General features: G+C 66.5%; 59 protein-coding genes (2 of these 59 cut by a window edge). 25 read left to right on the top strand and 34 right to left on the bottom strand.

Features of this window, described 5'->3' with window-relative positions:
* The 4 genes from QK287_RS00520 to QK287_RS00535 all read left to right on the top strand — a co-directional run.
* Positions 1-990 carry the 3' portion of an LCP family protein gene (locus QK287_RS00520; RefSeq protein ID WP_226773534.1) on the top strand. It extends 129 nt beyond the left edge of the window, so 990 of the gene's 1,119 nt are visible here — the last part of the coding sequence; the start codon falls outside the window, past its left edge; the stop codon is at positions 988-990.
* On the top strand, positions 956-1,585 hold the full coding sequence (locus QK287_RS00525; RefSeq protein WP_282358605.1) for a low molecular weight phosphatase family protein: 630 nt from the start codon (positions 956-958) through the stop codon (positions 1,583-1,585). The genes QK287_RS00520 and QK287_RS00525 overlap by 35 nt, the downstream gene beginning before the upstream one ends.
* A gap of 74 nt (positions 1,586-1,659) precedes the next feature.
* A complete protein-coding gene (locus QK287_RS00530; protein WP_282358606.1) occupies positions 1,660-2,718 on the top strand; it encodes an LCP family protein in 1,059 nt (352 codons plus the stop codon).
* Positions 2,719-2,780: 62 nt separating this feature from the next.
* Positions 2,781-4,982, top strand: coding sequence for a S9 family peptidase (locus QK287_RS00535; RefSeq protein ID WP_282358607.1), 2,202 nt, complete (start codon positions 2,781-2,783; stop codon positions 4,980-4,982).
* Between the two features lie 55 nt (positions 4,983-5,037).
* Here QK287_RS00535 and QK287_RS00540 read toward each other — a convergent pair whose 3' ends face one another.
* Complete coding sequence (locus tag QK287_RS00540; RefSeq protein WP_282358608.1) at positions 5,038-5,598, bottom strand: GNAT family protein; 561 nt, start codon at positions 5,596-5,598, stop codon at positions 5,038-5,040.
* A gap of 86 nt (positions 5,599-5,684) precedes the next feature.
* Positions 5,685-6,854 (bottom strand): acetate kinase, encoded by a 1,170-nt coding sequence (locus QK287_RS00545; protein ID WP_282358609.1) that lies wholly within the window; start codon positions 6,852-6,854, stop codon positions 5,685-5,687.
* 185 nt (positions 6,855-7,039) lie between these two features.
* Between QK287_RS00545 and QK287_RS00550 the strand changes: the two genes are divergently transcribed.
* On the top strand, positions 7,040-7,288 hold the full coding sequence (locus QK287_RS00550; protein WP_226773142.1) for a hypothetical protein: 249 nt from the start codon (positions 7,040-7,042) through the stop codon (positions 7,286-7,288).
* Here QK287_RS00550 and pta read toward each other — a convergent pair whose 3' ends face one another.
* Positions 7,289-9,400, bottom strand: a complete 2,112-nt coding sequence (pta, locus tag QK287_RS00555) for a phosphate acetyltransferase (RefSeq protein WP_282358614.1) — start codon at positions 9,398-9,400, stop codon at positions 7,289-7,291.
* Positions 9,401-9,634: 234 nt separating this feature from the next.
* On the opposite strand from pta, the gene QK287_RS00560 reads away from it, so the two are divergent.
* From QK287_RS00560 to QK287_RS00575, 4 genes are all read left to right on the top strand, one after another.
* Positions 9,635-10,174 carry a hotdog fold thioesterase gene (locus QK287_RS00560; RefSeq protein ID WP_226773140.1) on the top strand — a complete coding sequence of 180 codons (540 nt, stop codon included), beginning with the start codon at positions 9,635-9,637 and terminating at the stop codon, positions 10,172-10,174.
* A gap of 17 nt (positions 10,175-10,191) precedes the next feature.
* Complete coding sequence (paaK, locus tag QK287_RS00565; protein WP_226773139.1) at positions 10,192-11,520, top strand: phenylacetate--CoA ligase PaaK; 1,329 nt, start codon at positions 10,192-10,194, stop codon at positions 11,518-11,520.
* An 85-nt stretch (positions 11,521-11,605) separates the two neighbouring features.
* Positions 11,606-12,211: a TetR/AcrR family transcriptional regulator gene (locus tag QK287_RS00570; protein WP_226773138.1), complete on the top strand. Its 606-nt coding sequence runs from the start codon at positions 11,606-11,608 to the stop codon at positions 12,209-12,211.
* A gap of 65 nt (positions 12,212-12,276) precedes the next feature.
* Positions 12,277-13,134, top strand: a complete 858-nt coding sequence (locus QK287_RS00575; protein ID WP_226773137.1) for a DUF427 domain-containing protein — start codon at positions 12,277-12,279, stop codon at positions 13,132-13,134.
* A 61-nt stretch (positions 13,135-13,195) separates the two neighbouring features.
* On the opposite strand, the gene QK287_RS00580 is transcribed toward QK287_RS00575, so the two are convergent.
* Together QK287_RS00580 and paaZ are read right to left on the bottom strand one after the other, a co-directional pair.
* Positions 13,196-13,603, bottom strand: coding sequence for a VOC family protein (locus tag QK287_RS00580; protein ID WP_282358619.1), 408 nt, complete (start codon positions 13,601-13,603; stop codon positions 13,196-13,198).
* A gap of 176 nt (positions 13,604-13,779) precedes the next feature.
* Positions 13,780-15,891 carry a phenylacetic acid degradation bifunctional protein PaaZ gene (paaZ, locus tag QK287_RS00585; RefSeq protein ID WP_226773135.1) on the bottom strand — a complete coding sequence of 704 codons (2,112 nt, stop codon included), beginning with the start codon at positions 15,889-15,891 and terminating at the stop codon, positions 13,780-13,782.
* A gap of 162 nt (positions 15,892-16,053) precedes the next feature.
* On the opposite strand from paaZ, the gene QK287_RS00590 reads away from it, so the two are divergent.
* On the top strand, positions 16,054-16,470 hold the full coding sequence (locus QK287_RS00590; RefSeq protein ID WP_226773134.1) for a PaaI family thioesterase: 417 nt from the start codon (positions 16,054-16,056) through the stop codon (positions 16,468-16,470).
* Positions 16,471-16,510: 40 nt separating this feature from the next.
* Here QK287_RS00590 and QK287_RS00595 read toward each other — a convergent pair whose 3' ends face one another.
* The 3 genes from QK287_RS00595 to QK287_RS00605 are packed head-to-tail and all read right to left on the bottom strand — an operon-like array spanning position 16,511 to position 20,535.
* Positions 16,511-19,213, bottom strand: a complete 2,703-nt coding sequence (locus QK287_RS00595; RefSeq protein ID WP_282358623.1) for a S1 family peptidase — start codon at positions 19,211-19,213, stop codon at positions 16,511-16,513.
* Positions 19,214-19,222: 9 nt separating this feature from the next.
* Positions 19,223-19,903, bottom strand: a complete 681-nt coding sequence (locus QK287_RS00600) for a tyrosine-protein phosphatase (protein WP_282359022.1) — start codon at positions 19,901-19,903, stop codon at positions 19,223-19,225.
* A 17-nt stretch (positions 19,904-19,920) separates the two neighbouring features.
* Complete coding sequence (locus QK287_RS00605) at positions 19,921-20,535, bottom strand: GNAT family protein (RefSeq protein ID WP_282358625.1); 615 nt, start codon at positions 20,533-20,535, stop codon at positions 19,921-19,923.
* A gap of 117 nt (positions 20,536-20,652) precedes the next feature.
* On the opposite strand from QK287_RS00605, the gene QK287_RS00610 reads away from it, so the two are divergent.
* Together QK287_RS00610 and QK287_RS00615 are read left to right on the top strand one after the other, a co-directional pair.
* The gene (locus QK287_RS00610) at positions 20,653-21,093 is read left to right on the top strand and encodes an SRPBCC family protein (RefSeq protein WP_226773131.1); all 441 of its coding nucleotides are present in this window, start codon (positions 20,653-20,655) and stop codon (positions 21,091-21,093) included.
* 27 nt (positions 21,094-21,120) lie between these two features.
* The gene (locus QK287_RS00615; RefSeq protein ID WP_226773130.1) at positions 21,121-21,354 is read left to right on the top strand and encodes a DUF6480 family protein; all 234 of its coding nucleotides are present in this window, start codon (positions 21,121-21,123) and stop codon (positions 21,352-21,354) included.
* 9 nt (positions 21,355-21,363) lie between these two features.
* On the opposite strand, the gene QK287_RS00620 is transcribed toward QK287_RS00615, so the two are convergent.
* The 5 genes from QK287_RS00620 to QK287_RS00640 form a co-directional block, all read right to left on the bottom strand.
* Positions 21,364-22,251 carry a 3-hydroxyacyl-CoA dehydrogenase family protein gene (locus QK287_RS00620; RefSeq protein WP_226773129.1) on the bottom strand — a complete coding sequence of 296 codons (888 nt, stop codon included), beginning with the start codon at positions 22,249-22,251 and terminating at the stop codon, positions 21,364-21,366.
* A gap of 2 nt (positions 22,252-22,253) precedes the next feature.
* A complete protein-coding gene (locus QK287_RS00625) occupies positions 22,254-23,081 on the bottom strand; it encodes an enoyl-CoA hydratase/isomerase family protein (RefSeq protein WP_226773128.1) in 828 nt (275 codons plus the stop codon).
* Positions 23,081-24,310 (bottom strand): acetyl-CoA C-acyltransferase, encoded by a 1,230-nt coding sequence (locus QK287_RS00630; protein ID WP_226773127.1) that lies wholly within the window; start codon positions 24,308-24,310, stop codon positions 23,081-23,083. The genes QK287_RS00625 and QK287_RS00630 overlap by 1 nt, the downstream gene beginning before the upstream one ends.
* Before the next feature lie 155 nt (positions 24,311-24,465).
* The gene (locus QK287_RS00635; RefSeq protein ID WP_282358630.1) at positions 24,466-25,143 is read right to left on the bottom strand and encodes a pentapeptide repeat-containing protein; all 678 of its coding nucleotides are present in this window, start codon (positions 25,141-25,143) and stop codon (positions 24,466-24,468) included.
* On the bottom strand, positions 25,143-25,601 hold the full coding sequence (locus QK287_RS00640) for an SRPBCC family protein (protein WP_226773125.1): 459 nt from the start codon (positions 25,599-25,601) through the stop codon (positions 25,143-25,145). Before QK287_RS00640 ends, QK287_RS00635 begins: the two co-directional genes overlap by 1 nt.
* A gap of 134 nt (positions 25,602-25,735) precedes the next feature.
* Here QK287_RS00640 and QK287_RS00645 point away from each other — a divergent pair, with 134 nt between their 5' ends.
* On the top strand, positions 25,736-25,912 hold the full coding sequence (locus QK287_RS00645) for a CsbD family protein (RefSeq protein WP_226773145.1): 177 nt from the start codon (positions 25,736-25,738) through the stop codon (positions 25,910-25,912).
* Between the two features lie 161 nt (positions 25,913-26,073).
* On the opposite strand, the gene QK287_RS00650 is transcribed toward QK287_RS00645, so the two are convergent.
* The gene (locus QK287_RS00650; protein ID WP_282358632.1) at positions 26,074-27,534 is read right to left on the bottom strand and encodes an amino acid permease; all 1,461 of its coding nucleotides are present in this window, start codon (positions 27,532-27,534) and stop codon (positions 26,074-26,076) included.
* Positions 27,535-27,807: 273 nt separating this feature from the next.
* Positions 27,808-29,454 (bottom strand): ABC-F family ATP-binding cassette domain-containing protein, encoded by a 1,647-nt coding sequence (locus tag QK287_RS00655; protein WP_226773123.1) that lies wholly within the window; start codon positions 29,452-29,454, stop codon positions 27,808-27,810.
* Positions 29,455-29,597: 143 nt separating this feature from the next.
* Between QK287_RS00655 and QK287_RS00660 the strand changes: the two genes are divergently transcribed.
* From QK287_RS00660 to QK287_RS00680, 5 genes are all read left to right on the top strand, one after another.
* A complete protein-coding gene (locus QK287_RS00660) occupies positions 29,598-30,356 on the top strand; it encodes a CPBP family intramembrane glutamic endopeptidase (RefSeq protein WP_226773122.1) in 759 nt (252 codons plus the stop codon).
* Between the two features lie 150 nt (positions 30,357-30,506).
* Positions 30,507-30,947: a VOC family protein gene (locus tag QK287_RS00665; protein ID WP_226773121.1), complete on the top strand. Its 441-nt coding sequence runs from the start codon at positions 30,507-30,509 to the stop codon at positions 30,945-30,947.
* A gap of 21 nt (positions 30,948-30,968) precedes the next feature.
* Positions 30,969-31,922, top strand: coding sequence for a 1,4-dihydroxy-2-naphthoyl-CoA synthase (locus QK287_RS00670; protein WP_226773120.1), 954 nt, complete (start codon positions 30,969-30,971; stop codon positions 31,920-31,922).
* A gap of 10 nt (positions 31,923-31,932) precedes the next feature.
* On the top strand, positions 31,933-33,087 hold the full coding sequence (locus QK287_RS00675; protein ID WP_226773119.1) for an AMP-binding protein: 1,155 nt from the start codon (positions 31,933-31,935) through the stop codon (positions 33,085-33,087).
* Between the two features lie 49 nt (positions 33,088-33,136).
* On the top strand, positions 33,137-34,018 hold the full coding sequence (locus QK287_RS00680; protein WP_226773118.1) for a 1,4-dihydroxy-2-naphthoate polyprenyltransferase: 882 nt from the start codon (positions 33,137-33,139) through the stop codon (positions 34,016-34,018).
* 52 nt (positions 34,019-34,070) lie between these two features.
* Here QK287_RS00680 and QK287_RS00685 read toward each other — a convergent pair whose 3' ends face one another.
* Positions 34,071-34,379: a DUF4229 domain-containing protein gene (locus tag QK287_RS00685; protein WP_226773117.1), complete on the bottom strand. Its 309-nt coding sequence runs from the start codon at positions 34,377-34,379 to the stop codon at positions 34,071-34,073.
* A gap of 119 nt (positions 34,380-34,498) precedes the next feature.
* On the opposite strand from QK287_RS00685, the gene QK287_RS00690 reads away from it, so the two are divergent.
* A complete protein-coding gene (locus QK287_RS00690; protein WP_226773116.1) occupies positions 34,499-34,915 on the top strand; it encodes a PLD nuclease N-terminal domain-containing protein in 417 nt (138 codons plus the stop codon).
* Positions 34,916-35,161: 246 nt separating this feature from the next.
* Here QK287_RS00690 and ccsB read toward each other — a convergent pair whose 3' ends face one another.
* The 5 genes from ccsB to QK287_RS00715 are packed head-to-tail and all read right to left on the bottom strand — an operon-like array spanning position 35,162 to position 40,200.
* Positions 35,162-36,271: a c-type cytochrome biogenesis protein CcsB gene (ccsB, locus tag QK287_RS00695; RefSeq protein WP_226773297.1), complete on the bottom strand. Its 1,110-nt coding sequence runs from the start codon at positions 36,269-36,271 to the stop codon at positions 35,162-35,164.
* A complete protein-coding gene (locus QK287_RS00700; protein ID WP_226773296.1) occupies positions 36,271-38,142 on the bottom strand; it encodes a cytochrome c biogenesis protein ResB in 1,872 nt (623 codons plus the stop codon). Before QK287_RS00700 ends, ccsB begins: the two co-directional genes overlap by 1 nt.
* On the bottom strand, positions 38,142-38,897 hold the full coding sequence (locus tag QK287_RS00705; RefSeq protein WP_226773295.1) for a cytochrome c biogenesis CcdA family protein: 756 nt from the start codon (positions 38,895-38,897) through the stop codon (positions 38,142-38,144). Before QK287_RS00705 ends, QK287_RS00700 begins: the two co-directional genes overlap by 1 nt.
* 14 nt (positions 38,898-38,911) lie before the next feature.
* Positions 38,912-39,532 (bottom strand): TlpA disulfide reductase family protein, encoded by a 621-nt coding sequence (locus QK287_RS00710; protein ID WP_282358636.1) that lies wholly within the window; start codon positions 39,530-39,532, stop codon positions 38,912-38,914.
* 2 nt (positions 39,533-39,534) lie between these two features.
* Entirely contained in the window at positions 39,535-40,200 is a 666-nt protein-coding gene (locus QK287_RS00715) for a histidine phosphatase family protein (RefSeq protein ID WP_282358638.1), read from the bottom strand.
* Between the two features lie 211 nt (positions 40,201-40,411).
* Between QK287_RS00715 and QK287_RS00720 the strand changes: the two genes are divergently transcribed.
* Together QK287_RS00720 and QK287_RS00725 are read left to right on the top strand one after the other, a co-directional pair.
* Positions 40,412-40,960, top strand: a complete 549-nt coding sequence (locus QK287_RS00720) for a YceI family protein (RefSeq protein WP_226773292.1) — start codon at positions 40,412-40,414, stop codon at positions 40,958-40,960.
* Positions 40,961-41,353: 393 nt separating this feature from the next.
* Positions 41,354-42,142 carry a hypothetical protein gene (locus QK287_RS00725; RefSeq protein ID WP_282358639.1) on the top strand — a complete coding sequence of 263 codons (789 nt, stop codon included), beginning with the start codon at positions 41,354-41,356 and terminating at the stop codon, positions 42,140-42,142.
* Positions 42,143-42,206: 64 nt separating this feature from the next.
* On the opposite strand, the gene QK287_RS00730 is transcribed toward QK287_RS00725, so the two are convergent.
* On the bottom strand, positions 42,207-42,902 hold the full coding sequence (locus QK287_RS00730; RefSeq protein ID WP_226774186.1) for a redox-sensing transcriptional repressor Rex: 696 nt from the start codon (positions 42,900-42,902) through the stop codon (positions 42,207-42,209).
* 84 nt (positions 42,903-42,986) lie between these two features.
* Positions 42,987-43,247 carry a glutaredoxin family protein gene (locus tag QK287_RS00735; protein WP_226774185.1) on the bottom strand — a complete coding sequence of 87 codons (261 nt, stop codon included), beginning with the start codon at positions 43,245-43,247 and terminating at the stop codon, positions 42,987-42,989.
* A gap of 112 nt (positions 43,248-43,359) precedes the next feature.
* Here QK287_RS00735 and QK287_RS00740 point away from each other — a divergent pair, with 112 nt between their 5' ends.
* Entirely contained in the window at positions 43,360-44,178 is an 819-nt protein-coding gene (locus QK287_RS00740; RefSeq protein ID WP_226774184.1) for an HAD-IB family hydrolase, read from the top strand.
* Positions 44,179-44,246: 68 nt separating this feature from the next.
* Here QK287_RS00740 and QK287_RS00745 read toward each other — a convergent pair whose 3' ends face one another.
* The 5 genes from QK287_RS00745 to QK287_RS00765 form a co-directional block, all read right to left on the bottom strand.
* Positions 44,247-44,372, bottom strand: coding sequence for a hypothetical protein (locus QK287_RS00745; RefSeq protein WP_282358640.1), 126 nt, complete (start codon positions 44,370-44,372; stop codon positions 44,247-44,249).
* 14 nt (positions 44,373-44,386) lie between these two features.
* Positions 44,387-44,485: an AURKAIP1/COX24 domain-containing protein gene (locus QK287_RS00750; protein ID WP_003792170.1), complete on the bottom strand. Its 99-nt coding sequence runs from the start codon at positions 44,483-44,485 to the stop codon at positions 44,387-44,389.
* 200 nt (positions 44,486-44,685) lie between these two features.
* Positions 44,686-44,898: a helix-turn-helix domain-containing protein gene (locus tag QK287_RS00755; RefSeq protein WP_024365616.1), complete on the bottom strand. Its 213-nt coding sequence runs from the start codon at positions 44,896-44,898 to the stop codon at positions 44,686-44,688.
* A 186-nt stretch (positions 44,899-45,084) separates the two neighbouring features.
* The gene (locus tag QK287_RS00760; RefSeq protein WP_226774183.1) at positions 45,085-46,197 is read right to left on the bottom strand and encodes a 3-deoxy-7-phosphoheptulonate synthase; all 1,113 of its coding nucleotides are present in this window, start codon (positions 46,195-46,197) and stop codon (positions 45,085-45,087) included.
* Positions 46,198-46,454: 257 nt separating this feature from the next.
* Positions 46,455-47,192: an FCD domain-containing protein gene (locus QK287_RS00765; protein WP_282358645.1), complete on the bottom strand. Its 738-nt coding sequence runs from the start codon at positions 47,190-47,192 to the stop codon at positions 46,455-46,457.
* Between the two features lie 123 nt (positions 47,193-47,315).
* Here QK287_RS00765 and QK287_RS00770 point away from each other — a divergent pair, with 123 nt between their 5' ends.
* On the top strand, positions 47,316-48,644 hold the full coding sequence (locus tag QK287_RS00770; RefSeq protein ID WP_282359024.1) for an alpha-hydroxy acid oxidase: 1,329 nt from the start codon (positions 47,316-47,318) through the stop codon (positions 48,642-48,644).
* 13 nt (positions 48,645-48,657) lie between these two features.
* Here the strand turns inward: QK287_RS00770 and QK287_RS00775 are convergent, their stop codons facing one another.
* Both QK287_RS00775 and QK287_RS00780 read right to left on the bottom strand, forming a co-directional pair.
* The gene (locus QK287_RS00775; protein WP_226775492.1) at positions 48,658-49,155 is read right to left on the bottom strand and encodes a metalloregulator ArsR/SmtB family transcription factor; all 498 of its coding nucleotides are present in this window, start codon (positions 49,153-49,155) and stop codon (positions 48,658-48,660) included.
* Between the two features lie 98 nt (positions 49,156-49,253).
* The gene (locus QK287_RS00780; protein ID WP_226775491.1) at positions 49,254-50,477 is read right to left on the bottom strand and encodes an acetoin utilization protein AcuC; all 1,224 of its coding nucleotides are present in this window, start codon (positions 50,475-50,477) and stop codon (positions 49,254-49,256) included.
* A 102-nt stretch (positions 50,478-50,579) separates the two neighbouring features.
* Between QK287_RS00780 and QK287_RS00785 the strand changes: the two genes are divergently transcribed.
* The gene (locus QK287_RS00785) at positions 50,580-52,013 is read left to right on the top strand and encodes a potassium transporter TrkG (RefSeq protein WP_226775490.1); all 1,434 of its coding nucleotides are present in this window, start codon (positions 50,580-50,582) and stop codon (positions 52,011-52,013) included.
* 40 nt (positions 52,014-52,053) lie between these two features.
* The gene (locus QK287_RS00790) at positions 52,054-52,692 is read left to right on the top strand and encodes a TrkA family potassium uptake protein (protein ID WP_024365693.1); all 639 of its coding nucleotides are present in this window, start codon (positions 52,054-52,056) and stop codon (positions 52,690-52,692) included.
* 76 nt (positions 52,693-52,768) lie between these two features.
* Here the strand turns inward: QK287_RS00790 and QK287_RS00795 are convergent, their stop codons facing one another.
* From QK287_RS00795 to QK287_RS00810, 4 genes are all read right to left on the bottom strand, one after another.
* Positions 52,769-53,353: an HhH-GPD-type base excision DNA repair protein gene (locus tag QK287_RS00795; RefSeq protein WP_282358654.1), complete on the bottom strand. Its 585-nt coding sequence runs from the start codon at positions 53,351-53,353 to the stop codon at positions 52,769-52,771.
* Between the two features lie 57 nt (positions 53,354-53,410).
* Positions 53,411-54,244 carry a pyrroline-5-carboxylate reductase gene (gene proC, locus QK287_RS00800; RefSeq protein WP_226775488.1) on the bottom strand — a complete coding sequence of 278 codons (834 nt, stop codon included), beginning with the start codon at positions 54,242-54,244 and terminating at the stop codon, positions 53,411-53,413.
* A 367-nt stretch (positions 54,245-54,611) separates the two neighbouring features.
* Positions 54,612-54,953 (bottom strand): YciI family protein, encoded by a 342-nt coding sequence (locus tag QK287_RS00805; protein WP_282358656.1) that lies wholly within the window; start codon positions 54,951-54,953, stop codon positions 54,612-54,614.
* Between the two features lie 101 nt (positions 54,954-55,054).
* A protein-coding gene (locus QK287_RS00810) for a Ppx/GppA family phosphatase (RefSeq protein WP_226775486.1) crosses the window boundary here: on the bottom strand, positions 55,055-55,464 show its end. 634 nt of this gene lie beyond the right edge of the window; only the last 410 of its 1,044 coding nucleotides appear in the window; its start codon lies off the right edge, out of view — the gene reads right to left on this strand; the stop codon is at positions 55,055-55,057.

Below are 55,464 nucleotides of genomic sequence, written 5' to 3' on the forward strand. Positions count from 1 at the left end.
CTGCTGGCCCTTGTGCTCGCGGTCCCCGGTTCGATGGGAGCCTACGTCTTTTCGATGGCCCAGATTTTCGCATCCCAGACCCGGGAGATCAAAAACGCGTTCCCGGCGGAGGCCGTCCGGGTCCGGGCCCAGGCGGTGCCGGCCGGCTCCGCGAAACCCATAAATATCCTGGTGATGGGCAGCGACAGCCGCGATGCTTCCGGCGGCGCGGCTGCCGAGGCGGTGGCCGGAGCACCCTCGAACCAACGCTCCGACACGCTGATGCTGGTTCATATCCCGGCTGACCGCGCCCATATCTACAGCATTTCGATCATGCGCGACCTCTGGACGACCATCCCCGGGCACGGCGAAGCCAAGATCAATGCCGCCCTGGCCTTCGGCGGCGTCCCCCTGGTGGTGCAGACAGTGGAATCCTTGCTGCAGCAGCGGATCGATCAAGTGGTACGGATTGACTTTGAAGGATTCCAGGGACTCGTCGACGCCATTGGCGGGGTCACCGTGGACGTCAAGGTGCCGTTCACCGGGACGAGGGCCAAGAGCGAATATGTCTTTAATGCGGGCGCGAACACCCTCGATGGCGCCCGAGCCCTGGCTTTTGTCCGCGAGCGTTATGCCTTCGCCGACGGCGACTACCAGCGGGTCCGCAACCAGCAGTTGCTCCTGGCCGCCGTCATCGGCAAAACCCTGGACGCCGGCACCGTCCAACGCCCGCTCACCCTCGAACACGCGCTTAGCGCCGTCGCCCCCTTCGTGAGCGTGGCGCCTGCCCTGGACCTGGTCGAAGCCGGCCGCCTGGCCGTCAGCCTCCGGGACGTCCACCGCCAGGACATCGCCATGTTTACCCTGCCCACGGCCGGGACCGGCACGTCGGCAGACGGGCAGTCCATTGTCCTGCCTGATCCGTCCGCCATCGAGGAGATCAAGGCCGCCCTCAGCAACGATAGACTCGGAGACTATGTTGCTGCCCAAGGCCTCGGAGCCGGAAACTAGCGATGGTTCGCCGTCGTTACCCATTCGGATCCTTACCGTGTGCACCGGCAACATCTGCCGGTCCCCCGTTGCCGAACGCCTGCTCCAAACCGGACTGAACCAGGTGCAGCCCGGGGCTTTTGAGGTGCGGAGCGCTGGAACTCGGGCCATGGCGGGCGATCCGATCCAGCCGCTGTCCCAAGACATCATCACAAGCTACGGCGGCACGCCGGACGGGTTCGCGGCCCGTCAGCTGACCCCGGAGATCCTGCGGCAAGCAGATCTGGTGCTGGCGATGTCGGCACAGCACCGCGGCGAAGTCATCCATCTGGACGCCGCCCTGCTAAAGCGCACCTTCACCATCCGCGAATTTGCCCGGATGCTCGAAGCGCTTGAGGACCGTGGCATCCCTGCCCCGGCAGGCGACACAGCCGCGTTCTGGCGTGATCTCCCGGCCCGCGCGGCCGCTGTCCGGCATCTCGCGCAAGCCCCGGAACCGGCCGACAATGACGTGGTGGACCCCTACCGGCGCGGGCCGGAAATCTACCGCCAAATGGAGGATGAACTTTCCCCGGCCATCCGCACCATCCTGCGGTTCGCCCGGCAGCACGGCTGAACCCGGCAGCCCACGGCTGAACCCGGCGCCGTCGGTTGCTCCCGGTCGATCGCTTACGGTGGTAGTGTCCGGCCATGGGAACGGAGCCGGAACCGGCAGAAGCAGCCAAAGCCACGGCACCGGGCGTGGCGCATCGGCGCCGGACAGTTATCATCGCCCTCATTGCCGGCCTGGCGGTCCTCGCCGTCGCCGCCGCGGCGCTGCTCCTGAACATGCCCCGCACCGAAACCGCAGCCCCGGTGCAAACGTCCCCGGCAGCGCAGCAATCGCCCGCCGCCACCCCAGCCCCGACGCCGGATCCGCCGCCCGCCGCGCTGAACATCCTGCTGATCGGCAGCGACAGCCGGGTGAACGAGCGGGCCATCGCGGCCTCCGGCGCCGCCTCGGACCAGCGCGGTGACGCGCTGGTCTTTATCCATCTCCCGGCCGACCGGCAAAGTGTCTACGGCATCTCCATCATGCGCGACCTCTGGGTCGATATCCCGGGCTACGGGGCAGCAAAGATCAACGCCGGACTCGAACTGGGCGGGGTGCCGCTGATGACACAGACGGTGGAATCCCTGCTGGGCCAGCGCGTGGACCACAGCCTTATGCTGGATTTCCAGGGTTTCGCGGCCCTGACGGACGCCCTCGGCGGCGTCGACGTCGACATCAAGCAGCCCTTCACCGGCACCATCGACGACTTCGTGGACTTTCCGGCGGGTGTGAACAGACTGAACGGACCGCAGGCCCTGGCCTTTGTCCGCGAGCGCCATGCCTTCGCCGACGGCGACTACCAGAGGGTCCGGAACCAGCAGACGTTCCTGAAGGCCGTGCTGGCCAAAATGGCGGCCGAAGGCGGGCTCTCGGACGCCAACACCGTGAAGCAACTCGTGGCGACGGTCCTCCCGCACATCACCGTCGACCCGGGACTCACGCTGGAAACGCTGGAGCGGCTCGCCTCCAGCCTGCGAAGCACGGCACCAGGCAACGGTGTGTTCTTTACCCTGCCCACCGCCGGCGTTGGAACCAGCAGTGACGGCCAATCCATCGTCCTGCAGGACCCCGCTGCCACGGCCGCCGTCTCGGCAGCACTGACCTCCGGGACCCTGCCCGGGTACATTGCCGCCAACAATCTTCAGAACGGGAACTGAAGCACCCGCCGCGGTGACCGGGCCGCAGCAGTGACAGTGCTGCCGGACGGTAGATTGGAGCCATGACCACGACTCCGGCGCAGCCGTCCCCGCAAGCCCCCGTTGCCAAAAAAGTCCCCGCCGTCCGCACCCGCCACGGCGATGCCTTCGAGGACAACTACGAGTGGCTGCGAAACAAGGAATCCACCGAGGTCGTGGAACTGCTCCAGGCTGAGAACGATTACCAGGAGGCCATGACTGCCCACCAGGAACCGCTGCGCGCGGCCATCTTCGCCGAGATCAAGGGCCGCACCCAGGAGACGGACCTATCCGTCCCCAACCGCAAGGACGGCTGGTGGTATTACACCCGTTCGGTGGAGGGCCAGGAATACGGCATCCAGTGCCGGGTACGGGCCCAGGACACCGGGGACCGCGTCGCTGACTGGACTCCCCCCGCCGTCGAGGTCGGCGTCGACATTCCGGGCGAGGAAGTCCTGCTGGACGGCAACGCCGAAGCAGCGGGCCAGCCGTTCTTCGCCGTCGGCGGGGCCGCAGTGACCCTTGACGGGAATCTCTACGCCTACGCGGTGGACAACGCCGGGGACGAGCGGTTCACGCTGCGCATCAAGGACCTGCAAACCGGGGAGCTGCTCCCCGATCTGATCGAGAACATCTTCTACGGCATTTCCTTCTCCCCCGACGGTACCCGGATCTTCTACACCGTGACAGATGATTCCTGGCGGCCGTACCAGGTGAAGTCGCATGTGCTCGGCACGCCCGTCACATCGGACAAAGTCATCTACCAGGAGGACGACGTCGCCATGTGGCTGGGCTTCGAGCTCTCCGCCGACCGGCGCCATCTGGTGCTGGGTATCGGCTGCTCAGAGTTCAGCGAAACCCGGCTGCTGCGCTTCGACGCACCCGAGGCCGGGCTCAGCACGGTAATCTCCCGGGACGAACGCATCCTCTACGAGGCCGAACCCTTCCTGCTGGCCGGTGCCGAAACCATCCTGCTCACCCACAACCGGGACGCCATCAATTCCATGGTCTCGCTGGTGGATCCGGCCGAACTTGCCAAGCCGCTCGCCGAGCAGGCCTGGACCACCGTCGTCGAGCACTCCGACGAGGTGCGAGTCAACGGTGCCGGCGTCACGTCCACGCACCTGGTGGTCTCCGTCCGCAAGGACACGATCGAGCGGGTGCAGGTACTGCCGCTGGCCGGGCTCGGAACGCCGGAGCAGGGCGCGGCGGTGGAACCCGGCTTCGAGGAAGAGCTCTACACCGCGGGGGTTGCCGGTTCGGACTACGAGGCCCCCGTCATCCGGATGGGCTACACCTCCTATTTCACGCCGTCCCGGGTCTACGACTTTGTCCTGCCCACCGCGGAACAGCCCGCAGGCGTACTCATGCTACGCAAGGAAAGCCCGGTCCTGGGCGGCTACAACGCCGCGGACTACGTTGCCACCCGCGAATGGGCGGTGGCTGCGGACGGGACCAGGATCCCGCTGTCAGTGCTGCGCCATGCCGCCGTGCAGCAGGATTCGACGGCGGCAGGCCTGGTCTACGGCTACGGCTCCTACGAGATGAGCATGGACCCCGGCTTCGGCATCCCCCGGCTCTCCCTGTTGGACCGGGGCATCGTCTTTGTAATCGCGCACGTCCGCGGCGGCGGGGAACTGGGCCGGCACTGGTATGACGACGGCAAGAAGCTGCAGAAAAAGAACACCTTCACGGACTTCATCGCGGCCACTGACTGGCTGGCAGCGTCCGGCTGGGTGGACCCGGCACGGATCGCGGCGATGGGGGGCTCCGCCGGCGGCCTGCTGATGGGCGCCATCGCCAACCTGGCGCCGGAGAAGTACGCTGCGATCGTCGCGGCCGTTCCGTTCGTGGACGCCTTGACTACCATCCTGGACCCGGAGCTGCCGCTCTCCGCACTGGAATGGGAGGAATGGGGCAACCCGATCACGGACCCCGAAGTCTACGCGTACATGAAGTCCTACACCCCCTACGAAAATGTCCGTGCGGTGGACTATCCCAAGATCGCGGCGGTCACCTCGTTTAATGACACGCGGGTGCTCTACGTGGAACCCGCGAAATGGGTGCAGCGGCTGCGCGAACTGAACACCGGCAGCGAGCCGATCGTGATGAAGATCGAGATGGAGGGCGGCCACGGCGGAGCGTCGGGCCGCTACGTGCAGTGGAAGGAACGCGCCTGGGACTACGCCTTCGTTGCCGACTCCCTGGCCGCCACGAAGCTCCTCCCGGGCGCCGGACTGAAATAGGAGGGGCTGGTTGGGGGACTCCCCCAGCCTGTCCTCTTCGTCAGTACGTTGAGTCCTAAGCCGGCTGCAGGGACATCCACTCGTCCGCGAGGATGGCGAAGACGACTTCCGTGGCCCACTGCCCCTTGTAGTGCCACTTGTCCAGCTGCGTAGCTTCCAGCCGCATGCCGAGCCGTTCGCACAGCGCAGCGGAGGCCGCGTTGAGGGCATCAAGCTTGGCATTGATCCGGTGGAAGCCGAGCTCCTCGAAACCAAGCCTCAGCAGCGCCTGTGCCGCTTCGGTTGCGATGCCTTTGCCCCGTGCCGCCGGGGCGAGGCTCCAGCCGATCTCCGCCTGACCGCGGCCCGGCAACCACTTCAGCACCACCTCGCCGAGCAAACCGGGCGAGTCCGCAGCCTCGATGGCCAGGCAGATCCAGTCGCCCTCCTGCTCGAAGACGAAATTGGCGTATTTGCCCACGGACTCCATGGACTTGGTGTAGCTCTTCGCCTCCCCCGGCAGGAACCTGGCGGTTTCGGGCAGCGAATGGTAGGCGTGGTACGCAGCCAGGTCCCCGGCCCGGAAGCGGCGCAGGACCAGCCGTTCGGTGCGCAGGGGCAGATTCAGTTCCGTCATGGCCCCAAGGCTACCCGCCCAACTGACTCGCAGTTACGGCCGTTATGGGCGCCCAAAACGGCCCCTGCTGCGAGTCAGTTGGGAGGTCACCGAGCAGGCGACGAGGAGGAGACGACGGCGGCCGTAGCCTCCGCGATGGCACGCTCCTCGTCGGTGGGAACTACCAGTACGGGAATGGCCGAGGACGTCGAGGAGATGACCCGGGGCTCCCGGGAGCGTTCGCCGTTCAGGCCGGCGTCGAGCTGAACGCCCAGGGCGCCCAGCCGCTCCGCCACCAGGGCGCGGAACTGATGCGAGTTTTCCCCAATCCCGGCCGTGAACACCAGAGCCTTCGCCCCGCCGACGGCCACGTGGTAGCCGCCGATGTACTTGGCAAGCCGGTAGGAGGCGACGGCGAGGGCCATGGCGGCTTTGGCGTCCCCGGCCCCGGCGGCCTCCACCACGGAGCGCATGTCGTTGTTGCCGGCCAGGCCCTTGAGCCCGGACTGCCGGTTGAGCATGGCGTCCAGATCCTCCGGGGACCACCCGGCCCGGCCCAGGAAGACCAGGATGGAGGGGTCCAGGTCACCGGAGCGGGTACCCATCACCAGTCCCTCCAGCGGCGTGAAGCCCATGGAGGTGTCAATGGACTGTCCGCCGCGGATCGCCGCGACCGAGGCGCCGTTGCCCAGATGCGCAATGACGGCGTCGAACTCCTCGGACGGGATGTCCAGCAGCGCCGCGGCCCGGTGCGCGACGTATTCGTGCGAGGTGCCGTGGAAGCCGTAGCGGCGGATTCCATGGTTGCTGTAGAGCTCGTCCGGCACCGCGTAGCGCCAAGCGTACTCCGGAAGGGTGCGGTGGAACGCGGTGTCGAACACTGCCACCTGCGGTATGTCCGGCCATTTCTTCGCGATCGCGCGGATGCCGAGCACGTTCGCCGGGTTGTGCAGCGGAGCCAGCGGATTAAGCCGCTCGATGGCGCGGATGATTTCGTTGGTAACCAGGACCGGCTCGGCGAAGCGTTCCCCGCCGTGCACCACCCGGTGCCCGACGGCGTCGAGCGCCCGGCCGCCGAGGGCCGCGTGGATCTTCGCATCCACACGCTCCAGTGCCTCCGCGTGGTCCCGGGGGCCTTCGATCCGGCCGTCGCCCCCGCCGCCGTTGCCCATCCCGATCTCCTCGACGAGTCCTTCGGCAAGCACACTGCCGGCATCGACGTCGCGCACCTGGTACTTCAGCGACGACGAGCCGGAGTTGATAACGAGCACGAGCATGGGGCCTCCTACGCCTTGGCTGCTGGGCTGACCCCGAAGGGCGCGCCGGGACGGGCATCACGCCGGAGCCTGTCGGAGCGCTCCTGGAAACCACTATAAATTGCCCGGCCGGCCATCCGTTGCGGAGAGCCGCGGCGGCGGTTTAGAGTCGGCGGACCACCTGGACGACTCCTGAAGGGATTTCCATGACTGAGAACGCAACCCCTAACGACAGCGCCGAACCGGACAGCGGGTCCGGCACGCCGGATCCCACCGGGGTGGAGGGCGCGAACCCGGCCCTCGACGACACCGGGAAGCTTAAGGCCGCCGAAGTCGGGAAAGCCGCCGAGGCCCCCGAAAACCTGGCGGACCTGGATCTCACGCCTACGGGCCTGGCCGACGCACCTGCCGAGCAGGAAGATCCTGACAGCCCGGCAAATCCGGAAAACAGCTGACTACGCATGGGCAGCCGCGGGGATCGGCTGCGCGGCGGGCTCCACGGACTGCGCCTGGATGGCCGTGATGGCCACCGTGTTTACGATGTCCTCCACGGTGCAGCCGCGGGACAGGTCGTTCACCGGCTTCCGAAGTCCCTGCAGCACTGGCCCGACGGCGACCGCCCCGGAAGACTGCTGCACCGCCTTGTAGGTGTTGTTACCGGTGTTCAGGTCCGGGAAGATGAACACGGTGGCCTGCCCCGCGACGGACGAACCGGGCATTTTGGAGTGCGCGATCGCGGCGTCCACGGCCGCGTCGTACTGGATGGGACCTTCCACGGCGAGGTCCGGGCGGCGGGACTTCACAAGTTCGGTGGCCTGCCGGACTTTGTCCACCGCCTCGCCGGTGCCGGAGCCACCGGTGGAGTAGGAGAGCATGGCCACCCGCGGCTCCACCCCAAACTGGGCTGCGGTCTCGGCTGAGGCCAGTGCGATGTCCGCCAACTGCTCCGCGTTCGGGTCCGGATTGACTGCACAGTCGCCGTAGACCAGGACCCGGTCCGGCATCAGCATCAGGAACACCGAGGAAACGATTTTGACGCCCTCGCGGGTCTTGACGAACTCCAGGGCGGGACGGATGGTGTGGGCTGTGGTGTGCGCGGCACCGGACACCATGCCGTCGACCACACCCAGCTGCACCATCATGGTCCCGAAGTAGCTGCCGTCCAGCATCGCCTCCAGGGCACGGGCCAGGTCCACACCCTTGTGGCCACGCAACTGCGCGTACTCCTGGGCAAACTGCTGGCGCAACGCCGAGGTCGCGGGGTCCACGATGCTGATGCCGGAGAGGTCGATCCCCTGGGTGGACGCCAGTTCCCGTACCGCCGACTCGTTGCCCAAAATCGTGAGGTCGCAGACATCGCGCCGGTGCAGGATCTCGGCTGCACGCAGGATCCGCACATCGGCCCCCTCGGGCAGGACAATGTGCCGGCGCTGCAGCCGGGCCCGTTCGATGAGGTCGTGCAGGAACCGCAGCGGCGTCATTCGCTCCGGCCGGGGCAGGTGCAGCCGTTCCAGCAATTCAGCCTCATCCACCCGTTTGGACCACAGGCCCAGGGCGGAGGCTACCTTGCGGCGGTGGCCCGACCAGATCTCGCTGCGCACCTCGGACACCCGCTTTGCGGTGACGTAGGTGTCGTCCGGGGCCGCAAAGATCGGGAACGGTGCCTGCGCCAGCAACGAGTAGATGGTGGGCTCGGGAGACAGCCCGCCGGTCAGGATCAGCGCGGACGGAACCGGGAACTCCGGGGAGAACGACGAAGCGAGGCACGCGACCAGCACGTCGGCGCGGTCACCGGGAACGATCACCAGGGCGCCGTCGTCGAGCACGTGCAGGAAGTTGGCGACGTTCATGGCCGCCACCTTGACCGAGTGCACGTCGCGTTCCAGGTCCGGCCGTCCGGCTACCTGGCCCAGGCCAAGGGCTGCGGCAACCTCGCCGGTTGTGGGCCTGGCGATTGATTCCAGCTCGGGCAGGACGTACACGGGCCGGCCCGAGGCGCCGGGGCGGACGGCGGCCGCAATGCCGTCCAGGTCCTCCGGGTCGGCCCGGTTCACCATGATCGCCAGGAGCGAGCAGCGTTCGGCAAGGAGTTCCTTCCGGGCAACCTCGACGGCGTCGGCCGCCTCCGCAATGGTCCTGCCTTTAGCCCCCACCACGGCGACGACGGCGGCGGCGAGGTTGTTGGCGAGGCGGGCGTTGAGGTCGAATTCGACGGCGGCGTCCTGGCCGGTGAGATCCGTCCCCTCCACGATCACAACGTCGCAGTTCCGCGAGATGTCGGCGAAAATCTCAACGCAGCGGGCGTCGATCTCCGCACGGTTGCCCTCGGCCAGCAGCGCGCGGACTTCGGCGTACGTCAGGCCGCCGCGGCAGCGCTGGTCGTCCAGATCGAACCGGGCCTTCATCAGCGCCACCATCGGGTCCGACGCGGCGTCGTTGCCGTGAACCACCGGCTTGAAGAAGCCGATGCGGTCAGCATGGCGGTGCAGCGTGTCCGCCAGTCCCAGCGCTACGAGCGACTTCCCGGAACCCGGCGTGGTCGCGCTGACGTATATCCCCTTGGCCATGATCCGCCCTTTGCTGTGAAGTGGTGCTGCATCCCTCCCAGCCTACTTTCTTCTGGCGCGGTACCCGTTTTCGGGCCGCGGGTTCCAGGCGCGGGCTCCCGGCGGATTTTGCCGGATTTTGACTGTTCTGCGGCCGCTGCCAACCGCTTCACACGCCCGCCCGCTCTTGACAGGAGGCACCCGGATGGGATTACCTAATGAACATTCGGTAAATAAAGCTGGAGGCAATGACGCATGGCTGAACTGACGATTTCCGGCGACACCCACCCCATCCTTAAAGACGACTACGCCTCAGAGTGGATGGGCATAGAAGTTGTGGCACTGGACGACGGACACGCCACGATCCGCATGACGCTCCGGCAGGAAATGCTGAATGGATTCGGCATGGCCCACGGCGGAATGATCTTCGCCTTCGGTGACACGGCCTTCGCGCTGGCCTGCAACCCGGCCAGCCCGGAACCAGGTGAAGCCGGAATCGACACCGGCACCATCACCGTGGCCTCCGGCGTCGATATCAACTTCCTCAAGCCAGCCTTCCGCGGCCAGGTGCTGACCGCCGTCGCCAACCGCCGCGCCAGCACCGGACGCAGCGGCCTCTATGACATCCAGATCTACGCCGTCGATCCGGGCGCGGGCGCGCCTTCGGCCCCGCAGCCGGCACCCGCCGGCCCGGCACCCGCCGCCACGGTCCCGGGCAGGCTCCCCGCCGACATCCCCCCGGGCGAACTCGTCGCTGAGTTCCGCGGCCGCAGCCGCACCATCTCCAAGAAATAGAAACAGGGAACCCCAAGATGACCCAAGAAACCGTCGCCCCCACCAGTGATGCCGTCCTGGACCGCGAAGAAACCATTTCCCGGGACGAGCTTGAGGCATTGCAGCTCAGCCGCCTGCAGCACACGGTGGCCTACGCCTACGACCGCGTCCCCCTGTACAAGCGCAAGTTCGACGAGGCCGGCGTCCACCCCTCGGATCTCCGCGAGCTCTCCGACCTGGGCAAGTTCCCGTTCACCACAAAGGAGGACCTCCGCCTGGAGTACCCCTTCGGCATGTTCGCCGTGCCCCAGCACGAGGTGGCCCGGATCCACGCCAGTTCCGGCACCACCGGCCGCGCCACAGTCGTCGGCTACACCAAGAAGGACCTCGCCGACTGGGCAAAGCTCGTGGCCCGCTCGCTCCGAGCCTCCGGCGTCCGCCCCGGCATGAAGGTCCACAACGCCTACGGCTACGGCCTTTTTACCGGCGGCATGGGGGCCCACGCCGGCGCCGAGGCCCTCGGCTGCACGGTGATCCCGATCTCGGGGGGCCAGACCGAACGCCAGATCACCCTCATCCAGGACTTCAAGCCCGACGCCATCCTCGCCACTCCGACGTACCTGTTGACCATCGCCGACGCCATGATGAAACAGGGCATCGACCCGGCCTCCACCTCGCTCAAATTCGCCGTACTGGGGGCCGAGCCGTGGACCGAGGAAATGCGCCACGAGCTCGAAGTCACCATGAACATCAAGGCCTGCGACATCTACGGGCTCTCCGAGGTCATGGGGCCCGGTGTTGCCGGCGAGGCCGTGGAAACCCAGGACGGCAGCCACATCTGGGAGGACCACTTCCGCCCCGAAATCGTCGACGCCTTTGATCCCACTGTGGTCCTGGGCGACGGGGAACACGGCGAGCTGGTCTTCACCTCGCTCACCAAGGAAGCGTTGCCGATCATCCGGTACCGCACCAAGGACCTCACCCGCCTGCTGCCGGGCACCGCCCGACCTGCGCACCGCCGGATGGGCCGCATCACCGGCCGCAGCGATGACATGATCATCCTACGCGGCGTGAATCTGTTCCCCTCCCAAATCGAGGAGATCGCGCTGCGGATCCCGGAGTTGAGCCCGCATTTCCAGCTCGAACTCACCCGGCCCGAGGGCCAGCGGATGGACCAGCTGACCGTCCGGATCGAACGGCGCGAGTCCGTCACGATCGAGGGTGTTGCCTCGGCGTCCAAGGCCCTGCAGCAACAGATCAAGATCCACGTCGGGTCTTCCTGCGCCGTCGACGTCGTCGAGCCCGGCTCCCTGGAACGGTCCAACGGCAAGCTCCGCCGGATCTACGACCTGCGGCCCAAGGCCTGACCACAGCACGCCCAGCCCGCCGGCCCGCCCGTTAAAGGCTGACCGGCGGGCAGGCTGATCTTCCGATCGTGAGAAACTAGCGACTATGCCCACAACAGCAACCAGCACCAAACGCGGCCGTCCCGGCTATGACCAGCAGTCAGTGCTGATGATCGCCGTCGATGTCTTTAACCGCCATGGCTACGATGCCACCTCAATGGGCATCCTTGCTGAAAACCTGGGCATCTCCAAGTCCGCGATTTACCACCACGTGCCGTCCAAAGGCGAGCTTTTGAAGCTGGCGCTGGATCACGCCCTGGGCGGCCTGGAAGCCATCCTGGACCAGCCGAAAGCGCAGTCCGGCACCGCCGAAGCCCGGCTGGAATTCGTCCTGCGCGAAACCATTTCGGTGCTAGTGGAGCGGCTTCCGTTCGTCACCCTGCTGCTGCGCCTGCGCGGCAACACCGAGATTGAGCGCAACGCGATGGAACGCCGGCGCACGTTCGACCACAAGGTGGCGGCCCTGATCTCCGCGGCCCGAGACGAGGGATCGCTGCGCCAGGACATCGACCCCCGCACCGTCACCCGGCTGCTCTTCGGCACGATCAACTCCATTGTCGAGTGGTACAAACCCGGCGGTTCCCTCTCACCGGAAAAACTGGCTGACGACGTCATCACGATGGCGTTCAACGGCCTCCAGGCTCCCCGCTAGCCCGGGTTCTACGGACGCCGGCGGAAGCTATTGACCGGGCCCGGCGCCAGGGCCACGCTGGGAGGATGGCCACCAAACTATCCCGCGTGCTGATGGGAACTTTCCCCCAACTGCGCTACGAACCCACTGCCAAGAGGATCCGCGCGATCATCGACCAGGCTGCCGTCGTCGACACGCGGCAGGCCTGGCTGATCTGGGAACCGCGGCGGATCACCCCGATCTATGCCGTGCCGGAGCAGGACCTGCTGTGCGGACTCGCCGCGCCGGCGCTGCCCGCGGCCGTTGCAGAGGAGCACCCTTTCGCCGTGCGGCAGGGCGAAGCCCCGACTTCCCTTGACCCCGGTACAGCGTTTGGCAATCACAGCTGCGCCGGCGAGGAACTCGACGTCATGACTGCCGCTGCTACCTTGCCCAGGGCCGCTTTCCGGCCCGCGGACCCGGACCTGGCCGGTTACGTGCTACTCGATTTCGCGGCCTTCGACTGGCTCGAGGACGACGAGGAGATCATTGGCCACCCGCGCGATCCGTTCCACCGCGTTGACATCCGCGCCTCATCCGCGGAGGTGCAGGTGGCGCTCGACGGCGCGACCTTGGCCGAAACGAATGGCGCGCAACTGCTCTACGAAACAATGCTCCCAGTGCGGTATTACATTCCGCCGGCGGACGTACGGCTGGAGCTGCTGCGGGAGAGCACCAAGCGGAGCGTCTGCCCTTACAAGGGCCAGGCCAGCTACTGGAGCTACCCGGACTCCGCGCACGGCCGGGATATTGCATGGAGCTATGACGGGCGGTTCCGGGATGCCGCCCAGATCCACGGCCTCATCTGCTTCTTTAACGAACGGATCGATCTGAGGGTCAACGGTGTGCTCCAGCCCCGCCCGGTGTCGCCGTGGTCCCGCCCGGACGGTCCGGACGCCCGTTGACGGACGGGGCACAAAATAGCGTCCCGGCGGGCCGGGACGCTATTTTGTGGGATCCTGCACGTCAAAGCTGGTAGTCAGCCGCCGTCGTGATGTTCTCGTGGACGCAAAGGATATTGTGCTCCGTATCCAGGAACCAGGCGCACCTTTCCGAATCGGTTGTACAGATGTGATTGTCGGTCTTGAGCTCCGGCAGGTCGTAGTCCTGGAATTGGACGCCCTTGGCTTCCATCTCCTGGACGGTCCGCTCGATCCCGGAGACTTCAAAACTCAGGGTCGTGTGCTCGGAATGTTTTCCGTCCCCGACGGGCATCAACTGCAGCAGGGGGCCGCCGTCGCTGCCAAAGAGATCGCTTCCGTCGCCTGTCACTCCACGGTGCGGCAGGCCCAGGGTGTCCGCATAAAAGCGGTGGGCGCGCTGTGCATCATCGACTGGCAGGATTGTTGTGGCTTTGTTGAGAATTAAAGTCATTTCGCCACCTCCTACACGGAATATTTTACGCCGGCGCCGGGCGGAAAGAGCCTGTCAATCGCGCCCTAACCCCCAGACGCTCCCTCAGCTATGGCCGCAATACACCCGACGCTCCCTCAGCGAAGTGAGGGAGCGTCGGAACCGGCACCGCAGGACGTGAGGGAGCGTCGGAAGGGCTACTTCTCCACGAGGGTGAGGACGTCGTAGGTGGCCACGATTTCGTCGTTCTGGTTGGTCAGGACGGCGTCCCAGGCCACCTCGCCGTAGCCGTCGGTCTCGCGCGGCGTGATCTTCTTGGCGGTCAGGGTGACCCGGATCGAATCGCCCGCCGCCACCGGGGTGATAAAGCGCAGGCTTTCCAGGCCATAGTTGGCCAGCACGGGTCCCGGCGCGGGCTCCACGAACAGCCCGGCGCCCCATGCCAGCAGCAGGTAGCCGTGCGCCACGATGCCCGGGAAGAACGGGTTGGCCGCCGCTGCTTCCTCGTTGGTGTGGGCGTAGAAGGTGTCCCCGGTGGAGTTGGCGAACTTGGTGATTTCATCCAGAGTCACTTCGCGCAGCCCGGAGCGGATCGCGTCACCGATGTGCAGGGTGCTCAGGTGCTTGCGGAACGGGTGCTGGCCTTCGGTCTCGAGCGTGAAGTTCCGGTCCGCGCCGGTGTGCCAGACGCCCGTGACGGCGGTCAGCATGTTCGGTGAACCCTGGATGGCGGTGCGCTGCATGTGGTGAAGGACCGAGCGGATGCCGCCGAGCTCCTCGCCGCCGCCGGCCCGGCCCGGGCCGCCGTGGACCAGGTGCGGGACCGGCGAACCGTGGCCGGTGGAACTGCGGGCGTCCTCACGGTTGAGCATGTGCACCCGGCCGTGGTGGGCGGCGATGCCGGTGACGAGTTCGCGGGCAACCCCGGGGTCGTTGGTGCAAACGGAGGCTACGAGCGAGCCGCCGCCGCGGGCGGCTAGGCGGACGGCGTCGGCCAGGTCCGTGTAGCCAATCACGGACGATACCGGGCCGAAGGCTTCCAGCGAGTGGACCGCTTCGGCTTCCGGGTCCGCCCAGCTCAGCAGCACGGGGGACATAAAGGCGCCATCGGCGACGACGCCGACTGTGCCGTCAGCGCTGGTGACCTTCGGCGAATCGAGCGTGCCGTAGGCGAGTTCGCCGCCGGCATCGAGCATTGACTGGACCGCTGCCCGCACATCGTCGAGCTGCTCCAGGGACGCCAGGGCGCCCATGGTCACGCCGTCCGCGCGCGGGTCGCCGAGGATCACACGTTCGGTGATCCGCTGCCCGACGGCGGCAACGACGTCCTGGACCAGCGCCTGCGGCACGATGGCCCGGCGGATCGATGTGCACTTCTGGCCGGCCTTGGCCGTCATCTCGGTAACAAGCGACTTGATGTAGGCATCGAATTCCGGCGTGCCCTTGACGGCATCCGGGCCCAGGATGGCTGCGTTCAGGGAATCGGTTTCCGAGGTGAAGCGGACTCCGCCCTTGACCACGTTGGTGTGGGACTTAAGCGTGTTTGCGGTGGAGGCGGAGCCGGTGAAGGCCACAATGTCGCGGTAGTCGAGGTGGTCCAGAATGGTGCGGACCGAGCCGGAAACCAGCTGCAGCGAGCCCTTGGGCAGGATGCCGGAATCGATGATGGCCTTGACCACCGCGGCGGTGACGTAACCGGTCGGGGTGGCGGGCTTAACGATCGTGGGCACGCCGGCGATGAAGGCCGGGGCAAGTTTCTCGAGCATCCCCCACACCGGAAAGTTGAAGGCGTTGATCTGCACGGCGACGCCGGGAATGCGGGTGTAGATGTGCTCGCCGGCGAAGGAACCGTCCCTGGACAGCACCTCCATGGGCCCGTCCACGATCACTTGGGAGTTGGGAAGTTCGCGCCGGCCCTTGGAACCGAAGGTGAACAGCACGCCGATGCCGCCGTCGATGTCGACCATCGAGTCGGTCTTGGTGGCGCCGGTCTGGGCCGAGAGCGCATAGAATTCCTCGCGGCGACCGTTCAGGTACTGCGCGAGTTCCTTGAGCTTGAGCGCGCGCTGGTGGAAGGTCAGTTTGCCGAGTTCCGCCTGGCCGGTGGTGCGCCCGTAGTCCACGACGGCGGCGAGGTCGAGTCCATCGGTGCTCACCTTGGCGAGGAGTTCACCGGTGCTGGCGTCCAGGACGGACGCGGCGCCGGCCGCGGAGCCGGCGTCGGGGGTCCACCAGGAATCCCGGACGAAGCTGGGAACGATCCCGACAGTGTCTACTGTGGGTTCCGGAGCAGTTGCAGTGGTGGTCATCGTTGACGGGTCCTTCCAACAGGGGCAAGATCAACACGGCCAGCATTACTGACCGTCCGTTCGGTAATATGTCCACAGTACATGAATGAGGCCTGCCGCACACTAGCTGCGGCGGCACATACCGGCCTGAGCCCTGGGCTTTCCGGCCAAAGAGGAGACGTTATGACCCCCGAGCCCCGGAATACCGAGCTATGGAAGATCACCCTCGGGGAACTCGACGAAAAAATGGGTGTGAAGATCGTCGAGGAATCCGTCCAGCGGGTGGTGGCCACCATGCCGGTGGAGGGCAACCGGCAGTCCTTCGGGCTGCTGCACGGCGGCGCTTCGCTGGCTGTGGGCGAAGCGGTGGGCTCCTGGGCTGCCGTCATCCACGCAAGCACGCTCGGCAAGACCGCCGTTGGCGTGGACGTCTCGGCAACGCACCACAAGTCGGCCCGCGAGGGAATCATCACCATCACCGCCACCCCCATCCACCTGGGCGGCACCGTCACCACCCACGAGGTGCTGATCACCAACGCGGCCGGCGAGCGGCTTTGTACCCTGCGGATCACCAACCTGCTGCTGGACCGCAGGGGCTAAGCGGGCCACCCCGGGCGCCGGGGCCGGGATTCCGGCCGGACTACCGCACCGTCCGACGCCGGGCAATGGCCAACAAGGCGACGCCGAGCAAAACTGTGCCGCCGGCAAGGCCCGCCATCGGCAGCAGCACCCCCGCACCGGTATCCGGCAACCGTCCTGAGCCGGCCGAAACCACAATGGGCCGCGCTGGTGGATTTACGGCAGGCTGGGCCGGCGGATTTACGGCAGGCTGGGCCGGCGGATTTACGGCGGGCTGGGCCGGCGGTACTGCAGCCCGGGCATCAATGGTGAACGCTACGAGCAGCGGGTCCGAGGCCACGCCGTCGACCGATTGGGTGACGGACAGCGTGTGCGCCCCCACGGCGAGGCCTGAAGGGAACGGGACGCTCCAGCGCCCGCCTGCCACGAGGACCTGCGGAACGAAGGACCGGACCACTGCCCGGGCCCCGGTCCCGGCGCCGCCGGCACCGGCGTGTGCAGCGCCCACGGGTGCCCCGTCGATCGAGACGATGACGTCGGCGCCGTCAACGCCCGTTCCGGAAATCGAGGAGGGAAGCGCGTCCTGGCGGAAGTGCCAGCCGTCCGGGACAGTGGTTTCCGCAGGCGCGGGGGGAATGACAGTGAAAGTTTTGCTGGATGAAGGGCTGTCCGCAATACCCGGGGACGAGAGAGTGGCGGTCGCCGTCACTTTCCCGAAGGCCGGCCGCTCCACCGGAACGGTCCATTGACCGTCCAAAGCCACCGTCCCTGTCCCGGCCACGTCACCGGAGAGCGTCACGACAGCGCCGGGCATTCCCGTTCCGGCAACACTGCCCAGGCCCGGCAGGGCGGCGTCCGCCGGCGTCGTTATTCCAGGCGCAGGCAGGGGCGCCGGTGAGACGGTGGCGGTGAAGGACGCGGGTCCAGAATGGCTGAAGCCGTTCACGGTCTCGGCCGAGAAGGCCAGTTGCCCGGCCGGCAGCGGAGCCCGGAAAGTCCAGTTGCCGGCAGAGTCGACCGGGACCTCCGTTGGCGCCTGGTTGGCAACTGTGATGCGGACCTTTGAGTTGGCGGCTACGGCCGATGCCGGGGCTGCCAGAACCCTGCCGGTGAGGTCCTCCCCGGCCCTGACTGTCAGGTTCACCGGCGCCACAAGCTCGGGTTTGTTCAGGAACAGCTGGAGCTCCACGGCGGTGGGGAATGCGGTCAGGGCGTCCTCCAGCGTGGTGGCGATCGCGAAGTTCTCGCCGGAAGTTTCGCCGGCCGAGTGGGTGCCGACGGCGAAGTTGCCGCTGATCCAGGGACCGCCGGAGTCGCCGCCGCTGGATTGGACGTTTTTGGACAAAAAGCCGCGGAAGGCCCGCAGATCCTCCGCGGCGGCCGTCCTTCCACCCACCACGTAGACACCGGTTTCTTCCACCTGCCCGCAGGACCATCCCGTGGTCCGGCCGGACCGGCACACCTCCTGGCCCTGGAACGGTGCGACCACGCCAATGATCTTCACGGCTGATGGGCCCGGGTTGGCGGCACTGGCCCAGGTGGTGGCGGCGGGTTGCACGTTGACTCCGCCGTCGAGTGACTCGATGACTGCGATGTCGGTGCCCACGTTGCCGGGGGCCTGCTCACTGCCGGTGATCCAGCTGTTGAGCGGCCCGCCGAACTGGCTGAAGCCAAATCTGCCGAGCGGGGCGCGGGTGCCCGGCAGCGGCGCCGACCCGCCGGCTGTGGCGGAGACAGGCGGCTCGAGTTCGGCCACCCGTGCCGTACCGTCTTCGGCGCAGTGACCAGCTGTCAGCACGAGGGGCAGCCCCGCCGCGCTGAACGCGCCGAACCCGGTCGAGCAAATCGTCCGCCGGTCAATGATGTAGCCTTCCCCGCCGTAAACGTCCGCTTCGGTGGTGAGCGGCAACGCCTGTTCGAGTCGGACGTTGGTATAGCGGGCCACAAAGCTGGCCGCGGAGATCTTCCCTGGCGCCGCGTTAATCGTCGGCTCGCTCGGCTGGTCGGGGGCCGGGGAAAGCTCGGCTTCGGCAGCGTTTGTTCCGCCGGTGCGGATAACGAACCGGCCGGCGGAGTAGGCCACGGCTTGCAGACCGGCCGGCCCCACCTCGCGGACGTAGTCCTGGAACAGCTGCTCGGTGTTGGACGCCACCAGCTCGGCCGCCGAAGGTGCGGGAGTGGGAGCCGTCGAAGGTGCAGGAGTGGGCGCGGGAGTGGGTGCAGCCGTGGGCACGTCCGTGGGCGCGGCCGGCGACGCAGCGGAAGGCGCCTCGAGCACAAACACATCCGCAGCGCCGTTGCCGTTCAGCCCATCGACCCGGGCGCGCAGCTCGGGGCCGCTGCCCTCGATGTGGATCTTTCCGGCCCGCAGGCTGATGCCCAGGTAGCCGGGCAACTCCCGCAGCGACGGAACGGCATCGGCCGCGGTCCGGCCCAGCTGGCCTGCTGCATTGAACTCCTCGAGCGTGATGCCCAGGTCGCGCCGGATGGCCTCGGCGAGTCCGGCATCGCTGATTCCCGGCGCTGCGGTGACGGCTGGCGCGCCCGGAGCGTCAGCTGCGGTCGTGGTGGAACCAGCGGCCGCAGCTGCCGGCGTCGTTGGTGCGGCAGGGGACGCCTGCGCGGATGCTGCGGGAGCGGCTGACGGAGCGGGGTCCGTCCCGCCGGCTTCGGCCAGGGCAGGAACGGCGTAGAACGATCCGGCGAGCGCGATCGCGGCAGCCGCGACCGCCCGCACTGTCAGCTGAAACGTCGGAGTCTTCACCCGGTTACTCTAGCGCCCCAATTTGGCCACGATGGCGCCCAGATCCCGGTCCGTTAGGCCATTGTGACGGATGAAGTCACCGGGCTTCACCTGGCGGACAAAGTGCTGCAGGCTTTCCAAGCGCTGTTCGAGCAGCGGCGCGAGGACTTCCTCGGGCAGGTACCGCTCGTGCGGATGCGGGACCGCCGACATCCGGTGGTACTCGTTGATGCCGCGCATTGCCTGCTCGTAGCTCTTGGAAATGACGGCCTCTCCTGCTCCGGCAAGGTCCTGGAGCATGGCAGCGATCATCCCGCTGCGGTCCCGGCCGGCGGAACAATGGATCACAACTCCGCCGCGCGCATCGGCTACGGCTTTGAAGACGGCGGCAAGCTTCTCCGGGAAGATCCGGGCGTTGTCCGCGTAGTAGGCCGGATCGTTGAGGTAGGGAACGCAGAGCTTCCGGAATTCGCTGTTGCCGGGGTCCTCGGTGGGGGCGTGCACGACGTCGAAGGCGGACAGGCTTGCCGCGCCCACCCGCGGATCGGTCGGGCGGCGGCGGATCTCCTCGGGATTGCGCAGATCAATCACCGTCCGGACGCCGGCGTTGTAGACCTGCTCCCAGCCCGCCTCGGTAAGCCATTCGCGCCGGCCCATGCGGAACACTCCGCCGGCGATGTGCCAGGCGTTGACCGCGCCGGCCCACTCCATCGCCTCGGGCGCCGTCGTCACCGTAACTTGGCCAGTCTGGCCTCGAGGGCGTTCCGGACCATGGGCCACTCGTGTTCCAGGATAGAAAAGACCGCCGTGTCCCGGAGCGCGCCGTCGCTGCTGCGGGTGTGGCTGCGGAGCACACCGTCCTGTTTCGCGCCCAGCCGCGCGATCGCCTCGCGGGACTGGTGGTTGAGCCAGTGGGTCCGGAACTCGACGGCGGGGCAGCCCAGCGTTTCGAAGGCATGCCGGAGCAGGAGCAGTTTGGAGTCCGGGTTGCTGCCGCTGCCGTGGGCGGACGCCGCGTTCCAGGTGGAGCCGATTTCCACCCGCGGCGTGGCGGCATCGATGTTCATGTAGGTGGTCATGCCGATCACCCGGCCCGGTCCGCCGGTGGTGGGGTCAAGCAGCCGCGTTGTAAAGGGCAGCATGTCGCCGCTGTCCTGCAGGGCCAGGCGCCGCTCAATCTCGGCGGCCATCTGGTCAGGGCCGGGCACTGACGTGTACCAGAGGTTCCACAGTTCGCCGTCGCTGGCGGCCTGGACGAGGCCGTCGTGGTGGTCCGGGCGCAACGGTTCCAGCACGACGTATTTTCCGGTCAGGGTGATGGGAGCGATGGCGGGGGTAGTCACTGCACCATCATAAATGCGCGGGCCGGCCTAAATGCCGGGGCCGGGAACCAGTTGGCCCACCAACGTTTCTTCCACTGTTTCGGTCACAATGCAGGGAGTTCTGGATAGGCTGGGGCCATGATCACAGTCACCGGCACGGTCCGTTCCCCGTTGGAGGCCGGCAAGGCCTTCGCGTACCTCTCCGCCTTCGAACACACGCCGGAGTGGGACCCGGGAACACCGGTGGCCAAGAAACTCTCCGACGGGCCGGTCGCCGTGGGGCACCGCTATCACGCCGAAGCGGAGTTCCGCGGCAAGCGCCAAACGCTGATCTACGAGGTCGTGGAGTTGGCAGGTACCCTCATCAAGCTGCGCGGCGAAAACAAGACGGTCATTTCCGTCGATACGATCGACGTTAAGCCTTCGGGATCCGGTTCGGAAGTCCGTTATACGGCGGAATTCCGGCTCAAGGGATGGCTTAAGGTCGCAGAACCGTTTATGAAACCAGCGTTCCAGTCCCTGGCCGACCCCGCCATGGCCGGCATGAAAAAAGCCCTAGACTCACAGGCGTCGCAGTAGCGGCCCGAGCTGAAACAGGAGCACACCGTGACATCCCAGAATCCGGATCCCCTGGAGAACAACCTCACCGGCTTGGAACCCGGAGGCGGTGTGCCTCCGGGTGAGACGCCACCGGGCGAGGGGACCTCGGTGGGACCGCAGGGGCCGCGGATCCGCGAGGACCGGGGGTTCGGCCAGTACCTCTGGATCCTTATGATCGCCGTGGTGGTGCTCTTTGTGTTGCTTTTCTTCGTCGGCTACATCGTGGGGATCCTCGGGTAGCTGGTCAGTTCACTCGGTCCAGTTGAAAAAGCCCTTGCCGGACTTGCGGCCGAGTTCTCCTCGGGCGACTTTGTCCCGCAGGATCTGCGGCGGGGCGAAGCGCTCCCCGAGCGTGGAGGCGAGGTATTCGGCGATGCCCAAGCGGACGTCCAGGCCTACGATGTCAGTGGTCCGCAAGGGTCCGGTGGGGTGCTTGTAGCCCAGGACCATGGCGTTGTCGATGTCCGCGGCGGATGCCACTCCCTCTTCCACCATCCGCATCGCCTCGAGGGCAATCGCGACGCCCAGCCGTGAGGACGCGAACCCGGGGGCATCGTTGACGACGACGGCGGTCTTGCCCAGCGCCTCAACCCAGCCGCGGGCCGCCTGGGTCAGCTGGCTTGAGGTGTGCTCGCCGAGCACCACCTCGATCAGGGTCGAGGCCGGCACGGGATTAAAGAAGTGCAGGCCGAGGAAGTTCTGCGGACGCTTCAGCTCACGGGCCAAGCCGTTGACGGACAGCGACGACGTGTTCGAGGCGAGATAGGCGTCGGCACCGAGCCGGGCCTCAATCCCCCGCAGGGCGCTGACCTTGAGGTCCCAGTCCTCGGGGACGGCCTCGATGACCAGCTGGCGGTCCTTGAAGTCGTTGTAGTCCACCGTCACCGCGAGCCGCGAGACCATCTCGTCCAGGTTCCCGTCGGTGGCGCCACGCTCGATGCTCTTGGCCGCTGCTGATTCCACCCGTTCGCGGGCAGCCTCGGCGGACTCCTCGTCGCGCTCGACGACGAGGACGTTGGCGCCGTTGACCAGGAAGGCGTGTGCGATCCCGGCGCCCATCCGGCCGCCGCCCAGCACCCCGACGAAGTCTGGCAGGGCGCCGCCGGGAAGGTTAGCGGAGTGTGCGGAGTTGTTCATCGTCAATTCTTCTTCCGGTTTTCCTGCGCGGAGGTCCTGGCGTCTTGCTGTGCAGGCTTCTTCGCTGACTTCTTGTCCAGAAATGCCTGCATACGGTCGAACTTGGCCTGCGATTCAAACAGGATGCCCTGCGCCAGCTGGTCGATCAGCGGGTGGGCCTCGGCCGGCGCGTGGAACACCGATTTGGTGATCCGGACCGCGAGGGGATCCTGGCCCGCGATCCTGTCGGCCAGGGCATGGGCGGCCGCCATCAGCCCGGAAGCCTCGTGGATCTCGGTCATGAGGTTGACGGCAAGGGCCCGCTCGGCGCGTAGCACCGTGCCGGCCAGCAGCATTTCCTTGGCCACCGGTTCCCCCACCAGCTCCTTCAGGCGCCAGCTCGCGCCGGCTGCGGCGAGGATGCCCAGGCCCGTCTCCGGGTTGCCGATCCGCACGGACGGGGTGCCGATCCGGAAGTCCGCGGCGTACGCCAGCTCGGCGCCGCCACCCAGGCAAAAGCCGTCCAGGGCTGCAATGACGGGCATTGGGAGTTTGGCGATACGCACGAAGATGGTGGAGTTGATGCCTTGGAGCGCGTCGTCGCGGCGGCGTTCGCGCAGCTGGCCGATGTCCGCCCCCGAGGCGAAGACACCTTCGGTACCGGCGATGATGAGCATCTTCGGCGACCGTTCCAGCGCGGCGCAGACAGCGTGCAGCTCATCGACCATCTGCTGGTCGATGGCGTTGCGGACCTCGGGCCGGTTGAGGAGCACCACCAGCCGGTCTTCGCGTTCGTCGATCAGCAGCGTGCTGAAATCGCGCGGGTCGAGGCCCGTCGCGGCGGCCGGCACTAGACCCGCTCCAGCAACATCGCGGTGCCCTGGCCCACGCCGATACACATCGTGGCGAGACCGATCCTGGCGTCCTCGCGCTCCATCCGCCCCAGCAAGGTGATGGCGAGCCGTGAACCGGAGGAACCCAGCGGGTGCCCGAGCGAGATCGCGCCGCCGTCGCGGTTTACGATCTCGGGGTCCAGGCCGAGCCGCCGCATGGTCGCAAGCGACTGGGTCGCGAAGGCTTCGTTGAGTTCGACGGCGCCGAGGTCGCCGACGCTGAGGCCGGTCCGCGCCAGCACTTTACGGGTCGCCGGAACCGGGCCGATGCCCATAATTTCCGGTTCGCAGCCGGCGGAGGCGCCGTCGATGATCCGGGCCCGAGGCGTCAGGCCAAGCCTCTTGATGGCTGCTTCGGACGCGACGATGATGGCGGAGGCGCCGTCGTTCAGGGTGGAGGAATTTCCGGCCGTGACTACCGAACCGCCGGCGACGACGGGGCGAAGGCCCGCGAGAACGTCAATTGTGGTGCCGGCCCGGGGCCCCTCGTCGGTGTCGACAACGGTTTTTCCCTTGCGCGTCGTAACCGTTACCGGGACAATCTCGTCGGCGAAGCGGCCCGCGGCGATGGCCGCGAGGGAGCGTTCATGGGAGCGGACGGCGAAGGCGTCGGCGTCCTCGCGGGTGATCCCGTCCACGCGGGCGACTTCTTCCGCCGTTTCCGGCATGGAGTAGGTCATCTTCCCGTCCCGGGAAAGTTCGCCCTGCTGGAAGAGCGGGTTGACGAAGCGCCATCCGATGGACGTATCAAAGATCTGCCCCGGTTTCGCGAAGGCGGCCTGGGGCTTCTCCTGGACCCAGGGGGCGCGGCTCATGGATTCGACACCGCCGGCGATCACGATGTCCGCTGCTCCGGACTTGATCATCTGGCTGGCCATAATGATGGCGCTGAGGCCCGAGGCGCAGAGCCGGTTCACGGTGATGCCGGGGATGTGCAGCGGCAGTCCGGCCAGGATGGTGGCCATCCGGGCGACGTTGCGGTTTTCCTCGCCGGCGCCGTTGGCGTTGCCAAGGATGACCTCATCGATGGCCTCCGGGTCCAGCCCGGCCCGGGCGACGGCCTCGCGGATCACCAAGGCGGCCAGGTCATCGGGGCGGACCGCGGAGAGTGCTCCGCCATACCGGCCCACAGCGGTGCGGGCACCGCCTACGAGAAATGCCTGAGGTCCTGCAACTGCTGATGCCATGGGTACACCCTTCACGCGATAAACAGCACTGTCATCGAAAAGAACTCTCATCGGCGGCGGAACCAGGTTCGGACCGCTAGCGCGCCAATTTACCGACCGTTCGTTCTATAAAGATTACACGGCACCGCAAGGGGGTCAATCGGGGCCGGGCTGGATTACGCGACGACGACGCCGAGGTGACTGGCCATTAATGGCGCCAGCAGGCCCAGCTGGTAATCGTCGATCACAAGGCCGGCGAGGCTTTCGAGTCCGGCGATGGCGCGGAAGTCCGTGCCCCGGATGTCAAAGTCCTTCAGCCTGGCGCCGGCAAGGTCGAGGGTGCCGATGGTGCAGTTCTTCAGGGCTACCCGCGTCGCCAGGCAGGAACCCAGGTCCAGCTCGTTGATGATGCAGTCGCTGATTTGCACGTCCGTGAGCTTGGAACCACGGAGGTTCAGATAATCGAGTTTGCCGCCGTCGATCCGTACTGACTGCCAGCCGCTCTCGTACAGTTCCGCTGAACCCCAGCGCGGGTTGGCGATCTCGACGTCGCGCAGGGTGCTTCGGGCCGCCATAAATACCGGGGCGTACACCTCGGCCAGGATGCAATCCCGGAAAGAGGCGCCCCGCAGCTGGGTCTCGTTGAACGAAACGCCGCGGAAGTCGCACTCGGCAAAGTCGGTGCCGCCGAGTTCCAAGCCGTCGGCGGATAACTTGCCGTACCGGACGCCGTCGTAGCGCTCACCGGAACGCAGTGCCGGCGACGGGTCGTCCTTGAGGTCCGTCAGCCGGACCGGACTGAGCCGCGGCGCCGTCACCTTGGGCGGCGGGGGCGTCCCGGCGCTGCGCCCCATCAGAGCGACTCGGCCTTGGCCGCGATTTCTGCCAGGTCCTTGGCGAGCGCCTTTCGGGTGATGCGCATCCCCAGCTTTCCAAAAAGTGCCATTAACAGCCCGGTCATCCGGGAAGGGTTCAGCACATCGGCGCTAAACGTCAGCGTCAGGTCCGTGCCGCCGTCGCGCTCGGCAAGCGTAAAGCGTGTGGTGTACTCCGTCGGTCCCTGCACGGCCTTCACCGTTGTGCTCCGGGGCGGATCGGCCCGGGCCACCCACATTTCCACCGTTTCCGCCCGCCCCATCATGGTGCGGGTTTCTTTCCAGCGCGTCCCCTCGCTGTAGGGGCCTTGCGAGAGCATCTGGATCGAGGTGATGCCGGAAAGTGTCGCGGCCGAACCGGGGATGTCGGAAATGACGGCCCATACCTTGTCCGTCGACGCGTTGACATGCTGGGTCAGGCTGGTTGTGTGGTCCATGGCATCGAGCCTAGCCCGGCTCCGGTGCGCATTTCATCCCTCGTTCGCGGCCGGGCCCTTGAATTACTAAGCATGCTTTGTGTTATGGTGGGGAGACGTTGTATTTCAACCGGAAACGAGAGGTGGTTTACACCATGGGTATCGGCGACAAGGTTCAGAACGAAGCACAGCACCTCGGCGGCAAGGCCAAGGAAGCTGCGGGCAACGCCACCAACAACGACGAAATGCGTGCCGAGGGCCAGAAGGACCAGGTCGCAGCCGACGCAAAGAAGGTCGGCGAAAACGTCAAGGACGCCTTCAAGAAGGATTAGTCCGTACAAAAGGCGGCGGTGGACATTCCTTTGGGGGATGTCCACCGCCGCTTTTTTGTGCCGGCCCAGGGCTCTGGTGCCACTCGCGCCGCCGCAGCTTAAACGAACGACGGCGGCCCCTCACCGGAGGACCGCCGTCGCCTGCGCACTTGCCCGGAAGGCTAGTTGAAGAGCGCGTTCTTCGGTTCGTTGTCCTTGACCTTCTGCCAGCCGAGCCACAGCAGGAGTGCGAAGAACGGGATGGTCGCCAATGTCCAAAGACCAAGGTGGAAGACTTCGCCGCCCTTGCTGGTCATGGTGTCGAAGCCGATCAGCACCGTGATAAGCAGCAGGGCAATCAAGCCTGCCCAGCTGGCCCAGACTCCGCCGGGCGCCGGCAGGGAGGAGACCTTGCCCTTGGTTTTCCGCAGCGCTATCTGGCTGGCGAAGATGGCAGCCCAGGTGAAGATCACACCGACCGAGGCCGAGTTCAGCGCCAGGTCAAAGGCATACGAGCCGCCGAGCCAGATATTAAGCAGGATCCCGACTAGGTAAACGCCGCCGATGGCCAGGATGGCGGCGTACGGCACGTGGCTCTTGGACATCCTGGTCAGCCACTGCGGAGCATGCCCGTTGTTGGCCATGGTCCGGAAAATCCGGCCGATCGAGTACAGGCCCGAGTTGCACGAGGAGAGGGCGGCGGTGATGACAATCATGTTCATCACATCGCCCATCCAGCCGAGGCCCATCTGGCCGAACACTGTGACAAACGGCGAGGTGCCGGCAACGTACTGGTCCGACGGCAGCAGCATGGCCAGCAGCGTCACGGAACCGACGTAGAACACCACGATCCGGAAGACAACAGCGCGGATGGCCTTGGGCACTTCTTTGGCCGGATCCTGCATTTCACCGGCAGTGACGCCAACGAGCTCAATGCCGTTGTAGGCGAAGATCACCGCGTTCAGCACCAGGATCATCACGAGCCCGCCCTTGGGGAACATGCCCCCCTCAGCGGCGAACAGGTTGCTGACCGAGGCGTTGCCGTCGCCCACCTGGGCGTTGGTGATCACCATAAAAGTACCGACGGCCAAGAAGATGAGGATCGCACCGACCTTGAGGACGGAGGCCCAGAATTCGAATTCGCCGAACGCCTTGACACTCAGGAGGTTGACGCCGACTAGCAGCAACAGCGCTGCGATGGCGGACAGTTCAACCGGCACGTTCGGGAAAAAGAACTGGAAGTACAGTCCGATCGCGATGAGCTCGGCAATGCCGGTCATGGCCCAGTTGATGAAGTACATCCAGCCGGAGACATAAGCGCCCTTTTTGCCGAACATTTCACCGGCATAGCTGACGAACGAGCCTGACGTCTGGCGGTACATGATCAGCTCGCCCAGGGCGCGCATCAGCAGGTACGCGATGACGCCGGCCAAGGCGTAGGAGAAAATGAGCGACGGACCGGTGGAGGCCAGCCGCCCGCCGGCGCCCATAAAGAGTCCGACGCCAATGGCGCCGCCCATCGCGATCATGGTGACCTGGCGGCCGCTGAGCGACTTCTTGTAGCCCTCGGCGCTGAGAGTTGAGTCGACGACGGCGGATTGCGCCTCGGGGTTCTTAAGTTCTGTGGGGGTAGTTGATGGCACAGCTGTTTCCTTGCAGTTCGTTGTAAGGCCGGGACAGGGACAGCGGGTTCGCATACACAAATGAACGGGCCCCGACCCCCAACAGGGGCCAAGACGTGTACCGAACCTCACAAGGTCGAAGCTCGCGCGGCTCGTCTATTCTACTGGCATTTGAGACCAAACCGTGACGGGAACAACACCGGGCAGGCACTTGTACTAATTATCGACCTCATTACTGCTGTAATCCCGAATAATCTTCGATTATCATCCGCTGAATCCCCAAGGATCCGTCCATCAGACCAGGGCGCCATCCCGCATCCCGTACCGGAGCCAGTTTCCGGCTCCGGCGCCCCGCCCGGTGTCGTGACCGGAGCACGTGCTGAACCACTCCCCCAGGGCGCGGTCGTGGCTGACCAGGATCAGCGTCCCGGCGAAGTCCGAAAGAGCCGCTTCGAGCTGTTCCACCAGCACGGGCGCCAGGTGGTTGGTGGGCTCATCCACGAGCATCGTTCCATACCCGCCCAGGAGCAGGCGGGCGAGCGCCAGCCTGCGTTGTTGCCCTGCGGAAAGGCTCCCCACCGGGACGTGGAATTCGCTGGTGCGGAAAAGCCCGAGCCGCAGCAGCGCCTCGGCGTGCTCATCGATGTTGCCGCCCAGGCCCGCGGCGAAAGCGGGCAGGAGACGCATCCCGGGGTGCTGCGGGAGCTCCAGTTCCTGCTGCAGGTATCCGATCCGGCCGTGCCGCACTACGGTGCCTGTGGCCGGTTCCAGCGTGCCCGCCAGGACGGCGAGCAGCGTGGACTTGCCGGCGCCATTGGGACCGGTAATGAGGATCTTCTGGCCCGCCTCCACCCGGAGGTCCGTCGGTTCCAGGCGGCCCGGTACCGTCACTCCCGTCGCTTCAAGGGCGGGACCCGCCGCAACGTCCGCCCGAAGGTTCGTTGCCAGTTTCAGGGGCACCGGCGGACGGTCGATGGGGTTTGCCTCCAGCCGGCGGAGACGCTCCTGGGCATTGCGGACCTTGCTGGTGGCTGCCTTTTGCCACGTGCCGGCTTTGAAGTCGAACCCCATTTTGTCATTGTCGCGCTGGCGGGCGTAGCCCATCGTCCCCGCGACGGTGTCCGCCTGGAGCCGCTCGGCCGCCATCGAGTCCAGCCACCCGTGGTACTGCTGCGCCCAGCGCTGGCGCTCGGCCGACTTCTCCCGCAGATAGCCTTCGTAGCCGTTGCCGTACCGGTTGACCGTAAGGCGTTCGGCATCTACTTCAATCACTGTTGACGCTACTTTGCGCAACAGGACGCGGTCGTGGGAGACCACCACCACGGTTCCTCGGTGCGCGGCCAGCCGCGCCTCCAGCCAGGCCGTGCCGCTGGCGTCGAGGTGGTTGGTGGGTTCGTCCAGGAGGAGGATGTCCGCGGGATCGGCCAGCACGCAGGCCAGCGCCACGCGTTCCTGCTCCCCGCCGGAGAGCGAGCCCAGGGTCCGCGTCCGGCCCAGACCGCCGAGGCCAAGTCGGTCCAGCGCCGCCTCTACCCGGGATTCCGCGGCGTAGCCTTCCCGCAACTGGTACTGCGTCTGCAGGTTTCCGTAGCGCTCCAGTTCGCCTGCTTCCGCTCCGGCCAGCCCGTCTTCCAGGCGCTCCAGCTCGGCCTCCATTTCGCGGAGGGATTCCAGCGCGGCATCGATCGCGTTGGACACGGTGAACGCATCAGGCAGGCCCAGGGTTTGGGCAAGGTAGCCCACGCGGCCCTGGCTGACGGCGGTGCCCTCGTCCGGGGCCTCGAGCCCGGCCAAAATCCGGAGCAGCGTGGATTTGCCCGCGCCGTTTTCGCCGACGATTGCCACATGTTCACCGGCGCTGATGGCAATGTCGACGCCGGCGAAAAGCTGGCGGTCCCCGTAACCATGGGATACGCCCGAAAGGCGGAGATGTTCGCTCAAGGAGTCCTCGCAAGTAGGTGCACGGCCAGCCCGGCGGCGGCTTGAGTCGTCAAGTATGACACCGTCGGCGGTTACTGAGGTACTGCGGCGCCGGCGGAAGTACCGGTCGGTCAGCAGGCAGGCCGTGGCGCTAGGCTGGAGGCATGGGCACCGCTCTTCGCACACCAACACCGCGGCCGGAACTGTACAGGTTCTCGCGGCTCGACTACCTCACGGCCGGCCTCTACGTCGCCGTCGCCGGATTTTTTGCCGTGTTCGGCTCACTGCTGGCGCCGCTGATGCTGCGGCTCTCGCCGAACCCGGCGGTGGCGTCGTACTCGGTGAACCTGATCTTCTACGGCGGGATCGGCATCCTGGCACTGGCCGCCGTCCGGCGCATCGCCGCTCGGGACCTCAGGGTCCTCGCCACCCGGCCGTGGTTCAGCCTGCTGATGGTCCCTCTCGCCGTGGTGGCGATGATGATTCTCACCGCGATTCTCGTCGCCGTAACCGGCCCGCCGCAGACGTCCGCCAACCAGGCGGGCCTGCAGGCGCTGATGCAGCAGGTGCCGGCCTGGCTGATGGTGCCGCTGCTGGTGATCGTGGGTCCGTTTGTGGAGGAGTACATCTTCCGCCACCTGCTGATCGGCAAGCTCAGCCGCAGGGTCAACGTCTGGGTGTGCGCCGGCTTGTCAGTTGTGTTCTTTGCGGCCCTGCATATCATTGGCCAGGAGGCGCTGGCCCTCCCGGTCCTGATGCCGTATCTCGCGATGGGCGCCGTCCTGGTATTCGTCTACGTCTGGACCGGCAAAAATGTGATGTTCTCCTACTTTGTCCACGCGTCGAAGAACCTGCTCGCGGTCATTTTCCTCTACGCCATCCCGCCGGATGTGATGGAGCAGCTCCAGAAGGTCCAGGGCTAGCCGCAGGCAGCAGCGCTGCGGGTCCGTACCGCCGTCGAAAGTGCAGATCAAGGCAGTCGCGGGCACACACACTGCCACGAGGTGTCAACTCGCGCAGCTGGCGTGGTCCGGGCCCTACCGCTGCGCGTCCCGACGTCGTAGTTTCATTCCATGACACTCAACATTCAGATCGCAGTCGACTGCCGGAACCCGCATGAGCTGGCCGGCTGGTGGGCCGAGACCCTCGCGTGGGCGGTGGAGCCGCAGGACGAGGGCTTCATCCGCTCCATGATCGAGCAGGGCTTCGCCACCGAGGCGGAGACCAAGGTCCACCACGGCAAGCTCGTTTGGCGTGACGGTGCCGCCATCCGCCCGCCTGAGGAACTCGACGCCACAGCCCCTGCCCGCCGCATCCTCTTCCAGACGGCCCCGGAGGAAAAGACAGTCAAAAACCGGATCCACTGGGACGTTAACCTGGCCGGCGCCGACAAGGACACGTTCCGCACCGCATTGGAAGCCCGCGGCGCCAGCTTCCTTTGGACCGCCAGCGAAGGACCGCATTCCTGGCACACCATGGCGGACCCTGAAGGCAACGAGTTCTGCATCAGCTGAGGCGATTACTAGACTCTGACTGTGAGCAACCAAATCCCCGCCAAGGTATCCGACGTCTTTGACCCCACCCGCTGGCGCACCGTGTCCGGCTTCGACGATTTCCAGGACATGACCTACCACCGGCAGGTGGAGCGCTCCGCGGACGGTGCCGTGGTCCGGGACCTGCCGACGGTGCGTATCGCGTTCAACCGGCCCGAGGTCCGTAACGCCTTCCGCCCCGGCACTGTCGATGAGCTCTACCGCGCCATGGACCACGCCCGGATGAGCCCGGATGTGGCCACTGTGCTGCTGACCGGCAACGGCCCCTCCGCCAAAGACGGCGGCCACTCGTTCTGCTCCGGCGGTGACCAGCGGATCCGCGGCCGCGACGGCTACCGGTACGCAGACGGCGAGACCACCGAAACCATCGACCCGGCGCGCGCCGGCCGGCTGCATATCCTTGAGGTCCAGCGGCTCATGCGCACCATGCCCAAGGTTGTCATTGCCGTTGTCAACGGCTGGGCCGCCGGCGGCGGGCATTCCCTGCATGTCGTTTCAGACCTGACCATCGCTTCCCGCGAACACGGCAAATTCAAGCAGACCGATGCCACGGTCGGCAGCTTCGACGCCGGCTACGGCTCCGCGCTGCTGGCCCGCCAGATCGGCCAGAAGGCCGCCCGCGAAATCTTCTTCCTGGCCCGCGAATATTCCGCAGAGGACATGGTCCGGATGGGCGCGGTGAACGAGGCCGTGGATCACGCACGGCTTGAGGATGTGGCGCTGGAATACGCCGCCGACATTGCCAGGCAGTCGCCGCAGGCCCTCCGGATGCTCAAGTTTGCCTTCAATCTGGCCGACGATGGCCTCGCAGGCCAGCAGGTCTTCGCCGGCGAGGCGACGCGGCTTGCCTACATGACCGACGAGGCCGTGGAGGGCAAGGAAGCCTTCCTGCAAAAGCGCGATCCGGACTGGTCCAGCTTCCCCTACTACTTCTAAGGCGGCCGTCGTGACTTCCGGAGCTGTCAACATCGAAGCCGCCCTTGCGGCGCTGGCCGCGGCCCTCCACGGGGAGGGACCCGCCGTCGAGCTCGCCGACGGGCCCGACGGGTCCCCGGTGCTGGCCTTCCCCGAAACGCCCGGCATCGAAGACGCCGCCGTTGTGGTGCGAACCTCCGGATCCACCGGCGTGCCGAAGGCTACAGTGCTGACCGTTGACGCGCTGGCTGCCTCCTCGATGGCCACCGCGTTGGCGCTCAAGGGCGAAGGCCAGTGGCTGCTCGCCCTGCCCGTGCAATATGTGGCCGGCGTGCAGGTGCTGGTCCGTTCGCTCTTTGCCGGAACCCGGCCGTGGGCGATGGACCTCAGCGGAGGTTTTACACCGGAGGCCTTCACAGCCGCAGCGGCCGAGCTCACCGATCAGAAGCGGTTCACCTCGCTGGTGCCGACCCAGCTGCAGCGGCTGCTGGACGCGCCGTCGGCTGACACCCTCGCAGCGCTCCGCCGGTTCAACGGAATCCTGCTCGGCGGCGGACCGGTGCCCCCGGCGCTGCTTGCCGCAGCCCGTAACGCCGGCCTGCAGGTGGTGACCACCTACGGTTCGGCCGAGACCTGCGGCGGCTGCGTGTACGACGGCGTCCCGCTGGAAGGCGTCTTGGTCCGCGTTGCGGAGGACGGGCGGGTCCTGCTCGGCGGGGCAACCATTGCAGCCGGCTACCTGGGCGCCCCTGAACTCGATGCGGCGGCATTCGTGGCGGACAACGGCGTCCGCTGGTACCGGACCAACGATCTTGGCGAGCTGGACGGCGACGGGAAGCTGCGGATCCTGGGGCGGGCCGACGACGTTGTTATCACCGGCGGGGTGAAGGTTTCCGCCGCCCATGTGCAGGCGGAACTGGAGAAACTCGACGGCGTGCGGGCCGCGTTTGTGGCCGGGGTCCCCTCGGCCGAGTGGGGCCAGGCCCTCGCCGCCTTCGTGGCGGTGGCGGACACCAGCCCGCAGGGCTTCGCCAACTTCGCCGCAGGATCCCGATGGGCCGCGGCGCTGGGCACGCTGGCGCCAAAAACCGTCCTTGCCGCCGCTGAACTGCTGCTGCTGCCCAACGGGAAACCTGACCGTCTTGCCATGTCGGTTCGGCTCTCGGAGCTGCATCAGGGAAAATAGACAAGCCGGGCACTCCCGGCACCGCCAAACCAACACGAGGTACTGACACGTGGCTACAGCCGCTCAATGGATCCAAGGCGCCCGACTGCGCACCCTGCCGGCCGCTATTGCGCCTGTCCTGATCGGGACCGCTGCCGCGTACGCCTTGAACGCGTTTCGTCCCGTCAACGCCGTCCTGGCGGCGCTGGTGGCCCTGCTGCTGCAAATCGGCGTGAACTATGCCAACGACTATTCGGACGGCATCCGCGGCACTGACGAGGACCGGGTGGGCCCGCTTCGGCTGGTCGGCTCCGGCGCCGCGATGCCCGCGCACGTCAAGTACGCCGCGTTCGCCGCCTTCGGGCTGGCGATGGTGTTCGGGCTGGCCCTGGTCATCCTCTCGCAGGCGTGGTGGCTGATCCTGGTCGGTGTGGGTTGCGTCCTGGCAGCGTGGGGCTACACCGGCGGGAAGAACCCGTACGGCTACCTCGGACTGGGGGATTTGTTCGTCTTTGTGTTCTTCGGCCTCGTCGCCACGCTGGGCACCACCTACACGCAGGCCGCGCAGATCAGCTTGCCCGCGGTCATCGGTGCGATTGGCACCGGACTCATCGCCGTCGCGCTGCTGATGGCCAACAACGTCCGCGACATCCCCACGGACCGGAAAGCCGGGAAGAAAACCCTCGCCGTGCGGCTGGGCGACAAGCATGCCCGCGAAAGCTACGTGCTGATGCTCGCCGTCGCCATCCTGCTGCCGATTGTGCTGGCCCCGGCCCGGCCGTGGATGCTGATCGTGCTGCTGCTGATCCCGGCAAGCCTGATGCCGTCCTGGCTTATGATCGCCGGCCGGCGCCGCAAGAGCCTGATTCCGGTGCTCAAGCAGACGGGCCTGATCAACCTCGGCTATGCGGTGCTGTTCTCGTTGGGCCTGATCCTCAGCCGCGGGTTCTAAGCCACCGTCCACGGCCGGGACCTGACCGGCGGTGTCGGCAGCCGCCAGGGGCCTAGGAGTCCTTGGGCCGGCTGTCCGTACGCACCGTTACGTCCGGGTGTTCGTCGACGAGCCGGTCTTCGGCGTCGGCGTCCGCCACTTCGCCGGCGCTGCGCAGCGGCTTCGCCTTTCCGGAGAAGCGGCTGTGGAGCGAGGCGGTGGCGGCAGCGCGCTGCTTCTGGAAAAACAGGTAGCTCACCGCGAAGGCCATCATGCCGGCGCACAGGGCCGCGAGCAGCACACCAAGCCGCAGGTAGAGGAACAGGGCGAACAACGGTGCGAACAGCACCAGACGGATCAGGGAGTATTTCAGGAAGGCCACGGTCCCAGTTTAGCCGCCGGAAGCGGCCCCACCCCACCGGGGCCGCAGCCGGCGTTCTGTGGTGTGGGCCGGGAAGCGCCGGGAGCGCCGGGAGCGCCGGCGGCGACTAGACTGTTTACATGCTCCGTGTAGTGGTCGTTGTCGCTGTTCTCGTCGTATTCGTCTATGGACTTGTCGATGTGATCCGCACTGATCCCCGCCAGACCAAAGGCATCTCGAAGCCGGCCTGGGTTGTGGTGCAGATCGTCCTCCCGGTCATTGGCGCCATCCTGTGGTTCCTCATCGGCCGGCCCCGCGGCACCGCCCCCGTGCGCGCCGCCTACAGCCACACCAGCGCGCCCGACGACGACCCGGATTTTCTGCGCAACCTCGAGCTCCGCCGCCGCAGCCAGGCCGAAGCAGAGCGGCTCAGGAAGCTAAAAGCCGAACTGGACGCCAAAGAGCGCACCGACGATGACGGCAAGGGCGCACGCGGCTCCGGGTCCGGCGAGGCCCACGGCAGCAGCGACCCGCAGGGTACCGACGAAGTCAAATAGTCCGGGCCCAACGAGACCGGGCCCAGGCTGCTTCTAATCCGTCACGGCCACTCCAATCCGGCGCCGGCGTGACAACTTCCGCCGCTGCCAGGGTGCGGGCGGCGCTGACAAAGATGGCCGCCATGCCGGTTGGCACAGCGGCCATCCCTGGCACATCCGTAAAGCCCTGGCCCGGCACCATTTGGTCCGGCGGGCGGGCCGGCGGGCGGGCCGGCGGGCGGGCCGGCGGGCGGGCCGGCGGGCGGGCTAGAGCCCGGAGTAGGAGTGCAGGCCGTTGAAGAACTGGTTCACGATCGTGAAGTTGAAGACCACACACAGGTAACCGACAATCGACAGCCAGGCCGCGCGCGTGCCGGTCCAGCCACGGGTGGCACGGGCGTGCAGGTAGCCGGCGTAGACCACCCAGATCACGAAGGTCCAAACTTCCTTGGTGTCCCAGCCCCAGAACCGGCCCCAGGCCTTCTCGGCCCAAATGGCCCCGAACATCAGCGTAAAGGTCCAGCCGACGAAGGCGATGGCGTTGATCCGGTAGGAGAGGTTTTCAAGGCTCAGCGCCGAGGGCACCAGGCGCATAAACCCCAGCTTGTCCCGGCCGCCTGCGGCAATGGACTTTTGCCGGTGCGTCTGGACCAGCTGGAGTGCCGACATCGCGAACGTCAGCGTGAACAGCGCCGAGGACATCACCGCGATGGACACGTGGATAAGCAGCCAGTAGCTCTGCAGTGCCGGAACGAGGTGCCCCACCGGCGTCCAGTAGGCCACGGAGGCAGCCACGAGCATAATGATCGCCAGGCCCACCACGAAGGTGCCCAGGAAGCGCAGGTCGCGGCGGATCAGGACCACCAGGAACACGGCGACGGCCACGAATGCGCCCGTGGTCAGGAACTCATACATGTTGCCCCATGGCACCCGGCCGGAACCGAGCGCCCTCGTGAGGACACCGGCGGCGTGAATGGCGACGCCCAACACGGTCAAGGCGACGGCGACCCGGGCAGGTGCCCGGCGTTCGGCAGAATAGCGCATCGCCCCGTCCGCGGTTCCGCCGATGCCCGCCGCGTTCCCGGCTGCAGCACCGGAGACGTTCGAGGTCGGGCGCTCAGCCCGGCCGATCGGCCCGGCCACGTCGGCATCTGCCCGGTCCACGCCGGCGCTGGAGGCGCCTACGCCGGCGGCAACGGGTACGCGCGCCGCTTCGGCGGCCGAGAGTTCAGCGGCCTTCAGGTCCACCGCGCGAAGTGTTTTGCTGCTCTTGGCCAGGTCCCACGCGAAGGCGATAAATGCCACCGTGTACGTGCCGGCTGCGAGGAGCATAAACAGCTCGCTGTACTGGCCCATGGTTTCGTTGATGGGGAACATTACTGATCCTTCTTTGACTCAGGAGAGCCTGCTGTGGACTGGATGACGTCGGTTGCGGGTTGTTCCGTAAAGGTCTGTGTGTCAGCGTCGGCGCCCGCGCCGGTGGCCGCCCGGCCATTATCCGCCGTTGCGCTGGGAACAGGCTGGGAATCTGCCCCGTCGCCGCCGAGATCCCAGGCCCCGGCGAGCAGCTTGCGGATCGCGGCGGCTTCCCCGGCCAGCCGGTGGTCTTCGCCCCGGGCCAGGAGGCCGTATTCGACCATGGTGCGGCCGTCCTCGTGCGAACCAACCCGGACCCAGACGCGGCGGCGGTTCACGTAAAGCGACGTCACCAGGCCCGCCACTGCCAGGAGCGCGAAGATCAGGGCGTACAGCTGGCCGGGATTATGGTGAATGTCGACGCCGACATAGCGCTTCACGCCGTCGAAGCTGATGGTGCCCTTGCCGTCCGGCAGGGTGTGCGTGGTTCCCGGGGTGAGGACGATGCCCTTTGTCGGCAGATTCCGGGCGTTGAGCGGAGTCAGCTTTTTGACATCGAGTTCGAAGACGTTTTGCGGCGCTCCGTCGTTGAGTCCCAGGTCGCCGAAGTAGGAGTTCAGGGTCAGCTGCGGGTTGATCAGCTCGGGATCGCCGCTGAAGGAGACGCCCGCATCGGTCACGAAGGCCGTGGGCAGGAAAAAGCCGGCGAAAGCCAGCTGATCCGGCTTGGCATCGGGGACCTTGATCACCACCGATGAGTAGTAATTTTCGCCCTGCAGCTTGGCCACCACCGGGCCCTGCATCGCGACGTTCCCGGCGCCGTCGCGGACAGTCACCACCGGGGCGTAACCATTGCCCGTCAGGTACATGCTGGTGCCGCCCAGGCTCAGCGGGTCATTGACCTTCAGCACCTCTTTCTTGGCGGGTGCATCGGGGGTCTCCTTGGTGGTCACGTCGGCCGTGAAGTCGATCGGCTGGCCGAACTTGCCCTTGGATTCGCGGTCAAAAGTGATCTGGAATTTATCCAACTGCACCGAGTAGGGCTGCAGCTGGCCGCTCTGGAAGTTGGTGCCGGGGGTGAACTGGTCGTAGCCGACAAGGGTGTTCACGAAGGTGTCGCCCTCCACCAGGATCCGCTGGCCGCTGTAGCCGAACAGCCCGCCAATCGCAACGGAAACCAGCACGCCGATCAGCGAGGTGTGGAACAGCAGGTTCCCGACTTCGCGCAGGAAGCCGCGCTCGGCACCCAGCGAGGGACGGGCGCCGTCGCGGTCGCGCACATCGACGCGGTAGCCGCGTTTCGCCAGCAGCCCGGCGGCGTCGGATATTGCGCCCGACGCCGGGATTCCGGCGTCGGCGGGAATCACGAGCGTGCCGTACTCCGGCAGCCGGGACAGCCGTGCGGGCGTCCGCGGCGGCTGGGACCGCATGGCCTTGTAGTGCGCGATGGCGCGCGGGACGACGCAACCGATCAGGGAAACGAAGAGCAGGATATAGATCGCGGAGAACCATGCCGAGGAGTACACGTCGTACAGCTGCAACGTATCGAGGACCTTGCCGTAATCCGGGTGGTCCTTGATGTACTGGGTCACGGTCGAAGGGTTGGCGGGCCGCTGCGGGAAGAGCGAACCGGGAACGGCCGCCACTGCCAGCATCAGCAGCAGGAACAACGCCGTGCGCATGCTGGTCAGCTGGGTCCAGGCCCAGCGGAGCATGCCCAACGCGCCCAGCGTGGGCAGGACTGCTTCGGTCTTGGCGCTCGCCACCGGACCGCCGGTGCCGGAAGCACCGCGCTTTCCCGGCTTCCCGCCCGCGGCGGCATCGGGTTCGGGGCCCTCGGGCGTGGTGCCGGGGGGCGGGGACTTCTTCTCTACGTTCACTCGCTCGCTCATCAGATCGGCAATTTCACATCGGTTTGGAACCAGTACTGCAACTCGGAAACCCAGTGCCCCCATACGCCGCTTGCCATCAGCAGGCCAAGGCCCACCAGGATTGCGCCGCCGATGCGCTGGATGGCGAGCCGGTGCCTGCGGAAGAAGGACATCACGCCAACGCCCCGGCGCACCGCCAGCGCGATCAGCAGGAAGGGGATCCCCAGGCCCAGGCTGTAGACGAACGCCAGGAAGGCTCCCTTGGCCGCCGAGGAACCACCGGAGAGGCTCAGCAGCTGGACCGCGGAGTAGGTGGGGCCGATGCACGGTGCCCAGCCGAGGCCGAAGGTGATGCCCAGCAGCGGCGCGCCCCACAGCCCGGCCGGCGGTTTCGATTGGATCTTGGCGTCGCGTTGGAGCCAGCCGAAGCCACCCATAAACACCACACCCATAACGACCACTAGGAGGCCCAGCACCTGGGTGATCCAGGCATTCTGGGTTCCGGTGATCAGCGTCCCCAGCTGGCCGAACGCCCCGCCGAGCAGGACAAAGACCACCGAGAAACCCAGGACAAAGAGCCCGATCCCCGCCAGCATGCGGCCGCGCCTCTGCTTCTGCAGGTCAACGCCGGTCAGTCCCGTGACGTAGCCCAGATAACCGGGGACCAGCGGAAGCACACACGGGGAAAGGAAAGAGACAAAGCCGGCCAGCAGCGCCACCGGGATGGCAAGCAGCAGTGAACCGCTCAGGATGGCTTCAGCGAAGGGGCTGTTCACAGTGCTCCTGCCCGCTACTCGGCCACGGCAGCGGCGATAAGGGACTTGAGGGTGCCCTTTTGGATCTCGCCAAGCACACGGGACGCCACGCGGCCCTGTTTGTCGAGCACAAGAGTGGTGGGCACGGCTCCCGGGGGGACCAGACCGGACACGGCCAGGAGCACAGCGCCGTCTTTGTCATTAAAACTCGGGTAGCTCAGGTTAAACGTCTTGTCGAAGGCGTCCGCGGTGGCCTTCTCGTCCCGGAGGTTGACCCCGAAGAACTGAACGCCCTGGCTCTTGAACTCCTGATGCAGCTCTTCGAGCGCGGGCGCCTCGACCCGGCACGGAGCGCAGGCCGCGAACCAGAAGTTGAGCACGGTGACCTGCCCGGGGAAGGCCTCTGCCGTTACCTCGGTACCGTCGAAGAGTGTGCCCTTGATGGCAACGGGGTTCTTGCGGTCGGCGGCCGCGAATTCCGTGACCGACCCGTCGCCGGCCACGTAGTTCTTGTTGTCGCCCGCCCTGGCCTGCTGGGCCAGGGCGTCCTCCTGCGCGCAGCCGGAGAGTCCCAGCACGACGGCGAGCGCCGCGCCGCCGGCCGTCAGGACGTTGCGGCGGCTCACGGGCGACGCGGCCGTGTGGTTTCGGTTCATGCTCAAGCTCCAGGGGTGCTGGAGGCACCGGGAAGAAGGGCTGCCGCGGGTTCGCTGTACTCGACCCGCAGGAGGTTCCCGGCGTCGCCGAAAACCAACGAGGTGACCGAAGTCAGGGTGCATTCACGTTTGCGCGGATCATGCCAGAGCGGTTTACCCTCGGCGCTGAGCCGGGTGGCCCAGATGGGCAGCTGGTGGCTGACGAGGATGGCCTCTGCGCCCGTTCCACCGAGTTCGATGGCGCGGAGCCGGGCGTCCTGTACTGCGGCCATAACCCGGGCCGACTGGTCCTTATAGGACTCGCCCCAGGAGGGCCGGAACGGGTTGCGCAGCATCGGCCAGTGCTTCGGCTTGAGGATCTCCGCCTTGTCGACGTGGAGGCCCTCGAAATAATTGGCCGCCTCGATAATCCGCGCCTCGGTGGTGATGTCGAGGTTTAGCGCCTCGGCGATGGGCTGCGCCGTTTCCTGGGCGCGGGTCAGCGGCGAGGCGGCGAGGTGGACGATCTTTGCCCCCTGGGCAGAGCTGGCACGGAAGTGGTCAGCGAGCGTCCGGGCCATCTCCCGGCCAAGATCGGAGAGGTGGAATTCGGGCAGCCTGCCGTACAGGACGCCCTCGGGGTTGTAGACCTCGCCGTGGCGGAGCAAATGGACAGTGGCTTGGGGCATGTGTACCAGTTTCTCAAAGGGCAGGGCTAATGACGAAATCTTCTACAAGAAGTAGAACTCAAGAGTTTTCAGAAATGTTCCCCGGGGTTGGAATAAAAGATGCAAATGCATGTTTATACTGGGTGCAGCGCTTAGTTGAGACTTCAACCAATGAAGTTTCAGCTGACGATCAGACCTACCGTACGACCCACCCGACTCAAGGAGAAACACCATGGCACTTCCCACTAACGTCACCACCGGCACCTGGACCCTTGACAACTCGCACAGCGAGATTGCCTTCACCGTCCGCCACGCCGGCATCAGCAAGGTCCGCGGCCAGTTCAAGGATGCGGAGGCCACCCTTGGCCTCGCCGAGAACGTGGCCGAGTCCACGGTCCACGCCACGATCAAGACCGCCAGCTTCGACTCCGGCGACGCAAACCGCGACGGCCACGTGCGCGGCGAAGACTTCTTCGACGTCGAGAAGTTCCCGGAAATCTCCTTCGTTTCCACCGGCATCGTGCCCAAGGGCGACAGCTATGAACTCCAGGGCGAGCTCACCATCAAGGGTGTCACCCGCCCCGTGGCCCTGGCGACCGAGTTCAACGGCGTTGCCGTCGACCCCTTCGGCATGACCCGCGCCGGCCTGTCCGCAGAAACCACAATCAGCCGCAAGGACTTCGGCCTGACCTGGAACGCGGTCCTCGAAGCCGGCGGTGTCCTCGTCAGTGACAAGGTGGCCGTCAACCTCGAACTGGCCTTCATCGCCCCCGCAGCCTAGCCGGCAGCTAACCACCGGCCGGCCGGCTCCGGCGCCGGCCGCTTACACCCCGCTTCATCCCCGTGACGGAGCGGGGTGTTGCGTTAAGTCGGCGGCCGGGGCTTTGTCGAATCGGCCGCGTTTGGGCGGCACCCACCCCATGGCCTCCGGGTCGGGACTGCTAACCGGAGCTTCCGGGGTTCGCCATGCCGGAGAGCCCCGGCGACGGCCCGTTGACGGCCCGGCCACGGCCAGGTGACGGCCCGGTGACGGGCCGGCCACGCGCAGAGAATACGCCTCGAGAATGATCCGCGCGGGCACCGGCCCGCGGTACGGTGGGAGGAATCCAGGCTGGGGGCAGGGCAGGAATCTGTTTCCGGTATCCGAACCAGAGTGCCATGCAAAGGAACGCCCATGAGTATCCCGCCCGTCCCGCCGTCAAACCCGGACTCCCCCGCCCCCGGCGAACAGCCGGCGCCCCACTACGGCCAGAACGATCCCCAGCACGGCCAGCAGCCGCCCTCCGCCCCGCAGTACGGCCAGGTGTCGCCTGCCGCTCCGGAGTATGGCCAGGCGCCCTCGGCACCGCCCTACGGCCAGCAGGCTGCCCCGCAGTACGGCCAAAACTCCCCGCAGGCCCCGCAGTACGGCCAGAACCCGCCGCCGTATGGACAGCCGCAGTACAACCAGCCGCAGTACAACCAGTCCCCCTATGCCCAGTACCCCTCCGGGCAGCTGCAGGCCAAACCCGCCATGCCGCAGCTGGTCAACACCGCTTTCTGGCTCATCGTCGCATCGGGCGCGGTGTGGATCATCTCCCTGCTGCTGGCGGTCGGCACCCTGGACACTCCCGGAACGCGGGCCATGTTTGAACAGCAGATGTCTGCCAGCGGGGCTGATATCCGGTTCGAAGACCTCAGGGGCGCCCTGGTGGGCAGCATCGTGGTCTTCGCAGTGATCAGCGCCGGGCTCTATGCCCTCGTGGCCTTGAACGTGCGCAAAGGCAAAAACTGGGCCAGGATCCTGGGCACCGTCTTCGCTGCCCTCTCCCTGTTCAGCCTCTTCCCGCTCAGCATCGGTACCCTGGCAGTCCTGCTGGGCATCGCCGGCATCGTGATGTTGTACTTGCCGGCAAAGGCCCCGTACTTCAGCAAGCAGCAGCCGTTCGCCAACCCCTACGGGCAGCCGGGCGGACCGAACTAGCGCGCACCAGCTACTAGCCGGGCAACGGCGCAAGGGGCGCGGGAGCCGGACGGGCTGACTTTAACTAGCCAGCAACCTCCGGGTCCTGCGCCCTTTGTGCGTGGTAGGCGAGGATCTGCAGTTCGGTGGCCATATCCACTTTTCTCAGGTTGACCCCCGGCGGAACCTGCAGCATTACCGGGGCAAAACTGAGAATGCTTCGCACCCCGGCGGCAATCACCCGCTCGCAGACGTCCTGTGCAACGGCGGCCGGCAGGGCCAGCACTACCATGTTCGCGCCCGTGCGTTGCAGTACCGGCTCCAGGTCGGCGGCGTCGCTGACCCGCAGCCAGCCCACTTCGCTGCCCACCACCATCTGGTCCGCATCGAAGATCGCCACAATATCGAAGCCCCGGGATTCGAAGCCACCGTACCGGGCCAGCGCCTTACCCAGGTTTCCGGCGCCGACGATTGCCACTTTCCAGTCGTGCGTCAGGCCCAGGGCCGCTGCTATATGCCTGTTGAGGAACTGCACTTCGTAGCCCACGCCGCGGGTCCCGTAGGACCCGACGTAGGAAAGGTCTTTGCGGAGGGTGGAGGAGCTGACGCCCGAGGCCTCGGCCAGCGACTCGGACGAGACGCGGTCAACCCCCTCCGCAAGCAAGGTGGTCAGGGCGCGCAGATAGATGGTCAGCCGGGACACGGCCGCGGGCGGAATCTGCTTGGCGGCAGTCCCTGATCCCCCCGGCACGGCCTCAGGGGATGAATCCAGCGAAGTCACTATCTGCTCCATTGAGTCGCGTTGTGACTTCCACTCTAGGGCCCCCGCAGTTCGGCGAACAAAGCGCCCGGCTCCGGCGACGGGTCAGGGCTGCTGGCCCAGCGCCCGCCGCAGCGTCCGGTCCAGCCGGACTTCGTCGATCTTCCAGAAGTCCCGCTGGACACCATCCACCAGCACCACGGGAATCTCCTCGGCAAAGCGCTCCCGCAGTTCGGCGTCGTCGTCCACCAGCTGTTCGCGCCATCCGATTCCCAGGCTCTTTGTGACGCGGTCGACGGCGGCGCGCGCCGCCGAGCACAGGTGGCAGTCAGCTTTGGTGATGAGGACGACGTCGGGGCTTGGCATGGCTCCACGGTAGCCCGGCGGCCCGTCCGGCGTCGACGCCGCCGCGGAGCCAAGCCACTCCGCGGTGAGCCGCCGGGACAAAACCGGACCCGTCGGTGACTAGACTCGTGGCATGTCCGAAGAGAAGTACGCCGCCGCGGCCGCAGAACCTGCTGCCGCGGCGCAGCACGGCGAAGCCGCGTTCTTCGACGTCGACAACACCCTGATGCGCGGGGCCAGCCTGTTCCATGTGGCCCGCAAAATGCACCAGCGCGGGGCATTCACCCTCCGCGAGGCGGCCGGGATCGGCTGGAAGCAACTGATGTTTGTGCTCCGCGGCGAGAAAATGGATGACGTCCACGCCGTCCGGGATACCGCCCTGGCGCTCGCCGCCGGTATCACCGTTGCGGACATCGAGGCACTCGGCGAAGAAGTCTATGACGAAATGATTGAATCCCGGATCTGGCCGGGCGCCAAGGCGCTGGCGGAGCAGCACCTCCGGGTAGGCCGCCGGGTCTGGCTTGTCACGGCGACGCCGATCGAGGTGGCCACGGTGATCTCCACCAGGCTGGGCCTCACCGGAGCCCTCGGCACCGTGGGCGAAATCGTGGACGGGTCCTACACCGGGCGGCTGGTCGGCGAAATCCTGCATGGTCCCGCCAAAGCGGTGGCCGTCAGGGCGGTAGCCGATGCCGAGGGCCTGGACCTGGCCCGGTGCTGGGCCTACAGCGATTCGCACAACGACATCCCGCTGCTGAGCATGGTGGGCCACCCCGTGGCCATCAACCCGGATTCCCGGCTCCGCCGTCACGCCCGCGAACACAACTGGCCGGTCTACGACTTCCGTTCCGGCCGCCGCGCCGCCACCCTGGGGCTCAAGGCCGCCACGGTTGGCGGCGCCGTCTACGGCCTCTGGCGGGGGTTCTCCCGCTTCCGCGGCCCCTCTATCTGACCGCGGACATCCCTGCCACGCCGCTTTCCGACGCGCTTCTACCCGGGCGGTGCACTTCGGGCCGAGCGCTACGCGAATCCGTACGTCGCTCGTGTTTCCTTGCGGCGCCTGCGCCAGCGGGCGTCCGGCGTCGCCAGCTGGCGCGACAAGCCAAAGAAAATGCCCGCTGCCGGGAAGGCAACGGGCATTGACATAGTGCGAAGTATTTCTACTTCTTATTGCGACGCTGGTGGCGCGTCTTGCGAAGCAGCTTGCGGTGCTTCTTCTTGGCCATACGCTTGCGACGCTTCTTAATAACTGAACCCACGAAAGTTCCTTACCGGCTAGATGCAGTACCTGCCTGTTGGAAAGGATCCGCGGGCTAAGCAGCAGACTGTACAACTGACAGGTTCTTACAATGACGTAAAACGTTCCTTAACAGGGTACCGCCTATCGGGGGCAGACTACGACCGCAGACCGGCCCGGGCGGCCGGACGCTGTGATTTCCGGTGAAAAGAACGCAGGGAATCAGGCCGTTTCCGTGTGTCCGTCGACGACAGCGCCCTTGAGGTACTGCTCCACGGCGGTTTCCGGCACCCGGTAGGAGCGCCCGAACCGGACTGCCGGCATCTCGCCGGAATGAACAAGCCGGTACACGGTCATTTTGGACACCCGCATCACGTCCGCGACTTCAGCCACGGTCAAGAAGCGGGCGTTGGAGAAGTTAGCCTCCGAAGACATTTCCCTGTTTCCTTTACTCAAGCGAACGGCAGCCGCATCTGAACGACATGGCGGTGTGCCGATGCTGAGCCATCAAACAACCATGTGTTAGATACTCTAGGGGCTGATGGTGCCAATGTGAAAGAGTTACCGCTAAGCTGCCGGCGCTCGGACTGATTTCCCCTGGCTGTCCGGGCGCGCCAATGTTTAGGCGCGGGTCCGGCGCACACGAGCGGAATCCGCCAGCGACGCCAACACCGATTCCGTAACATCCCAGTCCATGCAGGCGTCCGTCACGCTCTGGCCGTAGACCAACTTGTCCGTTCCGGCGGCATGCTCGGCAACGTCAAGGCTTTGCGCCCCGCCGACCAGGAAGCTCTCCAGCATCACGCCGGCAATGGCTCCCCCCATGCTGCCGCCGCCCGCCAGCCGGGCGCCGATTTCCAGGGCAACTTCAGCCTGCCGGCGGTGATCCTTGCCGCTGTTGGCATGGCTCGCATCAACGATCAGCCGGGGGTTCAGCCGCGTGGCGGCCAATTTGGCGGTGGCGACCTCGATGTCCACGACGGAGTAGTTCGGTCCTCCGCGTCCGCCGCGGAGGATGATGTGGGTGTCCGGGTTGCCGGCGGTGGCGACCAGTGCGGCCCGGCCTGCACCGTCGATCCCGAGGAACGCCTGGGCGGCTGCCGCGGCACTGCACGCGTCGAGCGCCACCTGCAGGTCGCCGTCGGTCCCGTTCTTGAAGCCGATCGGCATCGACAGCCCGGACGCCAGCTGGCGGTGGATCTGGCTCTCCGTGGTGCGGGCACCGATCGCGCCCCAGGCGACGAGGTCCGCCATGTACTGCGGGCTGATGGGTTCCAGGAACTCCGTGGCGGCGGGGAGACCGAGCCCGGTGACCTGGCGCAGGAAAGACCGGGCCGCTCGCAGGCCTGCGGCGATGTCGTGGCTGCCGTCCAGCCGGGGGTCATTGATTAGGCCCTTCCACCCCACAGTGGTGCGGGGCTTCTCGAAGTAGGTGCGCATTACGATCAGCAGGTCTTCGCGGTGCCTCTCGGCCTGGCTGACCAGCCGGCGGGCGTATTCCAGGCCAGCCTCGGGGTCGTGAATGGAGCAGGGGCCAACAATAACCAGCAGGCGGTCGTCGACGCCGTCCATCACGGCGCGGACCTCGTCCCGGCCGCGGGCCACGACGTCGGCCAGTCGGGCATCCAGCGGCAAATCAGCAGCGATCTCCTGCGGGGTGGGGAGCGGGGTGAACTCGCTCACGCGCAGGTTCGAGGTGGATTGGTGGGACTCTGGGGCTGCTTCGATACTCATGGGGCGGGTCCTGTTCCGAGGTGCGGAGCGGGCCCTGATCAGAACCCGCCGGGAAATGGCGAAGGGCAGAGAATAGTCTCTGCCCTGTTGGCTCTGAAGGAAGGTTGGTTGCGTGTTAGCTAGACGCGGGCCCCTCCAGAGCCAACGAAAAATACGCATACCAACGATTAGTCATGACCCGACAATAGCCCGGCGCTTGCCGTGACGGAAAAACGGGCGCGTAACATTGCCGCCTTCGCAGCAGACCACACGCCGGATCACACGCCGGATCCCGCACTGGGCCGCACCCCGGGTCCCACACTGGGTCGCACCCCGGGCCGCACCCCGGCTTCCGCGTAGTAACCCTCGATATGGTCCGCCACCAGCCGGGCCGCCCGGCCGCCGTCGCGGCCGGTGATGGCGGAAAGTATGCTTCGGTGTTCCACGCGAAGCCGTGCAGCCGTGGCGTTCCAGTCCGGAAGGTTGCCGGTTAACCCGCCGGCGTAGTCCTGGATGGCTTCGCGGAGGGAGCCCATCATCGCGCTGACCACGGCGTTGCCCGCGGCATCCGCCAGCGCCAGGTGGAATTGCACATCCAGCGCCAGGAACGTCTCTGTCCCGGCACAGTCCTCCATTTTTTCCAGCAGGCTTGCCGCCTCCGCGAGTGCCGGCGAATCCGGACGGGCGCGGGCTGCGGCCCAGGACTCCAGCAGCACACGCGTCTCCACGATGTCCTTAACCGGCAGGTGGGAGGTGGCCACGTGCAGCCGGAGGGCGGCGCCCAGGGCTGCTGTGGGGTCTGCGATGACAATAGTGCCCGCCTCCGGGCCCGACCCGACCCCGGCCCTGAGCACTCCCATGGCTTCCAGAACCCGGATGGCCTCACGGACGGAGGTACGGGAGACCTTGAGTTGCTCGGCCAGGGCGCGTTCGGGCGGCAGGCGTCCGCCCAGGGCGAGCCGACCGCTGGAGAGCTGGCCCTCAATCCAGGTCAGGACAAGCTGGTGGGTGCGCATATCACCAGCCTACTTGATGTGGTTGGACCATAGACTTAGAATGTGGTCGGACCACATTCCCCGCCGGCATATTCTTTGTGGGGACCCGACACCCAGGACGACGAGACCTGCCCGGAGGCAGCAATGACGCAGACCATCGAGCCCGGCAACCCCGAGGCTCCCACCCAGCCAACAGACACCGGCGCTGACCGCCGTCCCGCCGTGGCCACCCCGGGCAGCGTTCCCGCGGCCCTCAAGCGCCGCGTCCCGAAGTACTCGGACCTCGCCCCGCTGATGCAGTTCAAGAAGCCCGGGTTCGGCCGTGCCGCCAGGCTGGGCCGGGCCAGCACCATCTGGGATCTCCGGGACATGGCCAAGCGCCGCACCCCGCAGGCCCCGTTCGACTACACGGACGGCGCGGCCGAAGCCGAGATCACCATGCGCCGTGCCCGCCAGGCGTTCCTGGATATTGAGTTCAGGCCAGGCATCCTGCGCGACGTCTCCCAGGTGGACCTTGGCACGCAGATCCTCGGTAAGCCATCCCGGCTGCCGGTGGGTATCGCGCCTACCGGCTTCACCCGGATGATGCAGTCCGAGGGCGAGTACGCCGGCTCCCAGGCCGCCGCTGCGGCCGGAATCCCCTACACACTCTCCACTATGGGCACTGCCTCGATCGAGGACGTGGCCGCTGCCGCACCGGGAGGCCGGAACTGGTTCCAGCTCTACCTGTGGACGGACCGGGACCGCTCGCTGGAGCTGATCGAACGCGCGGCCAGGGCCGGAAACGACACCCTGATGGTTACCGTGGACACCGCCGTCGCGGGCGCCCGCCTCCGGGACGTCCGCAACGGCATGACGATCCCGCCGGCCCTGACGCTGAAGACGGTTGCAGATGCCTCCTACCGGCCGGCGTGGTGGTTCAATTTCCTGACCCATGAGCCGCTGACATTTGCCTCGCTCTCGCGCTATACCGGCACCGTCGCGGACCTGATCAATTCGATGTTTGATCCCACACTGACGTTCGAGGACCTGGACTGGCTGCGCGCAACCTGGAAGGGCAAGCTTGTGGTCAAGGGCATCCAAACGGTCGAGGATGCCCGCAAGGTGGTTGACCACGGCGCCGACGGCGTCGTGATCTCCAACCACGGCGGCCGGCAGCTGGACCGGGCTCCGGTCCCGTTCCATCTTCTTCCGGAGGTCGCAACTGCCTTCCAGGCGGACCACAGCGACGCAGCGATCATTCTGGATACCGGCATCATGAGCGGGGCGGACATCATCGCTGCCCTGGCCCTGGGCGCCGATTTCACCCTGATCGGCCGCGCCTACCTCTACGGACTGATGGCGGGCGGCCGGGCCGGTGTGGACCGGGCCATCGCGATCCTGGAGACGGATATGCTCCGGACCATGGCCTTGCTGGGCGTCAGCCGGATCTCGGAGCTGACCCCGGACCACGTGCGGCTGCTCGCCAAGTAGCCCGCCCGCCCAGCTATTTCCTGCGGCCGAACTTCGGCAGGTTCGCCAGCAGGTCAGCGGCTCGGGTGGCGGCGCGGCCAACAGAGCGGCCGATCTGCTGCGGCCGCTTGTCGTCCCCGGCGGTGCCGACGGGGAGGACGACGGCGGGGCTCAGTGCGCTGCCAGCCGGGAGTTCCGACAGCGCAGGGGCAGCCGGCACCGAGGCAGGCACTGCAGCGGCAAGGGCGGACGTTTCAGCGTCGGCGGGACGGCCGACGTCGAACGTCTCCAGCCAGCTGGCGACACCGGCCAGCGGTTTGGGGTTCAACGCGTAGTAACGCTTCTGGCCCTGGGCACGCATGCTCACCAGGTCCGCCTCGCGGAGCACTTTCAGATGTTTGGAAATGGTGGGCTGGCTGGCCTCGAGTTCCTGGACCAGTTCCCCCACTGCCTTGTCCCCCTCGCGGAGGGAAACCAGAATGTCACGCCGGGTTGCCTCAGCAATGACGGCAAATACGTCGTCTGTCACCATTCCTCCACACTAGCGACATATACGCCGGATGGCATCCACTAAATCGCGGGCCCGGTGGCGCCGGCAGGCCGCGCACCGGTCCCGCTTCGGGAACTGCCCTAGTCGAACCAGGGATCCAGGCCATAGAGCGGGAAGACTTCCTTGCGGGTGGCCATCACGGTCCGGTCCACGTCGTCGTTCGGGTCGAAGCCGACTTCCCAGGAGCGCCACCAGAGGTCGACGCCGTCGCCCATGATTTCCGGTGCGGCGACACCATATTTGGCGCCGTACTTGTCCAAGACGTAGCGGCGCCAGTCCTCCGGTACCGGGGTATGTAGCGAGACAGGCCGCCCGGCCGCGATGGCGATCAGGTGGCTCCAGGACCGAGGCACCACAGTAATAACGTTGTAGCCGCCTCCGCCGGTGGAAATCCAGCGGTTCTCGCAATAGCGGGCCGCGAGATTGCCGATCGCGGTGGCGGCCTCCCGCTGGCCGTCGACGCTGATGTTGAGATGCGTCAGCGGGTCCAACCGGTGCGAGTCGCAGCCGTGCTGGCTGACGATGGCCTCCGGTTGGAAGGCGCCCACCAGCTGCGGCACAACGGCGTGGAAGGCCCGCAGCCAGCCGCCGTCACCTGTTCCGGCCGGCAGGGCGACGTTCACGGCGCTGCCCTGCGCGTTGGGTCCGCCGATTTCATTGGCGAAACCCGTGCCCGGGAACAGGGTCAGCCCGGTCTCGTGCAGGGAAATAGTCAGGACACGCGGATCGTTCCAGAAAATGCTCTGCGTACCGTCGCCGTGGTGGGCGTCGATGTCGATGTACACCACACGCTGCATCCCGCCGTCGAGCAGCCGCTGGATGGCGAGGGCCGCATCGTTGTAGATGCAGAAACCGCTCGCACGGTTGCGGGCAGCATGGTGCATGCCCCCGCCGAAGTTCACCGCCCGCACGGCGCTGCCGTCGAGGATCGCGGCGGCGGCCAGGAGTGAGGCGCCGGCCAGCCGGGCGCTGGCCTCGTGCATGCCGGCAAAGGCCGGGTCATCCTCGGTCCCGAGCCCGCGTTCGATGTCCGGGGTCCCGGGATCCGCACTTACGCGCCGCACGGCGGCGACGAATTCCGGGCTGTGGACGGTGCACAGTTCGGCATCGCTTGCGACTTCCGGAGCCGCTACGGTGACGTGGTCCAAGTCCAAAAGTCCGAGGCTTTGGGCGAGCCTGGCGGTAAGTTCCATCCGCTCCGGGGCCATCGGGTGGCTGTGGCCGAAGTTGTAGGCGGTCATGGCAGGATCCCACACCACCGTCGTCGGCAGTGCGGACTGCGCGAGCCCCGGCAGATATGTCATCAGTCACAGGCTACCCGAGCGTGGAGGCCTGCCCACCGTCATTGCGCGGGGTTTAGTGGTTTACTACTCAAGGAAGCAGTTTCAAGCGAGGATAAGCCACCCATGACGCAAAGCCAGTCGAGGTCCACGAGCCCGGCCAACTGGCACCCCGGCACTCCGGAGCGGGAAGGCCTGTGGATCTTCACCCGCGTTCGCGACTTCATCGACAACATCGCCAACACCTCCCCGGCACGGCTGGCCCTGTCGGCGTTCGGCATGGTCATACTGGTATTTACTACGCTGCTCTCCCTCCCGGTGTCCTCAGCGACCGGGGACCCCACCGCCCTGCACCAGGCGATGTTCACCGCCGTGTCGGCCGTCTGCGTCACCGGCCTGACAGTGGTGTCCACCGCCGTGCACTGGTCCTTCTTCGGCCAGCTTGTGATCCTGGTCGGTATTTTCGTCGGCGGCCTCGGCACCCTGACGCTCGCCTCGCTCTTGGCCCTGATGGTCAGCAAGAAACTCGGCGTCCGCGGCAAGCTCATCGCTCAGGAGGCCATGAACAACGCCGGCCGGCTCGGGGAGGTCGGCACCCTGCTACGGATCGTCATTGTCACTTCAGTGTCCATCGAAGGCGTCCTGGCGCTGGCTCTCATCCCCCGATTCCTGGCCCTCGGCGAAAGCTTCGGCCAGTCTGTCTGGCACGGTGTGTTCTACGCTATTTCCTCGTTCAACAACGCCGGGTTTACGCCCCATTCGGACGGCATCGTGCCGTACGAAACGGATTTGTGGATCCTCGTTCCGTTGATGATTGGTGTCTTCCTCGGCAGCCTGGGCTTCCCTGTGGTGATGGTGCTCCAGCAGAACGGCCTGAACTGGAAGAAATGGAACCTGCACACCAAACTAACCATCCAGGTATCCGTGATCCTGCTGGTCGGCGGCACCCTCCTGTGGGGCCTGATGGAATGGCAGAACCTGAGGACCATCGGAGGAATGAACGTCGGGGACAAGGTCATTCATTCGCTGTTCGCATCCGTGATGACCCGTTCCGGTGGCTTCAACCTGGTGGACCAGAACCAGATGGATTCCACCACCATGCTGCTGACCGATGCGCTGATGTTCGCCGGCGGCGGCTCGGCATCCACGGCCGGCGGCATCAAGGTGACCACCATCGCCGTAATGTTCCTGGCAATCGTCGCCGAGGCCCGCGGCGATTCGGATGTGAAGGTGTACGGCCGCACCATCCCGCAGGGAACCATGCGCGTGGCCATCTCGGTCATCGTCGCGGGGGCCACACTCGTTGCGGTGTCCGCCATGCTGCTGCTTCAGATCAGCGGCGCGTCCCTGGACCGGGTGCTTTTTGAGACGATTTCCGCTTTCGCCACGGTGGGCCTCAGCACGAATCTCAGTGCCGAACTTCCCCCGTCCGGCGTCTACGTCCTCACCGTCCTGATGTTTGCGGGTCGCGTCGGGACGGTTACCCTTGCGGCTGCACTGGCGCTGCGCCAGCGCAGCCAGCTGTTCCACTACCCGGAAGAGAGACCGATCATTGGCTAGTTCCTCAAGCGCCGCCAACCGTCCCGCCCACAATGCACCCGTGCTGGTGATCGGGCTGGGCCGTTTCGGCGCCTCCACCGCAGAACAACTGGTCAAGCAGGGCCGTGAGGTGCTGGCGATCGAACGCGACCGGAACCTCGTACAGAAATGGTCCGGCGTCCTGACCCACGTCGTCGAAGCCGACGCCACCAACATTGACGCCCTCCGCCAGCTTGGCGCGCAGGAATTCAGCTCCGCCGTGGTGGGAGTGGGCACCTCGATCGAATCGTCGGTGCTGATCACGGTGAACCTGGTGGACCTGGGCATCGAGCACCTGTGGGTCAAGGCCATCACGCCCTCGCACGGCAAGATCCTGACCCGGATCGGCGCCAACCACGTGATCTACCCGGAGGCCGATGCGGGTGTCCGGGCGGCGCACCTGGTCTCCGGGCGGATGCTGGACTTCATCGAGTTCGACGACGACTTCGCGATCGTGAAGATGTACCCGCCGCGTGAGACCGTGGGCTTTACCCTGGACGAATCGAAGGTTCGGTCAAAGTACGGGGTCACGATTGTAGGGGTGAAGTCCCCGGGCGAGGACTTCACCTACGCCCGTCCGGAGACGAAGGTTTCTTCACGGGACATGCTCATCGTTTCCGGCCACGTGGACCTGCTGGAGCGGTTCGCGGCCCGGCCGTAGGGCAGCTCAAGCCGCGTCCGGCGCCGGGCCCACCTCAGCCACGGATTACGGATGCCACGCAAGGTATCGCGAAGGATCAGTTCCCGCCGGTCTTCGCAGCCTTGGCGGCGGCTTTGGCGGCCTGTTTGCTGGAGCGCACCTTGCTCAGCGACTCCGGATCAACAATGTCGGCGACGGACAGGAAGGCGTCTTTTTGGCCGTAATGGCCGGCAGCCTCGCGCCAGCCCTTGGCCTGGAGGCCGCACTGCTTTCCCAGCAGCGCCAGGAAGATCTTGGCTTTTTGCTCGCCGAACCCTGGCAATGCCCTGAGCCGGCGCAGCACTTCCGGCCCGTCGGGGTCTCCCTGGGTCCAGATGGCGGTGGCGTCCCCGTTCCAGTCACTGTGCACCGTTTCGGCCAGGGCCTGGACGCGGCCGGCCATTGATCCGGGAAAACGGTGGACGGCCGGGCGCTCCTTGAACACCTCAACGAACTCCTGCGGAGCGTACCGGGCGATCGCCGCGGGGTCCATCGACCCGATGCGCGTCCGGATCTTTTCGGGACCGGCAAAGGCCGACTCCATTGTCACCTGTTGGTCCAGCAGCATGCCGGTGAGCAGCGCGAACGCGTCGTCGCTGAGGAGTTTGTCCGCTGCGGGATCCCCTGTGATGTGCAGTTCCATGGGTCCTATCCTGCCATCAGGTCCGGTTTCCGTCATTGGCTTGCGCCGGCGTCGCAGCTAGGCCAGCTGTTTGGTGATTTCCCCGGCCCGTTCGGCGGCTGCCCGCGCGCCGTCGGCAATGATCCCGGGCAGGCCGCGCGCGTCAAAAGTGGCGATGGCCCGCTCGGTAGTGCCGTTGGGGCTGGTGACGGCCTTGCGCAGCGCCGACGGATCTGCGTCCGGCTCGGCCAGCATAAAGCCTGCCCCGGCGACGGTTTCCCGGGCAATGAGCAGCGAGAGCTCACGGTCAAGTCCCAGTTCGACGCCGGCGTCGGCCATGGCTTCGGCCAGATAGAACGCGTACGCCGGGCCGGAGCCGCTGATCGCGGACAGCGCGTCCACCTGGTGTTCGGGGATCTCGACGACGGTGCCGGCGGCGGCCAGGACGTCCTTGGCCAGTTGCAGCTGGGCCGGGGAGCAGTGGGTGCCCGGCGACACGGACACCACCCCGCGGCCCAGCTTCGCAGGGGTGTTGGGCATGGTCCGGATCACTGGTTGGCCAGCCGGCAGCGCGGCTTCCAGCTGCTCCAGTGACACGGCCGCCGCGACGCTGATGACAACCGTGTCCGGTGCCAGCGCCTCGCCGATCTCGCGGGCAAGGTCCGCGATCCCCACCGGCTTGACGCCCAGGATCACGACGTCGGCCCCGGTGGCAGCCTGTTTGTTGTTGTCCGGCTCTTCCGCCCCGGCGATGGCTGTAATGCCGTGATGCCGTTCCGCGAGTTCGGCGGCGCGGTCAGCGCGGCGGACGGTGGCGACGATGTCCGCCGGGTCAGCACCGCCCGCGATCAGTCCGCCAAGGATGGCCTCGTTCATTGATCCACAGCCCAGGAATGCGATTCGGTTACTCATGCACCCATCATGGCAGTCGGGCCCGATTCACAGCCAGTTCTCACCCTTGCGCCAGCGTCTTCACAACATCCGTGACTAACGTCGTAGTTACCTCATTGAGGGTGCGAGTGATGCAGCAGGCATGCGGATGCCTGCCGGGCACCGGTCGTCTGCAGCGGGTTTCCCCCCATTTTCCCGCAGCGGACGGCCGGTGCCTTCGTTCGTTAAACGACGTCGTCATTCACCGCGGGGGATACCCCCTCCCCCGGTACCGCGGCCCGGACGCGGCAGCCGCAATTACCCGGGCAATATCCGCCTCCGCCGCCGGCGTCCCAGCGGACTCAGGCGGTGGTTCGGGCTCGGGGTCGCAGGCCATTGCCGGTGGTGCCTAGTGCTGGATCGGTCGTACTTCGATGGGGAGGGTCGTGGCGCGGGCCAGTTTGCCTGCCCAAACCAGCGCGGCGTCGAGATCCTCTGCGTCGATGACGGTGAACCCACCGAGATGTTCCTTGGCTTCGGCGAAGGGACCGTCCGTGATGAGCACCTCGGTGCCCTGCTGCCGCACGACCGTGGCGGTATCGGTGGGATGAAGGCCAGCGGCGAACAACCAGACTCCGGCCGCCCTCATTTCGCGGTTCAGGGCCGCAAGGTCAGCCATGATGGGCCCAAGGACTTCCGGGGCCGGGGCCGGGCCTACGGGCTGGTAGAGGCTGAGCAGGTACTGTGCCATGGTGCTGTCCTCCCTGGCGAATCGGCCGGCTCCCTGCCGGCCTCTCAACTTCTAGACGAACGGCCGGCGGCCGGATCGACAACCCGCGGCCAGGAAATCGTTCACCGGACGACCGCGGGCCGGGACTTGTTTACCTCCGCCGGCTCCGGCTCGGGCAACTGCGGCTCAGCAGGGTGGCCGGACTGGGTCACATGGGGCGCCGGCTGCAGCGGACCTTCGAAGACCAGCTGATCCAACCGGCGGAGGATGAGGCCTTCGCGAAGAGCCCACGGGCAGATCTCCAGGCTGCGAAACTCAAACATTTCGAGGGCGGCCTCCGCCACCAGGGCCCCAGCCAGCAGCTGGGGAGCGCGCGCTTCGGAAACACCCGGAAGGTTTAGCCGGTCCTCAACCTCCATGGCCGAGATACGCTGCGCCCACAAGCCCAGATCCGTCGCGAAGAGCTCACGCTTAACGTATGGCCCGGCGCCACTGGGCGCCGCCCCGGCGATCCGGGCCAGCGAGCGGAACG

It is taken from the genome of Arthrobacter sp. AL05 (genome assembly GCF_029960715.1).
In the GTDB taxonomy this organism is placed as follows: Bacteria; Actinomycetota; Actinomycetes; order Actinomycetales; family Micrococcaceae; genus Arthrobacter.

Bases quoted from the DNA above. Each gene is read 5' to 3' on its own strand.
- QK287_RS00805 (WP_282358656.1), bottom strand. From the start codon at position 54,953: ATGGCACAGTACCTGCTCAGCCTCTACCAGCCCGTAGGCCCGGCCCCG.
- QK287_RS00700 (WP_226773296.1), bottom strand. From the start codon at position 38,142: ATGAGCGAGCGAGTGAACGTAGAGAAGAAGTCCCCGCCCCCCGGCACC.
- QK287_RS00795 (WP_282358654.1), bottom strand. From the start codon at position 53,353: ATGGAACTGCACATCACAGGGGATCCCGCAGCGGACAAACTCCTCAGC.
- QK287_RS00720 (WP_226773292.1), top strand. From the start codon at position 40,412: ATGGCACTTCCCACTAACGTCACCACCGGCACCTGGACCCTTGACAAC.
- QK287_RS00600 (WP_282359022.1), bottom strand. From the start codon at position 19,903: ATGGAGTGGGCCGGCGCGGTCAACGCCTGGCACATCGCCGGCGGAGTG.
- QK287_RS00765 (WP_282358645.1), bottom strand. From the start codon at position 47,192: ATGCGCACCCACCAGCTTGTCCTGACCTGGATTGAGGGCCAGCTCTCC.
- QK287_RS00635 (WP_282358630.1), bottom strand. From the start codon at position 25,143: ATGGGGCGCAGCGCCGGGACGCCCCCGCCGCCCAAGGTGACGGCGCCG.
- QK287_RS00775 (WP_226775492.1), bottom strand. From the start codon at position 49,155: ATGGTGACAGACGACGTATTTGCCGTCATTGCTGAGGCAACCCGGCGT.
- QK287_RS00740 (WP_226774184.1), top strand. From the start codon at position 43,360: ATGTCCGAAGAGAAGTACGCCGCCGCGGCCGCAGAACCTGCTGCCGCG.
- QK287_RS00725 (WP_282358639.1), top strand. From the start codon at position 41,354: ATGAGTATCCCGCCCGTCCCGCCGTCAAACCCGGACTCCCCCGCCCCC.
- QK287_RS00710 (WP_282358636.1), bottom strand. From the start codon at position 39,532: ATGAACCGAAACCACACGGCCGCGTCGCCCGTGAGCCGCCGCAACGTC.
- QK287_RS00645 (WP_226773145.1), top strand. From the start codon at position 25,736: ATGGGTATCGGCGACAAGGTTCAGAACGAAGCACAGCACCTCGGCGGC.
- QK287_RS00640 (WP_226773125.1), bottom strand. From the start codon at position 25,601: ATGGACCACACAACCAGCCTGACCCAGCATGTCAACGCGTCGACGGAC.
- QK287_RS00785 (WP_226775490.1), top strand. From the start codon at position 50,580: ATGACGCAAAGCCAGTCGAGGTCCACGAGCCCGGCCAACTGGCACCCC.
- QK287_RS00665 (WP_226773121.1), top strand. From the start codon at position 30,507: ATGACACTCAACATTCAGATCGCAGTCGACTGCCGGAACCCGCATGAG.
- QK287_RS00630 (WP_226773127.1), bottom strand. From the start codon at position 24,310: ATGGCATCAGCAGTTGCAGGACCTCAGGCATTTCTCGTAGGCGGTGCC.
- QK287_RS00755 (WP_024365616.1), bottom strand. From the start codon at position 44,898: ATGTCTTCGGAGGCTAACTTCTCCAACGCCCGCTTCTTGACCGTGGCT.
- QK287_RS00545 (WP_282358609.1), bottom strand. From the start codon at position 6,854: ATGCTCGTGCTCGTTATCAACTCCGGCTCGTCGTCGCTGAAGTACCAG.
- QK287_RS00770 (WP_282359024.1), top strand. From the start codon at position 47,316: ATGACGCAGACCATCGAGCCCGGCAACCCCGAGGCTCCCACCCAGCCA.
- QK287_RS00590 (WP_226773134.1), top strand. From the start codon at position 16,054: ATGACCCCCGAGCCCCGGAATACCGAGCTATGGAAGATCACCCTCGGG.
- QK287_RS00580 (WP_282358619.1), bottom strand. From the start codon at position 13,603: ATGACTTTAATTCTCAACAAAGCCACAACAATCCTGCCAGTCGATGAT.
- paaZ (WP_226773135.1), bottom strand. From the start codon at position 15,891: ATGACCACCACTGCAACTGCTCCGGAACCCACAGTAGACACTGTCGGG.
- QK287_RS00660 (WP_226773122.1), top strand. From the start codon at position 29,598: ATGGGCACCGCTCTTCGCACACCAACACCGCGGCCGGAACTGTACAGG.
- QK287_RS00760 (WP_226774183.1), bottom strand. From the start codon at position 46,197: ATGAGTATCGAAGCAGCCCCAGAGTCCCACCAATCCACCTCGAACCTG.
- QK287_RS00780 (WP_226775491.1), bottom strand. From the start codon at position 50,477: ATGACATATCTGCCGGGGCTCGCGCAGTCCGCACTGCCGACGACGGTG.
- QK287_RS00690 (WP_226773116.1), top strand. From the start codon at position 34,499: ATGCTCCGTGTAGTGGTCGTTGTCGCTGTTCTCGTCGTATTCGTCTAT.
- QK287_RS00525 (WP_282358605.1), top strand. From the start codon at position 956: ATGTTGCTGCCCAAGGCCTCGGAGCCGGAAACTAGCGATGGTTCGCCG.
- ccsB (WP_226773297.1), bottom strand. From the start codon at position 36,271: ATGTTCCCCATCAACGAAACCATGGGCCAGTACAGCGAGCTGTTTATG.
- QK287_RS00560 (WP_226773140.1), top strand. From the start codon at position 9,635: ATGGCTGAACTGACGATTTCCGGCGACACCCACCCCATCCTTAAAGAC.
- QK287_RS00540 (WP_282358608.1), bottom strand. From the start codon at position 5,598: ATGACGGAACTGAATCTGCCCCTGCGCACCGAACGGCTGGTCCTGCGC.
- QK287_RS00570 (WP_226773138.1), top strand. From the start codon at position 11,606: ATGCCCACAACAGCAACCAGCACCAAACGCGGCCGTCCCGGCTATGAC.
- QK287_RS00550 (WP_226773142.1), top strand. From the start codon at position 7,040: ATGACTGAGAACGCAACCCCTAACGACAGCGCCGAACCGGACAGCGGG.
- pta (WP_282358614.1), bottom strand. From the start codon at position 9,400: ATGGCCAAGGGGATATACGTCAGCGCGACCACGCCGGGTTCCGGGAAG.
- QK287_RS00610 (WP_226773131.1), top strand. From the start codon at position 20,653: ATGATCACAGTCACCGGCACGGTCCGTTCCCCGTTGGAGGCCGGCAAG.
- QK287_RS00735 (WP_226774185.1), bottom strand. From the start codon at position 43,247: ATGCCAAGCCCCGACGTCGTCCTCATCACCAAAGCTGACTGCCACCTG.
- QK287_RS00530 (WP_282358606.1), top strand. From the start codon at position 1,660: ATGGGAACGGAGCCGGAACCGGCAGAAGCAGCCAAAGCCACGGCACCG.
- QK287_RS00535 (WP_282358607.1), top strand. From the start codon at position 2,781: ATGACCACGACTCCGGCGCAGCCGTCCCCGCAAGCCCCCGTTGCCAAA.
- QK287_RS00715 (WP_282358638.1), bottom strand. From the start codon at position 40,200: ATGCCCCAAGCCACTGTCCATTTGCTCCGCCACGGCGAGGTCTACAAC.
- paaK (WP_226773139.1), top strand. From the start codon at position 10,192: ATGACCCAAGAAACCGTCGCCCCCACCAGTGATGCCGTCCTGGACCGC.
- QK287_RS00745 (WP_282358640.1), bottom strand. From the start codon at position 44,372: ATGTCAATGCCCGTTGCCTTCCCGGCAGCGGGCATTTTCTTTGGCTTG.
- QK287_RS00620 (WP_226773129.1), bottom strand. From the start codon at position 22,251: ATGAACAACTCCGCACACTCCGCTAACCTTCCCGGCGGCGCCCTGCCA.
- QK287_RS00575 (WP_226773137.1), top strand. From the start codon at position 12,277: ATGGCCACCAAACTATCCCGCGTGCTGATGGGAACTTTCCCCCAACTG.
- proC (WP_226775488.1), bottom strand. From the start codon at position 54,244: ATGAGTAACCGAATCGCATTCCTGGGCTGTGGATCAATGAACGAGGCC.